Here is a 56686-nt window from a genome sequence, read left to right on the forward strand (position 1 = left end):
ACCTCGGCCATGGCGCGGACCCGGTCCGCCGTCCAGGTCTGGCTGCCGTAGTCCATATCGCCCGTCGGCATGTCGTTCATCGCGTTCTTCGCCGCGGCGAACGCCTCCGCCAGCTCGTCCGGAACGGTCCCGGTCCAGCCGACCAGTTCGTACCCGGGGTGCACCGCGTCCGCCTCCGCGGTGTCCGCGTGCGCCACGTCCAGCAGAAGATGGTCGAAGGCCAGCACGCGCCGGAAGCCGCGGGCGGCGCAGAAGGCGCCCGCAGGTCCCTCCCCCGGCGCGGCGGCGACCATGCTCCGCCGCCCCTCGTCCCGCGCCGCCCGCACGGCCGTCGTCAGCAGGTGCGAACCGACGCCCGCGCGCCGCCGGTCCGGAGTGACGTGCAACTCCAGGTCCGCCAGGTGCCGCTGCCCGGCCGAGGTGAACAGGCGCAGTCCGGCCACCCCCACCACGGTGCCGTCGGCCTCGGCGGCCAGCCACAGCAGACGCCGGTCGTCCCGGCCGGTGACGGCGAGCCGGGCATGGGTCTGCTCGAACGTGGGACAGGGCTCCTCCGGCAGATCGGCGGCGAGCGAGGCCGCCACGACCGCGTGCCACGCGGTGGCGTCCTCGGTCGAGACCTGGGTGAGGGGGACTGCGTCGATCAAGTGGGCTCCTCGTTGGTGCGGGTGTGTGCCGGACCGCTGCTGTGACGTGGGTTGTTGCTGGGAAGTGGGTTTGTTGCTGTGCAGTGGGTTTGTTGCTGTGCAGTGGGTTGTTGCTGTGCAGTTCGCTGTTCCTGTGGTGCGGGTTGTCGCTGCGATGCCGGTTGTCGCGGTGCGTTCCTGCTGTTGCGGACCCGCCGTTGCGGTCGTACTGCCGTGTCGCGGACCCGACTGTGCCATCGCTCGCCTTCCGGCCGCCGCCCTTTATCGCCGCCCCCGGCCGGCCCGTTGTCGATCTTGATAGGTTCGCGAGGCCCCCACGACCCGCGTACTGGTGACCCCGGAGCGACGGAATGCCACGCACGATCCCCGGCCCCGACGAGCCGACGAGCCCTCCCGCCTGGCGGGTGCTCGTCGTCGGGGGCGCCTCCGGGATGGGCAAGACCGGTGTCGCGCGGGCCCTCGCGCGCCGGTACGACGTCCCCGTCGTCGAGGTCGACGACATCGTGGAGGCCCTCCTCGCGGTCACGCGCCCCGAGCACCTCCCGGAGGTCCACTTCTGGCGTACGCACCCCGAGGCCGCCCGGTGGGCTCCCGAGGCGGTGGTCGAGCGGCAGATCGCGGTCGCCGAGGCTCTGGCGCCGGCGGTCGAGGCGGTGGTCGCCAACCACGTGGGCACCGACACCCCGGTGGTCCTGGAGGGCGACTACCTCCTGCCCCCGGCGGTGACACCGGGAGGGCCGGTCCGCGGGCTCCTCCTCCACGAGGACGACGAGGCGCAGGTGACGGCCAACTACCTGCACCGCGAGCCGGAGGCCGGACCGCAGCGCCATCGCGCCCGCGTCAGCGTGCTGTACGGCCGGTGGCTCGCCGCGCGGGCCCGCGCGGCCGGCGTCCCCGTCCTCGCCTCGCGCCCGTGGGCGGACCTGGCCGACCGCGCCGGCAGACAGCTCGGGGAGACGGTCTCGTAATCCGCGACGGGTGCGGTTCCCGCGCTCGACGCGTGTCGTCCCCGTCGAGCGCCTGCCGTCACCGTCCGACGCATGTCGCCCTCCGCCCTCCGCGCCCCCTCGGCCCGGCCCGCGTCGCTCGTCGCTCGCGGCCGCCCCCGCCCTCCCCGCTGCCCCGCCGCCCCCTCCCCAGGGCCGCTGTTAGCCTGCTGGACATGATCAAGGGGGGTCCGGGCGAGCGCGCGGCCCGCGTCGCCCGCGTCGTGGGGAACAACGGGCCCGAGCGCGTGCTCATCGCCGCCAGTTTCGTCAACCGGGTCGGCAACGGCCTCTTCAACGCCGCGTCCGCGCTCTACTTCACTCTCGTCGTCGGCCTGCCCGCAGCCCAGGTCGGATCCGCGCTCACCATCGCCGGGCTGGTCGGCCTGGCCGCGGGGATACCCGGCGGCCGTCTCGCCGACCGCCGCGGCGCCCGCACCGTCATGATGACGGCCCTCGCGGTCCAGGCGGTCTCGATGGCGGCCCTCGTCCTCGTCGAGAGCTGGACCGCGCTCACCCTCCTCGCCACCCTCGACCAGCTCGCCGCCGCGGCCGGCGGGGCCGCCTGGGGCGCCCTCGTGGCCCGGGTCGGCACCGAACGCCCGGCCCTGTTCCGGGCGAAGCTGCGCACCTTCGTCAACCTCGGGGTCATCTTCGGCACGGTCGGCGCCGGCCTCGCCGTGGCCGCGGACACCCGCGGCGCGTACGTCGCCCTGATCCTCGGCAACGCCGCCAGCTTCGCCCTCTGCGCGGTCCTCCTGCTCCTCCTGCCCTCGTACCCGCCCCTGCCCGCACCCCCGCGGGAGCGCCGTCTGCCCGCCCTGTCGGACCGCCCGTACCTGACGTTCACCGTCCTCTACGGCGCCATGGGCCTGCAGTACCCGGTGGTGTCCCTGCTCCTGCCGATCTGGATCTCCCAGCACACCGAGGCGCCCCGCTGGACGGTGGCGGTGCTGTTCGCCGTCAACGCGGCGTTCTGCGTACTGCTCCAGACCAGGCTCGGCTCCCGCATCGAGACCCCCCGGCAGGGCGGCCGGGCGTTCCGCGACGCGGGACTGCTCTTCCTCGTCAGCTGCCCGCTGATGGCCCTGGCGGGCCACACCCCGGTCTGGGTCGCGGCGGGACTGCTCCTGACCGCGATCTTCCTCCACAGCCTCGGGGAGATCGGGGAGTCCTCGGCGGGCTTCGCCCTGGGCTTCGGCCTCGCCCCCGACCACGCCCAGGGCCAGTACCAGGGCCTCCTCGGCCTCGGCTTCTCCGCCGGCCAGGCCCTGGCCCCCGCGATCCTCACCACCGTGGTGCTCGGCCTCGGCACGGCGGGCTGGCTGGTCCTCGCGGTGTTCTTCGCCGGGATCGGCGCGGCCGGCCCCGCGGTCGCCCGCTGGGGCCTGCGCACCCGCCCCCGCCCGCCGGCCGTCCCCGCGGACACACCGGCCTGAGCCGCAGACACACCGCCCCGGGCAGCGGGCACACCGGCCCGAGCGGCAGACACGCACCGGCCCGAGCGGCGGACACGCCGACCTGAGCAGGGAGCAGCGGGGCTCAGCGCTGACCGCCAGGCGCCCGGGGGGCTCCGGACCGCAGCCCGTACGCCCCGGGACGCGGGCCGTCGGCCGTACGCCCGCACGGGTGAGGGCCGCCGTGGGTGCCGTGGCGGCCGAGGTGCGTCATTCTGGGGACATGGCTGCCGTACGTGGCGTGTCCCCGTGGAAGGGGCGGAGCAGAGGCCGAGGGCCGCGCTCCGTTCTCGTCGCCGCCGTCGCCGCTGCCGTCGCGGGCCTCACCGCCGCGACCGGGTGCGCGAGCGACGCCGGAGCCGGTGCCCCGGCCGGCGCGCACGGACCGGTGACGCCGGCCGCCCGGTCCGCCGCGCCGCCCTCATCCCCCGACCCGGCGCTGCCCCCGTCCGCCGCGCCGACCTCGGCCTCCGACCCGGGGCGCCCCGCGGCGGGCGCTCCGGCCCCCTCCCCCGACCCGGCGCTGCCCCCCGGCCCCGCCGTGCCGGCCGCCGTCGGCGCCGCTCCCCCGTCGCCCTCCGGTACGCCCGCGACGCCGCCGGCCCCCTCGCCCCGCGGGCCCGTCGCCGCCGAGCTCTCCATCCCCTCGATCGGTGTCGAAGGCCTGGACGTCCTGCCGTACGAGGGGACCACCGACGACCGCGCCGGCACCGTCATCCAGGACCGCGGTGTGGCGGCGAGTCCGCACGGCGCGCGCGGCGGCGTGGGGCCGGGGCAGGTCGGCAACTACCTGGTGACCGCCCACCGGCTCTCCGCGGGCGGACCGCTGCGCGAGCTGCCCGCCGTCGAGAAGGGGGACCTCGTGCACGTCACGGCGGGCGGCACCGTCTACACGTACGAGATCGTCGAGACGCGCTCGACGTCCTTCCGCTCGGCCCGTTCGCTGGCCGAGCAGCGGGCCGCCGTGCCCGGCGAACCGGGCCGGGAGCCCACCCGGGCCATGATCACCCTCTCCACCTGCGCGACGCCCGAGGACAACGCGGCGGGCAACTACTGGCGGGACGCGCAGAACAACCCCGAGCACCGCATCGACAAGATCGGCGTCCTCACGTCGACGCGGCCCGCCTGAGCGACCGCGTGCCCCACCCGCACCCCCCGGAGGCGCCCTCGGTCGCGGGTCGGACCGGCAGCCGGTCAGCGCAGCCGGTGCGGCAGCCGGACGCGGACCAGGGTGGTCTCCACTCCGCTGTCGACCAGACGGCCGTTCGCGTCGAAGGCCCCGGGACCGTCCGTCATCCCGAAGTCGTTGTCGTTGAGGAGGACCAGGGTCGAGGAGCCCTCGACGGCGATCCCCTCGATCTTGCCGGGGACGCCCGCGACCGTGTTCAGGTCGACGACCAGGCGCTTCTGCAGGACCGGTGCATCGGCGGCCGCCTCGTCGTCCAGCTGCTCCAGCGTCGGGCTCGCCGTCCCGTCCCACCGGGAGCCGAGGATGTCGGCGCCGCGGCGGAGCCGTACCTCGTACAGGCGGGAGGCCTTGTCCGTGCGCTCCTGGACCAGCAGGCGGTCGCCGCCCAGGGCGACGACGGAGGAGATCTTCAGCTCCGAGGTCTTCGTCTGGCCGGGCTCCACGACGCCCACCGGGTCGAAGCGGTACGCGTACTCCGCCGTGACCCGGTTCTTGCGGGGCGAGAAGCGCAGCAGGCGCGTGGTGCGGGAGTCCTCGCCGGCCGCCTTGTCGGGGTTGAGCAGGGGGCTCTGCAGCGCCATCACCAGGTCGCCGTCGGGCAGCAGCGCCAGCCCCTCGAAGCCTCGGTTGATCTTGCGCTTGAGGAAGATCGGCGGGAGCGACTCGACCACCGGGTAGTCGGCGCCGGTCAGGGCGAGGCCCCGGGGGACGTGGCGGGCCAGGACCCGGCCCGCGGCGGAGACGTGCACCAGCGACGGACCGTACTCGTCGGCCAGCCAGAAGCTGCCGTCGCGGTCGCGGACCAGGCCCTCGGTGTCGAGGCCGTTCGGGTCGTACGCGAGCGGGGTCGTGGCGCTGTGGTCGTACGGGGCCTCGTCGCGGCCCGGCTGGTTGGGGAGACCCGTGACGGGCGCGCCGGAGGCCGTGGTGAGCGGGATGGACTTCAGCACCCGGATCCGGTCGCCGACCGCGCGGACCTTGACGATCGCCGGGTCGAAGCCTGGTACGGGGAACGTGCGCCGCTTGTCCTTGCCCACCTCTATCTGGCCGTTGGGACCCCGGTCGGTGACGGTCCAGTACTCGCCGCTCCGCCCGGCCGGGTACAGGTCGCTGCCGATGCCGCCCAGGTCGACGTCCCGGTCGTCGTCGACGGTGCCGGGCAGCAGGGCGTTGCTGAAGGCGCCCAGCGGGATGTCCGGCAGGGTCGAGGTGGAGACGACCCGGGCGGCGGTGCCGTGCCGCGCCGGCTCGGCCTCGGCCGTCCCCACGACCGCGGTCAGCGCGAGCGCGGCGGACAGCGGCAGAACGACGGCGGCGGGCCGGCGCAGGAGGCGCGGATTCATCTGAACTCCCTTTGAACACCTGGAAAGTCGCCCGTGGAGGCGCCTCATGGTCCAGTTCCGGCCACAACGGTGGGCGTCGGGTGGGCGACATGGGGGCGAGCCCTCGGTGAACACGGCTCCGTCCCCGGGTGTCGGTGCCGGGGAGGACAATCGCGCCATGGTGATCACCGCGCGCGCCCTCAACCGGTCCACTCTCGCCCGGCAGCTCCTCCTCGACCGGGCGCCGATCGGCGTCGGGGACGCCGTACGGCGGGTGGTGGCCGTGCAGGCGCAGCAACCGGGCTCGCCTTACGTGGCGTTGTGGAACCGCGTCGCCGGCTTCGCCCCGGAGTCGCTCGACAGGGCGCTCGCGGACTTCGCGTTGGTCAGGTCGACCCTGATGCGGCTCACGCTGCACCTGGTGCACGCCGGGGACTACCAGGCCTTCCGGGAGGGCATGGAGCCGGCGCTGCGGGGGTCGCGGCTGCACGACCCCCGGTTCAAGGCGGCGGGGTTCACGGCCGAGGACGCCGACGGGCTGCTGCCCGGCCTCCTCGCGTACGCAGGTGAGGCGCGGGCCGGGGCCCAGCTGCGGGCGCACCTGGAGGCGGCGCGGGGCGGGCCGGTGGAGGCCGTCGTGTGGCGGATGATCCGGCAGTACGCGCCGCTGTGGCACGCGCCGACGGGGCCGCCGTGGTCGTTCGGCACGGCCCAGTCGTTCGTGACGGCCGCGGCGCCCCTGCCGGTGCTGGGCGACCCGGAGGCCTCGGCGGCCGGTCTCGCGGTGCTGCTCCGGCGCTACCTGGAGGGCTTCGGTCCGGCGTCCCTCGCGGACATGGCGCAGTTCACGCAGGCCCCGCGGGGGCGGGTGCGCGAGGCGGTGCGGCTCCTGGAGGACGGCCTGGAGCAGGAGGAGGGGCCGGGCGGGACCGTGCTCCACGACGTGCCCGGCGCGCCCCGGCCGGACGAGGACGTCCCGGCGCCGCCCCGCCTGATGGCGATGTGGGACAGCGTCCTGCTGGCCTACGCGGACCGCGGCCGGGTCATCCCGCCCGAGTACCGCAGGCAGGTGATCCGGGTGAACGGCGACACGCTGCCGACGGTGCTCGTCGACGGGTACGTGGCCGGGGTCTGGCGTCCGGTCGGGGAAGGCGTCGAGGTCTCGGCCTTCCGTCCGCTGCCCGCCCGCGTCTGGGCGGAGCTGGCGGAGGAGGCCGCGGCCCTCGACGGCTTCCTCGCCGCCCGGGACCGCCGCGTCTACGGCCGTTACGACCACTGGTGGGTCAAGGGGCTTCCCGCGGCGGAGACCCGGGTGCTGCCGGGGGCCTGACGGCGTACTCGGGGGGGGGGAGGGCGGCCTGACGGCGTACCGGGGGGGGAGGGCGGCCTGCGGCCTACCCGGTGCTGCCTGGCCGTAGCCCGGAGCACGCCGTAGCTCGGAGCACGCCGGAACCCGGAGCACGCCGGAACCCCCGGCCGCCACGGTCGGCGTTCGGGGGGTCCGGCGGGTTCCGGCGGGTTCCGGCGGGTTCCGGCGGGGCAACGGTTTCCGGCGGCCCGGCCCGTCACCCCTTCTCCGCCACCAGCTGCCTGAGTGCGATGTTGAGCTGGAGGACGTTGACGCGGGGTTCGCCGACGAAGCCGAGGATGCGGTCGTCGGTGTGGTCGGCGACGAGCTTGTCTACCTGGGCGACGGTGAGGTCGTTCCTCTCGGCGATCCGGTGGACCTGGAGCCTGGCGTACTCCGGGGAGATGTGCGGGTCGAGGCCGGAGCCGGAGGAGGTGACGGCGTCGGCGGGGACGTCGGAGGGCTTCACCTTGAAGTCGGCCGTCGAATTGTCCTTGACGACGGCGGCCTTTGCGTCCTTGACCCAGGTGATCAGGTCCTCGTTGTCGCCGGAGCGGTTGGTGGCGCCGGAGAGGATGATCGAGTACTGGGTGTTGACGCTGTTGGTGCCCAGGCCGTTGGACGGGCGGGGCTGGAACCACTTCAGGTCCGGGGTCGGCGTCTCCTCGCCGTCCTTGAGGGGCAGGTTGTAGGTCTGGCCGATGAGTTCGGAGCCGACGACCCGGCCGCTCGCGTCGGTGACCTCGGAGCCGTTCGCCTTCCCGGGGAAGGCCACCTGCGCGATCCCGGTGACGGCGAGCGGGTAGAGGACGCCGCAGATCACGGTGAGGACGAGGAGGGCGCGCAGGCCCGCCCAGAGCACGCGGCCGGTGTTCGCTGCTGAGTTGTTCATCGTGGTCAGCCGATTCCGGGGATGAGGGAGAGGAGGAGGTCGATGATCTTGATGCCGATGAACGGGGCGATCAGGCCGCCGAGGCCGTAGATCCCGAGGTTGCGCCGGAGCATCGAGTCGGCGCTGGAGGGCCGGTAGCGCACGCCCTTGAGGGCGAGCGGGACGAGCGCGACGATGATCAGCGCGTTGAAGATCACGGCGGAGAGGATCGCGGACTCGGGCGAGGCCAGGCCCATGATGTTGAGCCTGTCCAGCGACGGGTAGGCGACGGCGAACATCGCGGGGATGATCGCGAAGTACTTCGCCACGTCGTTGGCGATCGAGAAGGTCGTCAACGCGCCCCGGGTGATGAGGAGTTGCTTGCCGATCTCGACGATCTCGATGAGCTTGGTCGGGTTGGAGTCGAGGTCGACCATGTTGCCGGCCTCCTTCGCGGCCGACGTGCCCGTGTTCATCGCGACACCGACGTCGGCCTGCGCGAGCGCGGGGGCGTCGTTGGTGCCGTCACCGGTCATCGCGACGAGCTTGCCGCCCGCCTGCTCCCGCTTGATGAGGGCCATCTTGTCCTCGGGGGTGGCCTCGGCGAGGAAGTCGTCGACCCCCGCCTCCTCGGCGATGGCCTTCGCGGTCAGCGGGTTGTCACCCGTGATCATGACCGTCTTGATGCCCATGCGGCGCAGCTCCTCGAACCGCTCCCGCATGCCCTCCTTGACGACGTCCTTGAGGTGGATGACGCCGAGGACACGCGCGCCCTTGTCGTCCTTGACCGCGACGAGCAGCGGCGTGCCGCCGGCCTCGGAGATCCGGTTGGCCAGGGTGTCGGCGTCGTCGGCGACCTCGCCGCCCTGCTCGCGGACCCAGTTGACGACCGATCCGGCCGCGCCCTTGCGGGTCTGCTTGCCGTCCACGTCCACACCCGACATGCGGGTCTGGGCGGTGAACTCGATCCAGGTGGCGTGCGCCAGCTCGCCCTGGTGGCGCTCGCGCAGGCCGTACCTCTCCTTCGCGAGGACCACGATCGAGCGGCCCTCGGGCGTCTCGTCCGCCAGCGAGGACAGCTGGGCGGCGTCCGCCAGCTCAGCCGCGGTGGTGCCCTTGACCGGCACGAACTCCGAGGCCTGACGGTTGCCCAGGGTGATCGTGCCGGTCTTGTCGAGCAGCAGCGTGGAGACGTCGCCGGCGGCCTCGACCGCGCGGCCCGACATCGCGAGGACGTTGCGCTGGACCAGCCGGTCCATGCCGGCGATGCCGATCGCGGAGAGCAGCGCGCCGATCGTGGTCGGAATCAGGCAGACGAGCAGGGCGGTGAGGACGATGAGTGAGGTCTGCTTGTCGGCGCCCGCGTAGATCGCGAACGGCTTCAGGGTCACGACCGCGAACAGGAAGACGATCGTCAGCGAGGCGAGCAGGATGTCGAGCGCGATCTCGTTCGGCGTCTTCTGCCGGGCCGCGCCCTCCACCAGGCTGATCATCCGGTCGATGAACGTCTCGCCGGGCTTCGTCGTGATCTTCACGACGATCCGGTCGGACAGCACCTTCGTGCCGCCGGTGACCGCGCACCGGTCGCCTCCGGACTCGCGGATCACGGGAGCCGACTCGCCGGTGATGGCGGACTCGTCCACCGAGGCGACGCCCTCGACGACGTCACCGTCGCCGGGGATGATGTCGCCGGCCTCGCAGACCACCAGATCACCGATCCTCAGCTCGGTGCCCGGGACCCGCTCCTCGTTCGTGCCGATGATCCGGCGGGCGACCGTGTCGGTCTTGGCCTTGCGCAGGGTGTCGGCCTGCGCCTTGCCGCGGCCCTCGGCGACCGCCTCCGCCAGGTTGGCGAAGATCGTGGTCAGCCACAGCCAGGCGGTGATCGCCCAGCCGAACCAGTCCCCCGGGTTCCTCACCGCGAGGACCGTGGTGACGACCGAGCCGATCAGCACCACGAACATCACGGGCGACTTGACCATCACCCGCGGATCGAGCTTCCTGATCGCGTCGGGGAAGGACGCGACCAGCTGCTTGGGGTCGAACAGGCCCCCGCCGACGCGTCCGGCCCCGGCCTGCGTGCCGCCGGGCGCCCCGGACTGCGGGGGCCGGGTGGGAGTGATGGTGCTCATGCTGCGAGCCCTTCGGCGAGCGGTCCCAGCGCGAGGGCGGGGAAGTAGGTGAGACCGGTGATGATCATGATGGTGCCGACCAGCAGGCCCGTGAACAGCGGCTTCTCGGTCCGCAGCGTGCCAGCCGTCTCCGGCACCGGCTTCTGCTCCGCCAGCGAACCCGCCAGCGCGAGCACGAACACCATCGGCAGGAACCGGCCCAGCAGCATCGCGATGCCGATCGTCGAGTTGAACCACTGCGTGTCCGCGTTCAGACCCGCGAACGCCGAACCGTTGTTGTTCGCACCCGAGGTGTAGGCGTAGAGGATCTCGGAGAACCCGTGCGCGCCGGAGTTGGTCATCGAGTGCGACGGCGTGTCCAGGACGAACGAGGCCGCCGTGAAGCACAGGACCAGGGCCGGGGTGATCAGGATGTAGCAGGCCGCGAACTTGATCTCGCGGGTGCCGATCTTCTTGCCCAGGTACTCGGGGGTGCGGCCGACCATCAGACCGGCGATGAACACCGCGATGATCGCCATGATCAGCATGCCGTAGAGGCCGGAGCCGACACCGCCGGGCGCGATCTCGCCCAGCTGCATGCCCAGCAGGTTGATGCCGCCGCCGAAACCGGTGTTGGAGGAGTGGAAGGAGTTCACCGCGCCGGTCGACGTCAGGGTCGTTGCGACCGAGAAGATCGCGGACGCGCTGATGCCGAACCGGGTCTCCTTGCCCTCCATCGCCCCGCCCGCCAGGTCGAACGCCGGGCCCCTGCCCGCGAACTCGGTCCACATCATCAGCGCGGTGAAACCGACCCAGATGGCGGCCATCGTGCCCAGGATCGCGTACCCCTGCTTGAGCGAGCCGACCATCCGGCCGAACGTCCGCGTCAGCGCGAACGGGATCACCAGGATCAGATAGACCTCGAAGAGGTTCGACAGTCCGTTGGGGTTCTCGAAGGGATGGGCCGAGTTGGCGTTGAAGTAACCGCCGCCGTTCGTGCCCAGCTCCTTGATGACCTCCTGCGAGGCCACCGCCCCGCCGTTCCACTGCTGCGACCCGCCCGTGAACTGGCCGACCTCGTGGATGCCGGCGAAGTTCTGGATCGCACCGCACGCCACCAGGACCAGCGCACCGACCACCGAGATCGGCAGCAGGATCCGGACGACACCCCGCACCAGGTCGGCCCAGAAGTTGCCCAGCTCACCCGTACGCGACCGGGCGAAGCCCCGCACCAGCGCCACCGCCACCGCCATGCCCACGGCCGCCGACACGAAGTTCTGCACCGCCAGACCACCGGTCTGCACGACATGGCCCATGGCCTGCTCGCCGTAGTACGACTGCCAGTTCGTGTTCGCCACGAACGACGCGGCCGTGTTGAACGCCTGGTCCGGGTCGATCGACACGAAACCGAGCGAACCCGGCAGCGAACCCTGCACCCGCTGGAGCAGGTACAGGAACAGCACGCTCACCGCGGAGAAGGCCAGCACCCCGCGCAGATACGCCGGCCAGCGCATCTCGACCGACGGGTTCGCGCCGATCGCCTGGTAGATCCACTTCTCCGGCTTCAGATGCTTCTCCGAGGAGTACACCTTCGCCATGTGGTCGCCCAGCGGCCGGTACGACAGACCGAGAGCGACGACCAACGCCAGGAGCTGGAGCACTCCGGCAAGAACGGGACTCATCTGTTCTCAGAACCTCTCGGGCTTGACGAGGGCGAGGACGAGATAGCCCAGCAGGGCGGCGGCCACCAGCAATCCGACGATGTTCTCGGCACTCACAGCTTGGCCACCCCCTTGGCGATGAAGGCCACCAGCGCGAAGACCGCGATCGTGGTGACGACGAAGGCCACGTCGGCCATCGTGAGCTCCCGGATGCAGGAAGAAGGAAGAACGGATTCTCGGACGAGACGAGGAAACCTCTCCCCGGCCGCTCCGCCGCCTTCGTTGACGTGCCCCTAACGCCGTCCATGCCCGTCTTGACGCGTCCCGTACGGCCGGGTGACGTGGCCCACCGCCCGCGGGCCCCCGCCGGGTTCGGCGCCCACCCATTGCCAGTGGCCGGAAGGGGACATATCTTCGAGCGACACCTACGGACCGGGATGCTCGTCAGTCCCGGGGCGGTCCGCCGTTCACGGGCCGGACGGCGGGGAGCGGAACCCTCGGGGACGACGGGGACGCTGGACGCCGGGCGTACGGGATATCCGTATCCACGTACCCGCAGGAGCTGAGCAGCACATGAGCAAGCACGTCCTGGCGCAGAACCAGTACGGCAAGGCCGAGAACCGCATCGTGGCCGTGACCCGCAAGGGCAACGACGGCGCGTGGCACGAGATCCGCGACCTGAACGTGTCGGTGGCGCTGCGCGGTGAGTACCGCGACGTCCACCTGACCGGGGACAACGGCAACTGCCTGCCGACGGACACCACCAAGAACACGGTGTACGCCTTCGCCAAGGAGCACGGCGTGGCCTCCCCCGAGGCCTTCGGCATCCTCCTGGCCAAGCACTTCGTGACCTCCCAGGCGGTGATCCACGAGGCGCAGATCCGGGTGGAGGAGTACGCCTGGGAGCGGATCTCCGTCCCCACCCGCAAGGAGCAGCACTCCTTCGCCCGCAAGGGCCAGGAGGTCCGCACCGCGCAGATCACCTACTCGGCGAACACCGGTCTCCAGGTCATCTCCGGCCTCAAGGACCTCACGGTCATGAACTCGACGAACTCCGAGTTCCACGGCTTCATCAAGGACGAGTACACGACCCTCAAGGAGGCCTACGACCGGATCCTCGCCACCAAGGTCACCGCGCGCTGGGCGAACTCGGCCCCGGCGGCCGCGGACGAGGAGCACGACTGGGACCGCTCGTACCAGAAGGTGCGCCGTCACATGCTGGAGGCGTTCGCGGAGACGTACAGCTACTCCCTCCAGCAGACGCTGCACGCGATGGCCGACCGGGTCCTGGACAACGTCTCCACGGTCAACGAGGTGCGGCTCAACCTGCCGAACAAGCACCACTTCCTGGTGGACCTGGAGCCCTTCGGCCTCAAGAACGACAACGAGGTCTACTTCGCCGCCGACCGGATGTACGGCCTGATCGAGGGCACCGTCCACCGCGACGGCGTGCAGCCGGTGATCGCGACCAGCGACTGGATCACCGCCTGACCCCCACCCGGCCGCCCCGGGTCACAGCGGCCCGGCCGCCCGGACTCCCAGCCACACGGCGCCGAGTCCGGCGGCCAGGCTCGCGGCGACGTTCAGCACCGCGCGCCCCCGCGCCCCGCCCTCGTACAGCTTCAACGTCTCGTAGGAGAACGTCGAGTACGTCGTGAGCGCCCCGCACAGGCCGGTGCCGAGCAGCAGGTGGACCTGGGTCGACGCCATCCCGGTGAGCAGGCCGAGGAGGAACGACCCGGCGGTGTTCACCGCGAGGGTGCCCCACGGGAAGGCGGAGCCGAGGCGCGCGCGGGCCGCGCGGTCCGCGAGGTAGCGCAGGGGCGCGCCGACGGCGGCTCCGGCGACGACGAGGAGCCAGTTCACGCCCGCCCCGTCCTCGCGCGTACGGCGGCCCTGGTGACGGCGACCCCGGCCCAGACGGCGGCGAGCGCGGTGACCAGGGTGCCGCCCAGGTAGAGCACACCGCGGGTCGGGTCGCCGCCGTCGAGCAGCCGCTCCGTCTGGAGGGCGTAGGTGGAGAAGGTGGTGAACCCGCCGCAGAACCCGGTGCCGAGGAACGGCCGGAGGAGCGGGTGCGGGGGCGCGGAGGACCATTCGGTGGGCCGCTCCGTGAGCAGGACCATGAGGACGCCGAGCACGGCGCAGCCCGCCACGTTGACCGTGAGCGTGGTCCAGGGGAAGGCGCCTTCGGGGGTGGGCGCGAGGAGTTCCGCGCCGTAGCGGGCGGATGCGCCGAGGGCGCCGCCGGCGGCCACCACCCCGACGACCGGCAGTTCCGCGCGCAGCCCCATGGCGGCAAGCCTACGGCGGCGGATCAAGGCGAGGCGCACAGGCACGGCCCCCGGCCTGGGGCATTAACCGGGGGCCGGCCCGTGCAGCCTCGCTCTGCGATGGTCCGGCCACGCCCTGCGACGGGTCAAAGCGGGGCCGGAGAGTCTGTCAGATCCCCCACGGGGTATCCCGGAGGGCCGGCCGAGGGTCCGGTGGAGGGCCGGCGGGAGCCCCCGGAGGGCCGGCCGGGGCGCCTCCGACCTGCGACGACACGGCGGGGGGTGGTCCGGCCACCATCCGGCGGCCGATTCGGGTGCCGGGTACACCTCGCCGCGGGGGCCGGTCCCGGGCGACGGTGGTGGAGCAGCGGGAGGGAGCTGCGCAACCTTCGGGCAGGAGTGTCGTGAGTACATCCGTCGCAACCAAGCGCAGGGCCGTCACCGGTGCTGTTCCGCCGGCCGGTTCCCTGGACGTCGTCAGGCCCGCCGGCACGGCCGGCTCGCGCGAGGACGTCTACGCCGAGCTGTGTGCCGCGCTGTTCTCCGGATTCCCGCGCCGGGACCAGCGGCTGAAGGCCGAGCAGTACCTGCACGGTCTGCTCACGGCGCAGGGCCGCAAGTCCATCCGGAACATCGCCGCGCAGATCGGCGGTCCCGCCGCCGAGCAGAGCCTGCACCACTTCGTGTCCAGCTCCACCTGGGACTGGCAGCCGATGCGGGCGGCCCTCGCCCGGCACCTGGAGCGCAACAGCTGCCCGCAGGCCTGGGTGGTGCGGCCGATGCCGATACCGAAGGCCGGGGAGCACTCGGTCGGGGTGGACCGGCGGTTCGACCCGGAGCGCGGGCAGGTCTTCCACGGCCAGCAGGCGTTCGGCGTGTGGTTCGCGAGCGACGAGCTGAGCGTGCCCGTCAACTGGCGTCTGTTCCTGCCGGATCCGTGGGTGAACGACCGGACGCGGCGGGACCGCGCGGAGGTTCCGCAGGAGGCGGGCGAGGAGACCCTGGAGGAGTGCGCCGTCGCGGCCGCGCTCGACACGGCCCGCTGGCCGGACGTGACCCGCAAGCCGGTGCTGCTCGACATCCGGGGCGGCGCGGGGCGGGCGGCCCTCACCCGGCTCGCCGGGGCGGGGGTGCCGGTGGTGGCGCGGATCGGTCCGGGTTCCCGGCTGGCGATCGCCGACCGGGCGCTGCCGGGCTTCGGTGCCGGTCCGCTGTCGGCCCTGCAGATCCTGGAGTCGCTCAAGGGGCTGCGCCGGCCGGTGAGCTGGGTGGACACGGTGGCCGGTGCGCGGACCTCGCGGACCTCGCTGGCCACGGCGGTCCGGGTGGCGCTGCCCGCGCCGGGCGGCGAGCGGATGCGTCCGCTGGTGCTGCTGGGCGAGTGGGACGACCCGCGGCGGCCTCCGGCCCGGGTGTGGATCAGCGATCTGACCGGTTCGCCGGTCGGCTCCCTGCTGCGGCTGACGAAGCTGGCCCGCCGGGTGGAGCGGGACTTCGTGGAGGTCGGCGAGGGGGCCGGACTGCGGGACTTCGTGGGCCGGTCGTTCCGGGGCTGGCACCGGCACATCACGCTGGCGTCGGCGGCCCACGCGGCGACGGTGATGGCGGCCACCGACTGGGAGGGGTCCTACCGCTCCGGCTACGGAGCGGGACGGACGGCGCGGACCGCGAGCTGAGCGGCCCGCGGCGGGGCGTCAGCCGGTGCGCTCCGGCGGGCCGGGCTGCCGGGTCGGGTCAGCCGGCCCGCGGCTCTTGGCCAGCACCTCCCGGGTGCGCTGGAGGCGCAGCGCCAGCTGGACCTCCAGGACCTGTCCGGGCTTCTGCCACTCGGGGCCGAGGAGTTCGCCGATCCGCTCCAGCCGGCGCGAGACCGTGTTGGGGTGGACGTGGAGCGCCTCGGCGGCGTTGGTCGGGCTGCCGCCGGAGGCGAAGTACGCCTCCAGGGTGTGGGTGAGGTCGGTGAAACGCTCGGCGTCGTAGTCGAGGACGGGTCCGATCGCCGCCTCGACGAAGCCGTCGACGTCGTTGTCGTCGGAGAGGAGCAGTCCGAGGAAGCCCAGGTCCTGCACGGACGCCGCCGATCCGGTGCCGCCGAGGGCGCTCATCGCGTCCAGGCAGCGGCCGGCCTCCTGGTGCATCCGGGCGACGCCGTCCGGGCTCTCGCCGGGTCCGGCGGCGGCGACGGAGACGGGGTGGCCGAGCAGCGGGGACAGTTCGTCGGCGACGGCCCGGGCGGCGGCGGAGGCGTCGATGCCCGGGAGCAGCAGCACGATGCAGCCGCCCTGCACGGTCTTCAGCCCGCTGAGCCGGTACGCGTACGAGGACGCCCACACCACGGCCCGGCCCTGTTCGCCGCCTTCCGGGCGGGCGAGCACGAGGACGTGCGGTCTGCGCAGGTCGACGCCGAGGCGGCGGGCCCGCTGGGCGATCTGCTGGGGGGCGTGCGGCGGGTCTGCGATGAGGTCGTCGAGGAGTTCGTCGCGGACGGGTCCCTCGGCGACGGCGGTGGAGCGGCGCATGAGGAGGAGGAAGGCGACGGACTGGGCGGCGAGTTCGAGGAGCCGCTCGTCCTCTCCGGTGAGGCCGCCGGCGGCGCGGATGACGAGGCCGCCGAGGTCCTCGGAGCCGGCGATGACGGGCGCGACCCAGGTGTCGTCGTCGGCGAGGACCGGGCGGCGGCGGGCGTGCGCGTCGAGAGAGGCCTTGGCGACGGCCTCCTCGACGAGTCCGGGCAGGTCGCCGGCGGTGGCGAGGCAGCGGCCGCCCTGGTCGCGGATCGTCACGGTGGCGTCGAGGGCGTCGGCGGCCGCCTTGGCGACGCTGCCCAGGTCGCCGCCGGCGAGGACGAGGTTCATGATCCGGCCGTGGGCCTCGCTGACGTGCCGCATCCGGGTGAGGCTGGTGCGGATCCGGGAGCTGTCCCGTTCGAGTTCGGAGACCTCGGCCCGGGTCCGGTCGAGGAGTCCGGCCTTCTCCACGGCGAGGGCGGCGAGGTCGGCGAGGGCGGTGAGGAGCCCGATCTCCTCGGCGGTGTGCTGGCGGACCCGCCGGTCGGCGCCGTGCAGGGCGCCGATCACGGTGTCGCCGCTGCGCAGCGGCGCGGCCATGATCGCGTGCAGGCCCTCGGCGCGCAGGGCCGCTTCGGCGGCCTCGTCGAAGGCGGGGGCGGGGATACCGGTGTCGAGGAAACCGGAGAGGGCGAACCGCTCGTCGGCGAGGTAGTCGGCGGTCCAGACGGCCTCGCCGCGGGACTGGACGGCGCCGTCGAGTCCGTGGCCCTCGGCGATCCGCAGTCCGGGGGCGATCCGCGGTCCGCCGGTCTGGCCGGTGCGGGAGCCCTCGGTCGTGTGGACGTAGCAGGATCCGTGCGGGCCGCGGAGGGTGACGTACGCGAGGTCGAGGCCGAGGAGCCGGCGGGCGCGGCGGGTGATCACGCGCAGCAGGCTGTCGAGGTCGTACGAGAGGGTGAGGTCGCGTGCGGTGTCGGTGAGGGTGGCGAGTTCGGCCTCGCGGCGGTCCTCCTGCTCGCGGCCGGTGTCGATCTCGGCGGCGAGGGCGACGGCCCGTTCGAGGCGGTCGAGGTCCGCTCCGGCGAGTCCGGTGAGCCGGGCCTCGTCGAGGAGGCCGGTGAAGCGGGCGGGCGGGGCCTTCTGGGCCAGCAGTTCGAGGACGGAGAGCAGCGCGTCGGCACCGCCCGTTCCGTCCGCGCGGTCCAACGTCATGGCCTCGTCCCCCGTAGTCCAGCGAAATCGGGCACCTGGGAGGAAACCCGCACTGCTCGCCGAAACGTAATTCGGCTCCGGGAAGCGGTCAACGACGGGTTGCCGCGGTTGGTTCCCGGTGAAGGCTCCGGGGAGGCGTCCGGGTGGTCGGGCCGGTCGTCCTCCGGGAGCTGTCGTGTCGGTGGCGCGGCCGCGTCGTGGGCCGCGCCGGGCGGTCAGCCCACGGATCCCGCCGGTACGAGCCGGGGCCGGGCGGGGCCGAACCGGGCCGGGACGCGGGGCGCGTAGAGGGGGCGGACCGCGGTGTCGCGGACGGCGAGGACGGAGCGCTGGAGCCGGCGCAGCCGGGCCGAGGGCTCCATGCCGCTCTCCCCCTTGAGGGCGGCGCGCAGTCGCTCGTACACGGTGAGGGCCTCGTCGTACTGGCCGCAGCGCAGCAGGGCCACCATGTAGTGGGCGTGGAGGGGCTCGTTGGTGCGGTAGCGGGCGACGAGCCCGGAGAGTTCGGAGACGAGTTCGGCGTGCCGGCCGAGTCCCAGCTGGGCCTCCACCCACTGGTCGAGGACGCTGAGGCGGGACGTCTCCAGGCGTTCGATCTCACGGCGGAGGCGGGGGCCGGCGGCGACGCCCGCGTAGGGTTCGCCGCGCCACAGGGCGAGTGCCTCGCCGAGGCGGAGGGCGGCGCGGGAGAGGTCGCCGGCCTCCATGGCGCGGTATCCGGCGCCGGCCGCGCGCTCGAACTGCCGGACGTCGTTGGTGCCGCCGCCGGTGTCGAGCCGGTAGCCGCCGGGCTGGGAGACGAGGATCGCGTCGGCGGTGCGCCGGTCGGACCAGCCGGGGCCGGGCTCCGCCGGGGCGGCGCCGCGCAGCGCGGCCGTGATGAGGGTGCGCAACTCGGCTATGTGGGACTGCAGTTCGCTCCGGGCACCGCGCGGGGCGCCGGACGGCCACAGTTCCTCGGTGAGCACCGTCACGGGGACGACCTGGTCGGCGCTGGCCGTGAGCAGGGCGAGGAGCTGCCGGGGCGCGGCGGCTGTCGGGGTGATCGACACCCCGTGCTCACGTACCGACAGTCCCCCCAGAATCCGGACGTCCACCTTGCCCCCTCCATGCCTGTGCGGTGTCAGCGCGCGGGATGACTCTCGATGATTAGAAAAGACCCCCGTAGGCATGTCAATAAGAAACCGGAGGGTATGGAAACCCAACCCGGGATATCGGGGTGATTCACCCCCTTTGGGATGGTATAAGGCCGTAAGATTTTCGTCACTGGCGCAGACCGACACACCCCCGAAGGCTGTTTCCGGACTCGGGGGTACGCTTTCGCGGGATCCTTGTGGATGTTGAAGAGGCCCACACGCACGAGTTCGCGCCAGAAACCGTCCACCGGGTACGGTTCCGCGGCCGCTCCGTCGCGGGGCGGGCCGCCGGACCCGGCCGCGAGGGCCGCCCGGCGGGCGCGGGGGGGCTCCTGACGGGCCCCTAGACGACGGCCGCGGCGGTCAGCAGGCCGAACGCGACGGTGATCAGGAGCGTGCGGACGCGGTGGAGGCCGTTCCAGCGCCGCTCGAAGGCGGCCCGCACGGCGGACGGCTCGTCGCCCGTCGCCTCCGAGGCGGCCAGCGCGTTGTTCAGCGGGACGTTGCCGCCGACGGTGACCGCGTGGTTGAGGGCCGCGCACACCAGCCCTCCGAGCACCAGCCACCTCTGGGCGTCCGTCCGCCCGTCGACCGGGACGAGGAGGGCGGCGACGGGGAAGGCGAGCACCCCGAGGAAGACGGTCATGAAGACGGCCCGCGGGACGGCTTCGTTGATCCGGCGCATCGCCGTCACGAACTCGGCGTCCGTCAGACGGGCGAGCGCGGGCATGATCCCGGTCTGGAAGATCAGCATGAAACCGGCGTAGAGGCCGGTGCATCCGACGGCGAGGGCGAGCAGCAGGGAGGCCATGCGGCCATTCTCACCCGCTGCCCGCCCCGGGTGTCAGCTGTACGGGTCACCCGCCTTCAACTCTCCCTCGCCGGAGGGCCCTTCGCCCGGTCCGCGCAGGCCGTTCGCCTGTCGTACGGCCGCGGCCAGCTCGCGCACCACCGCCGACCCCGACCGGCCGGCGATCGACTCGGCGCGCTCCGCGAGCGCCGCGAGACCCGGGGCGCCCGGCAGCTCCCCGCCGCGCAGCGCGTCCGCGAAGTAGGCGGTGATCGCCGTCAGTTGCAGGCTGTCGTGGCCGCCTCCCCAGATGTCGCCGGCGAGGGCGGCCGTACCGACCGAGCCGGAGCGCTCGTGGGGCGCGCGCGTGGCCGGGTCGAGCCACCGGACGGTGGCGGTGGCCACCGGGCCGGACGCCCCGGGCCGCGTCCGCACCGCGTACAGGGCGGTGACCGTGTGCCCGGCGCCGACCTCGCCGCCGTCGACCCGGTCGTCGCGGAAGTCCTCGTCCGCGACCGCCCGGTTCTCGTAGCCGATCAGGCGGAACCGCTCCACGGTCCGCCGGTCGAAGGCGACCTGCGCCTTGGCGTCCCGGGCACGCAGCTCCACATGGGCGGGCAGCTGGTCGACGAAGACCTTGCGGGCCTGTGCCGTGTCGGAGACGTACGTCGTCTGGCCGTCGCCGCGGTCGGCGAGCTGCTCCATGAACGCGTCGCCGTAGTCGCTGCCCACGCCGACGCCGAAGAGGGTGATCCCGTACCGCTTCCGCTCCGCCTCGATGCGCTCCAGGATCGTGCCGGCCTCGGTGGCCCCGGTGTTGGCGAGGGCGTCGGAGAGCAGCACGACCCGGTTGGTGGCCCCCTCGCGGTGACCCGCGACGGCCACGTCGTAGCCGGTGCGGACCCCCGCCTCGACATTGGTGGAGGAGCTCGTCGCGAGGGCGTCCACCGCGTCGCGGATGCGGCCGCGGGCGTCGCCCACCCGGGTCAGCGGCAGCCGGGTCTCGGCCTCGTCGCTGAAGGCGACGAGGCCGATCGAGTCGTCGTCGCGGAGCTCGTCGGCGAGCAGCCCCAGCGACTCCTTGACCAGGTCGAGCCGGCCCGGCTCGGCCATCGAGCCGGAGACGTCGACGACGAAGGTGAGGGCGGCGGGCGGGCGTTCGCCGCGCCGGTCCGCCGCGCGCGTGGCGAGGCCGACCCGGACGAGCGACCAGCCGTCCTGCCCGGCGCGCGCGCCGTCGAGGGTCACGCTGAAGCCGTTGTCCTCCGGACGGGGGTAGTCGGGGCGGAAGCTGTTGACGAACTCCTCGGGGCGCACGGTCGCCGGGTCGGGCAGCCGCCCCTCGGCGAGGGTGCGGCGGGCGTAGCCGTACGAGGCGGTGTCCACGTCCAGGGCGAACGTGGACAGGTAGTCGGGGGCGGGCGCGGCGGAGGGACGCCCGTCCCGCGCGGCCCCTTCGGCGCCCTCGGGATTCGCCGTGCCCGCTCCCCCGCCCGGGGCGGTGGGCGCGGCCGGTGCGGTCCGCGCCTTCCCGCCCGTCGCGTGGTCGGCGCTGCTCCGGTCGCCGCTCGCGCCGCAGCCGCCGGCCGCGAGTCCGGCGGCGAGCAGAGCGGCGACGGTGGCCGAGAACCGGGCCCCGCGACGGCCGGCCGGCGTCTTGCCCTGTCGTTCCATGTCATCTCCCCCTCTTGGTGGACCACTTGTGAATGTGACGAACGCCGGGCGCGCTGGGAGCCGTCGAAGGAGTTGCGGATGTATCTCGATGCGGCAACGGCGTACGCCGGGGCAACCTGTGGCATGGATTCGCCATCCTTCTCAACAGGGGTTGTCACCGTGTGCAGTCACATGCGTACATGGAGTGGACATCGATCGGGCGGGGGTGGTCAGCGGTGGCAGAGAGCAGCGCGGGCTCCGTGATGCTCGCCCGTTCGGCGATGAACCGGGCCGCGACCGAGGGACAGCGGCCCGCGGGGCGCCCGGTCCGGGGTGCGCGGCGCATCAGTGCGGCGCTCGCCGGGCTGGCCGCCTCCACCCGGTACGAGTTGCTCACCTTCGACGACCCGGTCGCCTCCGCCGGCTGCGCGATCCCCGAGCCGTTCCTGGAGCTGGCGGGCGCGTGCATGCGGGCGGCGGCGGAGCGGGCGGCCGAGGTGCGGCGGATCGTGCCGCGGCACGCGCGGCCGTGCATCGAGGGCGAGCTGAGGATCCCCGGGCGGGCCCGCCTCACGGAGACCATCCCGTTCAAGATGATCGTCGTCGACCGCACCGTGGCCGCGATCCCGCTCGACCTGGAGCTGCTCTACAACGGACTGCTGCTGATCCGCGATCCGGTGGTGGTGCAGGCGCTGGCGCGGGCGCACCACCACTGCTGGAACACGGCCGAGGAGCTGACGTACACGCCGCCGCCCCCACGGCGGCCGTGCGGCGACCTGCCCCCTCAGCTGCGGCCGGTCCTGGACGCCCTGCTGTCGGGGGTGACGGACGAGACGGCGGCGACCCGGCTCGGCATGTCCGCGCGGACCTACAGCCGGCGGGTGGGCGAGCTGATGGCGGCCCTGGGCACGACGAGCCGCTTCCGCGCGGGCGCGGAAGCGGCTCGAAGGGGGTGGCTGTGAGGAGACCCCCGGGCCCCGGCCGGGACGGCCGGCGGGGGCCTACGACACGATGTCCTTGCGGGCGAAGCCGCGGAAGGCCAGGGCGAAGAGGACGAGGGCGTACGTCAGGGAGATCGCCGTCCCCTTGATCATGCCGCCCCACTCCAGCTGCGGCTGGAGCGCGTCGATCCAGGCGAACTGCCAGTGCGCGGGCAGGTAGTCGCGCCAGTCGCCGAGGGCCGTGACGGCGTCCAGGACGTTGCCGACGATGGTCAGGCCGACGGCTCCGCCGACCGCGCCGAGCGGGGCGTCGGTGCGGGTGGAGAGCCAGAAGGCGAGTCCCGCGGTGACCAGTTGGGAAGCGAAGACGAAGGCGACCGCGATCCCGAGGCGGAGCACCGCGTCCCCGGCGGGCACCGCGCCGCCGGTGGGCAGCTGGAGCGGCCCCCAGCCGTAGGCGACGCTGCCCACGGCCAGGGCGACGAGCGGCAGGAGGACCATCGCGGCCGCGCTGTAGGCGAGGGCGACCGCGAGCTTGGAGGCCAGGAGCCGGGACCGGGGCACCGGCGCGGCCAGCAGGTAGCGCAGGGAGGACCAGCTCGCCTCGGAGGCGACGGTGTCCCCGCAGAACAGCGCCACGGGGATGACGAGGAGGAATCCGGCCGAGACGAAGAGGCTGGTCGCCGCGAAGTTGGCGCCGGAGGCGGTCGCCGTGTCCATCAGGGTGATGCGGCCGCTGCCGCCGCGGTCCTGGTCGCCGCCGATCGCGAAGGCGATCAGCAGGACGAAGGGCAGGGCGACCAGGATGCCGCCCATGATCATGGTGCGGCGGCGCTTCCACTGACGCAGGGCCTCGACGCGCAGCGGCAGGGTGCGTCCGGCGCGGTAGCCGGGGGCGGCGGCGTCCACCGGCGCGGCGGGGGCGGCGGGAGCCGTGGTGGTGTCGGGCAGCGGGCTCATGCGGCTCCTCCTCCGATCAGGGTCAGGAACGCGTCCTCGAGGCGCCGGTGCGGTCCGACACCGGTCAGCGGCACGTCCAGGGCGACCAGTTCGCCGATGAGGGCGGTCGGGTCGAGGGTGTCGAGGCGGACCAGGATCCCGCCCTCGGTCCGGGTCGCGGCGGCGACGCCCGCCAGGGCGCCGACCTTCTCGACGAGGGCGTCGGGGACGGGCTCCCCGAGGGTCACGAGCAGGGTGTCCCCGGAGCCGGTGATCTCGGCGACCGGACCGGCCTGGACGAGCTGTCCCCGGTCCATGACGACGAGGTGGGTGCAGGACTGCTCGACCTCGGCGAGGAGGTGGCTGGAGACGATGACGGTGCGGCCGCCGGCCGCGTACCGGATCATCACCTCGCGCATCTCGCGGATCTGCGGCGGGTCGAGTCCGTTGGTGGGCTCGTCCAGGATCAGCAGGTCCGGCAGGCCGAGCATGGCCTGGGCGAGGGCGAGGCGCTGCCGCATGCCCTGTGAGTAGGTGCGGACCGCGCGGTCGAGGGCGTTGCCCAGGTTGGCGATCCGCAGGGCCTCGTCGATATGGGCGTCCTCGGCGGGACGGCCGGTGGCCTTCCAGTACAGGTCCAGGTTCTCCCGGCCGTCGAGGTGCGGCAGGAAGCCGGCGCCCTCGACGAACGAGCCGACGCGGGAGAGGACCGGGGCCCCGGGCCGGATGGCCTGGCCGAAGACCCGGATCTCGCCCTCGTCGGGGGTGATCAGGCCCATCAGCATGCGCAGCGTGGTGGTCTTCCCCGCTCCGTTCGGCCCGAGGAGGCCGAGGACCTGCCCCTGCTCGACGCGGAACGTGAGGTCCTTGACGCTGTACCGGTCGCCGCCCCGGTACTTCTTGGACAGCCCGGTGATCTGGAGCGGCACGGCGGCGAGCCCGGGGTCGGGCGCGGGGGCGGCGGTACGGCGGCGGGCCGTCAGGAGCAGGGCCGCGGCGGCGGCGAGGCCGAGCAGCGGCAGCCCCCAGACCCACCAGGGCAGGGCGGCCGCCTGGGTGTCGAGGCCGGTCGCGGTGGGCACGGTGAGCGGGCCCTCGACGGCGACCGTGTAGGCGGCGGGGGCGGCCGGCGAGGCGTAGCCGAGGTCGGTGGCGGCGACGACGAGCCGGAGCCGGTGCCCCGCCTCCACCTCGTGGTCGATCGCGGGCAGGGTGAGCGTCACGCTCTTGCCGGCCCGGGCGCCGTCGACGCGGACGGGGGCGACGAGCTGGGCGGGCAGCACCTGCTGCCGGCCGTCGGGCCCGACGTCGTACACCTTGGCGAAGAGGACCGCGGAGCCGTCGGCGGCGGTGGACGCGACCTTGACCCGGACGGTCGGGGTGCCGGTGATGCGGAGGGACTCGGCCTGCGGCTTCGCGTCGAACCGGGCGTGCTGGCCGGGGAAGTCGAGGGAGAGGCCGACCCCGAGGGAGGAGAGTCCGGCGACCCCGCCGCCGAGGCCGGGGACGGCGGAGACGGCGGGCGGTGCGGCGCCGGGCGGGTTCGCGAAGGTCTGCGCCGCTCCGGCGAGCGGGACGCCGGCGGTGCCGGCGGTGAGGCCCGGGTAGCGGTCGGCGGTCGCGGCGCGCAGGGTCGCCTGGCCGTCGGTGGAGTCGACGCCGCCGGTCCGGCTGACGCGGAAGGCGGGGCCCGTGTCGGCCGAGGTGTCCTTCTTCAGCCAGCGGTCGAACCAGGTGCTGATGCGCCGCTCGACGCGGTCGGTCTCCCGGTCGCCGCCGTCGTGGCCGCCGGAGATCCAGTCGACGGCGACGGGTGCGCCGTTGGCGGCGAGGGTCCGGGCCATGGCGTCGGACTGGGCCAGGGTGAAGAGCGAGTCGGACTGCCCCTGGACCAGGAGGGCCGGCACCTTGATCCTCGCGCCGACGGCGGAGGGGCTGCGGGCTTCGAGGAGGGCGCGCGCCGCGGCGTCGGGCTTCCCGGCGACGGCGACCCGCTCGTAGAGGGAGCAGAGCTCGGCGGTGAACCGGCCGCAGGCCCCGGGCGTCCCGGGCGCGGCCTTTCCGGGCGCGGCCTCCCCGGGGGCGGACTTCCCGGATCCGGACCGCCCGGTGGCCGGCCTCTCGGCGGGGGGTTCACCGGTGGTGGCGGTCCCGGCCCCGTCCAGGACTCCGGGCCGGTCGCCCGCGGAGAAGAAGATCCCGGCCCAGAGCTTCTTGAAGACGCCGTTCGGGAAGAGGGCGTCGGCCAGGTTCCAGTAGGTGATCTGGGGGGCGATGGCGTCGACGCGTCCGTCGTACCCGGCGGCCAGCAGGGAGATCGCCCCGCCGTAGGAGGCGCCGGTGACGCCGACGCGCGGGTCGCCCGGTCCGTCGAGGAGGACCTCGGGCCGGGTGGCGAGCCAGTCGACCAGCTTCCGGGCGTCCTTGACCTCGTGGTCGGGGTCGTTGAGCCCGATCTCCCCGGCGGAGGCGCCGAAGCCGCGCGCGGACCAGGTCAGCACGGCGTAGCCGTCGCGGGCGAGCTGTTCGGCCTGGGCGCGCACGTCGTCCTTGGACCCGCCGAAGCCGTGGCCGAGGAGGACGGCCGGGCGGCGCCCGTCGGCGTCGCCGGTGAAGTACGAGGTGTCGATGCGGGTGCCGTCGAGGTCGAGCATCCGGTCCGCCCGGTGCACGGGCGGCGGATCGTCCGAGGCGACGGCGGTCCAGGTGCCGGCACCCGCGAGGACGGCGAGGACGGCGGTGACCGCGGCCCACCGGGGAAGTCGGAGTCGCATGGTGTCGAGCCTAAGCGGACCGCCTGTGCGCCACGGCTGTCCGGAGGCGGAAACGGCGCACCTCCTCCGGTCGTACGCAGTACGGTCCGCGTACAGCAGGCGCGGTACGCGGCCGCGCGGGCACACGAGCACACGGAGAGCGGCATGGAGATCCGGCGGGCGGCCACGGTGGCGGAGCTGCTGGCGGCGGGGCACCTGTACGACGACCCGCCCCGGGAGGACTGGGCGGCGCGCTTCCTGGCGGCACCGGGGCACCTGATGCTGATCGCCTACGCCGACGACGGCGACGGCGCGGACGGCTTCCCGGTCGGCTTCGTCTCCGGGATCGAGATGCTGCACCCGGACAAGGGCGCCGAGATGTGCCTGTACGAGCTCTCCGTGGACGAGGGCCACCGGAGGCGGGGGGTGGGGCGGGCCCTGACGGAGGCGCTGCTGGCGGAGGCGGGAGAGCGGGGCTGCCGGGGGGCGTGGGTGGGCGTGGACACGGACAACGACCCCGCGCTCGCGACCTACCGGTCCGCGGGCGCGGTGGACGAGGGGGTGTTCACGATGCGCGGCTGGACCTTCCCGGACGCCCGCTGAGCCGCGGGCGCGGGAGGGGCGGCGGCCGCGTGGGACCCCGACGGCCCCGGGGTGTGCTGTCGGCACCCCGGGGGCCGTCGGCGCGGACCGACCGCGTCAGTGGTTGCGCGGGAAGCCCAGGTCCACGCCCGCCGGGGCGTCGGACGGGTCCGGCCAGCGGGTGGTGACGACCTTGCCGCGGGTGTAGAAGTGCACGCCGTCGTTGCCGTAGATGTGGTGGTCGCCGAAGAGCGAGTCCTTCCAGCCGCCGAAGGAGTGGTAGCCCACCGGCACCGGGATCGGCACGTTCACGCCGACCATGCCGGCCTCGACCTCCAGCTGGAAGCGGCGGGCCGCGCCGCCGTCGCGGGTGAAGATCGCGGTGCCGTTGCCGAACGGCGAGGCGTTGATGAGGGCAAGGCCCTCCTCGTACGTGTCGGCGCGCAGCACGCAGAGCACCGGGCCGAAGATCTCGTCCTGGTAGGCCTTGGCCGTGGTGGGCACGCGGTCCAGGAGGGAGAGCCCGATCCAGTGCCCGTCCTCGTGGCCCTCGACGGTGTAGCCGGTGCCGTCGAGGACGACCTCGCAGCCCTCGTCCGCCGCGCCGTGGACGTACGAGGCGACCTTGTCGCGGTGGACGGCCGTGATGAGGGGGCCCATCTCGGAGGTGGGGTCGGTGCCGGGGCCGATCTTGATCTTCTCGGCGCGCTCGCGGATCTTCTGGACCAGCTCGTCGCCGATGGAGCCGACGGCCACGACGGCCGAGATGGCCATGCAGCGCTCGCCGGCGGAGCCGTAGGCCGCCGAGACGGCCGCGTCGGCGGCGGCGTCGAGGTCGGCGTCGGGGAGGACCAGCATGTGGTTCTTGGCGCCGCCGAGGGCCTGGACGCGCTTGCCGTTGGCGGAGGCGGTGGTGTGGATGTGCCGGGCGATCGGGGTCGAGCCGACGAAGGAGATCGCGGCGACGTCCGGGTGCTCCAGGAGGCGGTCCACGGCGACCTTGTCGCCGTGCAGGACGTTGAAGACGCCGTCCGGGAGGCCCGCCTCGGCGAGCAGCTCGGCGATCTTCAGGGACGGCGACGGGTCCTTCTCGCTCGGCTTGAGGATGAAGGTGTTGCCGGTCGCGATGGCGATCGGGAACATCCACATCGGCACCATGGCCGGGAAGTTGAAGGGCGTGATGCCGGCGACGACGCCGACGGGCTGGCGGATGGACGCCACGTCCACCCGGTTCGACACCTGAGTGGAGAGCTCGCCCTTGAGCTGGGTGGTGATGCCGCAGGCCAGGTCGACGATCTCCAGGCCGCGGGCGACCTCGCCGAGCGCGTCGGAGTGGACCTTGCCGTGCTCGGCGACGATCAGCTCGGCGATGGCGTCGCGGTTGGCGTCGAGGAGCGCGCGGAACTTGAAGAGGATGGTGGTGCGCTGGGCGAGCGAGGAGGTGCCCCAGGTCGCCCAGGCGTCCTTGGCGGCGGCGACGGCGGCGTCGACCTCCTCGACGGAGGCCAGCGCGACCTTGGTGGTCACGGCGCCGGTGGCCGGGTCGGTGACCGGGCCCCAGTTGCCCGACGTGCCCTCGACGGTCTTGCCACCGATCCAGTGGTTGACGGTCTTGACGGTGTTCGTCATGACGAAATGCTCCTTCAGAGATGGCGGCGTCGGGCGGTGACGTGCCGGTCGTACTCCTCCCGGGCCTTGACCGCCGACGGGCGGGTCGAGGTCTCGGCCACGGGCACATCCCACCATGCCTGGGCCGGGGGCGGGCCCGACACAGTGTCGGGCGTTTCGGTCTCGGCGTAGACACATGTGGGAACGGCCGAGGTCCGGGCGTCCGCGAGGGCTTCCCGCAGGTCACGGACGGTGCGGGGGCGGAGGACGCGCATGCCGAGGGAGGCGGCGTTGGCACCGAGGTCGACGGGGAGCGGCGCGCCGGTGAAGCCGCCGAAGCGGTCCCGGTGGCGGTAGTCGGTGCCGAACCGCTCGGCGCCGACGGTCTCCGACAGGCCGCCGATGGAGGCGTAGCCGTGGTTCTGGAGGACGACCAGCTTGAGGGGCAGTCCCTCCTGCACGGCGGTGACGATCTCGGTGGGATTCATCAGGTACGTCCCGTCGCCGACGAGGGCCCAGACCGGCCGGCCGGGGGCGGCGAGGGCGACGCCGACGGCGGCGGGGATCTCGTAGCCCATGCACGAGTAGCCGTACTCGACGTGGTACTGGTCGACGGACCGGGTCCGCCACAGCTTGTGCAGGTCTCCGGGGAGCGATCCGGCGGCGTTGATCAGGATGTCGGTGCCGTCGACCAGGGTGTCGAGTGCGCCGAGGACCTGGGCCTGGGTGGGGCGGGCGTCCGGGTCGGGTGCGGCGTAGGCAGTGTCGGTCCGCTCCTGCCAGTCGCGTTTGGCGGCGGCCCATCGCTCCGGGTCGTGTCCGCGGCCCCGCGGGTGGCTCGCCAGCGCCTCCGTGAGGGCCTCGAGGCCGGCCCGGGCGTCGGCGACGAGCGGGATCCCGGCCTGCTTGTGGGCGTCGAATCCGGTGATGTTGAGGTTGACGAGCCGCGTGTCGGGGCGGAAGAGGGTGCCGGAGGCGGTGGTGAAGTCGGTGTAGCGGGTGCCGACGCCGAGGATCAGGTCGCTGGTGCGGGCGAGGTCGTTGGCGGTCCGGGTGCCGGTGTGGCCGATCCCGCCGACGTCGCGGGGGTCGTCCCAGGGCAGGACGCCCTTGCCGGCCTGGGTGGTGGCGACCGGGAGGCCGGCCTCCCGGGCGAGGGCGCGCAGGGCGTCCTGGGCGGCGCTGTACCGGACCCCGCCGCCCGCGATGATCATGGGGCGGGCGGCCTCCCGCACCGCCCGGACGGCCGCGTCGAGTTCGGCCGGGTCGGGGCGCGGGCGGCGTACGGTCCAGGTCCGTTCGGCGAGGAACTCCTCGGGCCAGTCGTGGGCCTCGGCCTGGACGTCCTGCGGGAGGGCGAGGGTGACGGCGCCGGTCTCGGCGGGGTCGGTGAGGACCCGTACGGCGGCGAGGGCGGCCGGGATCAGCGCCTCGGGCCGGGTGATCCGGTCGAAGTAGCGCGACACGGGGCGCAGGCAGTCGTTGACGGACACCTCGCCCGCGTAGGGGACTTCGAGCTGCTGGAGGACGGGGTCGGCGGGCCGGGTGGCGAAGGTGTCGCCCGGCAGCAGGAGGACGGGCAGCCGGTTGACGGTGGCGAGGGCGGCGCCGGTGACGAGGTTGGTGGCGCCGGGCCCGATGGAGGTGGTGACGGCGTGGACGCGCAGCCGGTTGGACTGGCGGGCGTAGCCGACGGCCGCGTGGACCATGGCCTGTTCGCTGCGTCCCTGGTGGAAGGGCATGAGGTCGGGGTGTTCGACGAGCGCCTGGCCGAGGCCGGCGACGTTGCCGTGGCCGAAGATGCCCCAGGTCGCGGTGACGAGGCGCTGCCGCACGCCGTCGCGTTCGGTGTGCTGGGCGGCGAGGAAGCGCACGAGGGCCTGGGCGACGGTGAGGCGGACGCTCATGCGTATCCCTCCGTGTGGTCGGGGTGGAAGCGGATGCGCCATTCCCGCTCGGGGCCGGGGCCCGCCATGACGTTCAGGTAGTAGAGCGGGTGGTCCGGCTGGGCGATCGACGGGCCGTGCCAGCCGTCGGGGACGAGGACGGCGTCGCCGTTGCGGACTTCGGCGAGGAGGTCGGCGCCGCCGGGCCGGGAGGGGGAGATCCGCTGGTAGCCGTGGGCGCCGGGGGCCTCGATCGCGTAGTAGTAGATCTCCTCCAGGACGGACTCGGCGCCGGGGAGGTGCTCGTCGTGCTTGTGCGGCGGGTACGAGGACCAGTTGCCGCCGGGGGTGACGACCTCGACGGCGATGAGCCGGTCGCAGGGGAAGGCGTCGGCGGCGGCGAAGTTCCGCACCTGGCGGGCGCGGTTGCCGCTGCCCCGGGTCTCGACGGGAACCTCCGGCGCGGGGCCGTAGCGGGCGGGGAGTCGTCGCTCGCACTTCGCTCCTGCCAAAGCGAAGCGGCCTCCCGCGCCGGAGGCGATCTGGGCGTGGCTGTCGCGCGGTACGTAGGCGAAGTCGGTCACTCCGTCGAACACGCTCGCGCGGCCCAGGAGTTCGAGGATCTCGCCGTCGACGCGCACGCTACAGGCACCGGAGAGGGGAAGCACGACCCATTCGGATTCCCCGCTCTCGAAGGAGTGGATCGCGCCGGGTCCGAGGGTGAGGACGCGGAGGGAGCAGTACGTCCAGCCGGCCCGCTCCGGGTCGATGTCGAGCGTGTAGGGGCCGCGGGCGGCGGTTCCGGCGGGGAGGTGGAGGGACGGGGGGCGGTGGGTGCTCATGCCTGACCCCTACCCCTTTTCCGCCGGGGTGCCGGAACTTTCCGCCGGGGTGCCGGAACCGGTCGCGAGCGCCTCGGCGATCTCGGCCGCGGTCGGCATGGCGGAGGAGCAGGCGAGGCGGCCGGCGACGATCGCGCCGGCGGCGTTGGCGTGGCGCAGGGCGGTGGTCAGGTCCCGGCCGGCGAGCAGTGCGTGGACGAGTGCTCCGCCGAACGCGTCGCCCGCGCCCAGGCCGTTGACCACCCGGACCGGCAGCGGCGGCACCTCGGCGCCGGTCCCGTCGGCGGCGAGCGCGAGGACGCCGCGGGGTCCCTGTTTGACGACGGCGAGCCGGGGTCCGGCGGCGAGCAGCGCCCGGGCGGCGGCGTGGGGCTCGCGCTCCCCCGTGGCCACCTCGCACTCGTCGAGGTTGCCGACGGCGACGGTGGCGTGCCGCAGGGCCGCGGCGTAGGAGGGGCGGGCGGCCGCCGGGTCGGTCCAGAACATCGGCCGCCAGTCCAGGTCGAGGACGGTGGTCTCCCGTCGGGACCGGGCGCGGAGCGCCTCCAGGGTGGCGGTGCGGCTCGGTTCGGCGCACAGGCCGGTGCCGGTGGTCCAGAGGACGCGGGCGGCGCGGACGGCGTCGAGGTCGAGTTCGTGGGGGTGGATCTCCAGGTCGGGGGCCTTGGGGCGGCGGTAGAAGGTGAGGGGGAAGTCGTCGGGCGGGAAGAGGGCGCAGAAGGTGACCGGGGTGGGGTAGGCGTCGACCTCGGTCACCCAGCGGTCGTCGACCCCGAAGTCCTTGAGCTGCCGGCGGAGGTAGGTGCCGAAGGGGTCGGCGCCGGTGCGGGAGACGAGTGCGGTGCGCAGGCCGAGGCGGGCGGCGGCGACGGCGACGTTCGCCGGGGAGCCGCCGAGGAACTTGGCGAAGGTGTCGACCCGGTCGAGGCCGACGCCGGTCTGGAGCGGGTAGAGGTCCACGCCGAGGCGCCCCATGGTGATCAGGTCGTACGGCTCCGACTCCACCCGCGCCACCTCTCGCGTCCGGCTTCCGCACCCAGGTCTAGCCGTCCGCCCGGAGGCGTGTCAACGATATGTCCGGACATTCTGACGACCGGACGCGTCCGTCCGGGCCGGTGCGGCCTCCTTGACGCTGCTCGCGGGCCCCGGTCAAGGTGGCTGGCATGACGACGCCGTCACCGCAGCCGCCCCCGTCCCCGTCTCCGGCCCCGTCGCGCATCCGGATCGGCTCCGCGCCGGACTCCTGGGGGGTGTGGTTCCCCGACGATCCGCGGCAGGTGCCGTGGCAGCGCTTCCTGGACGAGGTGTCCGGTGCGGGGTACGGGTGGATCGAGCTGGGGCCGTACGGCTATCTGCCCACCGATCCGGCCGTGCTGGCGGAGGAGACCGGGCGGCGCGGGCTGCGGGTCTCGGCGGGGACGGTCTTCACCGGCCTGCACCACGGCCCGGACGTCTGGGACCGGACCTGGGGGCACGTCGCCGAGAACGCGGCCCTGGCGCAGGCGATGGGGGCGGGTCACCTGGTCGTCATCCCGTCGTTCTGGCGGGACGACCGCACGGGCGAGGTCCTGGAGGACCGGACGCTGACCGCGGCTCAGTGGCGGGACCTGACGGGGCTGACCGAGCGGCTCGGCAGGGAGGTGCGCGAGCGGTACGGGCTGCGGATCGTCGTCCATCCGCACGCGGACACCCATCTGGACGACGAGGCGAGCGTGACGCGGTTCCTGGACGCGACCGACCCCGACGCGGTCTCGCTCTGCCTGGACACCGGGCACTACGCGTACGCCGGCGGGGACAGCGTCAAACTGATCGAGACGTACGGGGAGCGGATCGGCTATCTCCATCTGAAGCAGGTGGACCCGGAGGTCCTGGCGGGGGTGGTGGCCGAGGGGGTGCCGTTCGGTCCGGCGGTGGCGCGCGGCGTGATGTGCGAGCCGCCGTCCGGGGTGCCCGCCCTGGAGCCGGTGCTGGCGGCGGCCTCGGCGCTGGACGTGGACCTGTTCGCGATCGTCGAGCAGGACATGTATCCGTGCGCGCCGGACGCCCCGTACCCGATCGCGCTGCGCACCCGGCACTACCTGCGGTCCTGCGGCGTGTGACCGGCGGGCGGCCGGTCGCCCTACCGTGCCGGACGGGGTGACGCACGGGGACACACCGATGTCCCGATGCCTCACTTTCGTCACACACGTCCCGTGATCGTCACGCGCATCTCCGTTACGCGGGCTTTCCGTCACAGGCACTCGACAGGCGCTCCCCTCCCGACTGGAGGGGTCGTTGCAGGGGGCAATGGCTCAGTGATCGCCAACGCCCGCCCGCAGCGCCCCCGAACGGCACCCCCGCCGCCGCTGCGCGGCGCGCAGGGAGGTACCAGGCATGACGGACAGAACGCTCTGGTCGTACAAGGACATCGCCGCACACATCCGGGTGCAGCCCGACACGGTCCGCTCCTACCGCAAGCACGGGCTGCTGCCGGCCCCCGACCACGTGGAGTCGGGCAAGCCCTACTGGTACGCGGACACGATCCGCGCCTGGGTCGCCAGCCGCCCCGGCAACCGGGGCCGCCGCGACTGACCCGAGGGGACCGCCCCCTCCGCCGTCCCCGCGGGGCCGGACCCGGGCTTGGCCGGGGTCCGGCCCCGCGGTGTGTCACCGCCGGAGCGGAGCCGTCTCCCGGCGTCCCTCCGGCGCCGCGGCGTCCTCCCCCTCGTCGGCGGGCGCGGCCTCCCGCTCGGCGGCGGGGGCGTCCGACTCACTGATGCCGAAGCGGTCGTGGAAGCGCCGCAGCGGGCCGGGAGCCCACCAGGTGAGGCGGCCGGTGAGCTTCATGACGGAGGGGACGAGGAGGCTGCGGACCACCATGGCGTCCATGAGGACGGCGAGGGCGACGCCGAGGCCGAGCATCTTGGTGTTGGTGACGCGGGAGGTGCCGATGGCGACCATGACGACGGCGAGGATCACGGCGGCGGCGGTGATCAGGCCGCCGGTCCGGCTCAGCCCGAAGCGGACGGAGTGCTCGTGGTCGCCGGTGGCGTCGTACTCCTCCTTGATCCGGGAGAGCAGGAACACCCCGTAGTCCATGGAGAGCCCGAAGGCCACGCAGAACATGAGCACAGGCAGGGTGGTCTCGATGTCCCCGGTGGGGGTGAAGCCGAGCAGGTCCGCGAGGTGCCCGTCCTGGAAGACCCAGACCACCGCGCCGAACATCGCGGTGAGGCTGAGGGCGTTGAGGACGACGGCCTGGACGGGGATGAGCACGCTGCCGGTGAGCAGGAAGACCAGGAGCAGGGTGACGACCACGATGATCGCCGCGGCCCAGGGCAGCCGCTCGGCGAGGGCGTCCTTGGAGTCGACGAGGACGGCGGCCTGCCCGGTGACGGAGGTGTCGAACGGTGCGGGTGCGGCGCGCAGTTCGGCCACGGCCCGCTGGGCGCCGACGCCGACGGTCTCGCCCTCGGGGACGACGGTGAAGTAGGCGTGGCCGCCGGCGGCGGTCACCGGTCCGTCGACGCGGACCACGTCGTCGAGCGCGCCGATCCGCTCGCGGAAGGCCGCGTACTGCGCGGGGGTGGCCTCGCCCTCGGCGAGGACGGTGAGGCCGCCGCCGGGGTCGCCGGGGAACGCGTGGCGCAGCTCGTCCTGGACGACGCGGGAGGAGGCGGTGACGGGGAGCTGGCGGTCGTCGGCGGTGCCGAACTTCACGCCGAGGAAGGGCAGTCCGAGGAGGACGAGTCCGGCGGTCGTGAGGACGGCGAAGACCGGCGCGCGGCGCATCACGAGCGCCGCGGCGCGCGCCCAGCCGGCGCCCCCGCCGCCCTCGGGGCGGGCCCCGGCGGTCGTGCGGCGCCGGAGGAGGCGCCGCAGGTCGAGTGCGTTGACCCGGTCGCCGAGCAGCACGAGGGCCGCGGGGAGGAGGGTGAGGGCGGCGGTCGCGGCGAGCAGGACCACCGCGATCCCGGCGTACGCGAAGGAGCGCAGGAAGTACTGCGGGAAGACCAGCATCGCGGAGAGGGACACGGCGACGGTCAGGGCGGAGAAGAGCACGGTCCGCCCGGCGGTGCGCAGGGTGGTGCGGACGGCGGTGTACGTGTCGGCGCCGGCCGCGAGTTCCTCCCGGTAGCGGCGGACGACGAACAGGGCGTAGTCGATGGCGAGGCCGAGTCCGAGGGCCGTGGTCAGGTTCTGCGCGAAGACGGAGACGTCGGTGAACTCGGTGATGCCGCGCAGGACGGCGTTGGTGCCGAGGATGGCGACGATGCCGACGCCGAGCGGCAGCAGGGCGGCGACGGCGCTGCCGAAGACCATGACGAGGAGGATCAGGGTGAGGGGCAGGGCGATGAGCTCGGCCCGCAGCAGGTCCTCCTGGATGACCGTCTGCATCTCGTGGCGCACGGCGAGCCCGCCTCCGAGGGAGACCTCGACGGGGCCGTGGGTGCCCCGGTACTCGGGGGCGATCCGGTCGAGGACGGCGGCCGCCTCCTTCTCCTCGCCGGCGATGCGGGCGGCGATGACCGCCTTGCGGCCGTCCTCGGAGCGGAGGGCGGGCGACCCGGTGGACCAGTACGAGCCGACGCCGTCGACGCCCGGCTCCGCGTCGAGCCGCTCGGCGAGCCGGCGGGCCTCGGCGGCGACCGCGGGCGCGTCGGCGCCGGCCTCTCCGGCGTCCACGAGCAGCAGCAGGTTGGGCTGGGAGCCGGGGAACCGGCTCCCCAGCGCCTCGGTCGCGTACGTGGACTCGGCGGCCGGATCCTCCCAGCCGCCGCTGCCCATCCGGTCGGCGACCCCGCCGCCGGCCAGCACGGCGAGGGCGGTGAGGACCAGGGCGACGAGCAGGGTGAGGCGGGGGCGTGCGGTCACGAACCGCGTCCAGCCCCCCGCCCCCTCCCGCTGGGGGGATCCGGTCCCCCCGGGTGCTGTCTTCTTGACTTCGGCCATGACGAGGTGTCCCCTTCACCTGACCCGTGTGCGCGCTTCCCGGCAGGTCACACGGGTCACCCATTGCCATAGACTGGCAAACACGAGTGATCACTCGCGTTTCTCAAGAATGCGAGCGACCTCTCGTGTTTGTCAAACGTACTGAGGAGATCCGGGGACAGCCATGTCCGAAGAAGAGAAGCCGCGCCGCCGCCAGGCGCGGGGCGAGCGCCGCATCGCGCAGTTGCTCCAGGCCGCCGCGAACGTCTTCTGCGCGAACGGCTACACGGCGTCCAGCACCAACGCGATCGCCCGCGAGGCGCACGTCTCCCCCGGCACGCTCTACCAGTACTTCCCGAACAAGGAGGCCATCGCGATCGAGCTGGGCGAGCGCCTGCTGCACGAGATGCGGGAGGCCCACGGCCAGGCCTTCACCCCGGAGAACCTCGCCCTGCCGCTGCCCGAGCTGCTCGACGCGGTCGTCGACCCGCTGATCGAGTTCAACTGCGCCAACCCGGCCTTCCTCGCCCTGATGCACGGCTCCGAGGTCCCCGGCCGGATCGCGGAGGAGCACGACGAGCTGCACTCCACCCTGCTCACCCGGGTGGAGGGGGTCATCGCCCACTACGCGCCCGAGCTGCCCGCCGCGGACCGGGCCCGGACCGCGGGCATGGCCTTCGCCACCTTCAAGGGAGGCCTGGACCTGGTCCTCGCCGCACCCGAGGGCGCCGAGCGGGACGCCACCGTCGCCGAGCTGAAGACGCTCCTGCTGCGCTACCTCTCGCCGCTGGTCGAGGGCGCCGCGGTCACCACGACTCCGAGCCGCTGATCTGCTCGGAGGGCAGCCCCTTCGCGCCCGACCGCGACTTCAGCGCGACCAGCGGGAAGACGAGCACGGAGACCATGGCCGCGCCGACGAGCGCCGCCGCCTCGCCGGCCGTCATCGCCTTGTCGTCCACACCGATGGTCGTGATGGCGACGACGAGCGGCAGCGCCGTGGAGCCGTAGAGCACGAGCCCGCGCCGGTCCCGGCGGTCGAGGTCCCGGGGGGCGAGGAACCAGATCGGCCCGCCGCGCACCACCAGGAAGAGCAGCAGGAAGACCGGCAGCAGGAGCAGGGAGCGGCCGCCGTCGAGGAGCGAGGCCAGGTCGAACTCGATGCCGGTCACGACGAAGAACACCGGCACGAGGAAGCCGAAGCCGACGCCCTCGATCTTCTCCAGGATCTGCGGCCCCGACTCGGGCGCGGCCCCGGTCAGGACGAGCCGGGTGATCAGCCCGGCCGCGAAGGCCCCGAGCAGGATGTCGAGGCCGAGGGCCTGCGCGGCGCCCAGCATCAGCGCGATCAGCAGGAAGACGAACCGGACCGCGAACTGCCCGCTGGTGTGCAGGGTCTTGGCGATGATCCGGGAGAACCACGGCGGACGCGGCCGCAGCGCCCAGAACAGCGCCCCGGCGGTGAGCGCCGCGAAGAGCGCGAGCAGGACGGTCGACTCGGCCGCGCCGCGCCCGCTGAGCAGCAGCGCCATCGCGATGATCGGGCCGAACTCGCCGACCGCCCCGAAGGCCATGACGACCGTGCCGAACCGGCCCTGGAGGTCGCCCGAGTCCCGGAGCACCGGCAGGACGGTGCCCAGCGCGGTGCTGGTGAGCGCGACGCCGATGAAGACGCCCTTGGTGTACCCGCCGCCGAGCAGGACGCCGACGGCGAGCCCGAGGACGAGCGCGAGCAGCCAGGCCCGCACGGAGCGCCGGAGGGTGTCTCCGCGGACCTTGCCGAACTCGATCTCGTACCCCGCGAGGAAGATCAGCATCGTGAGCCCGAGCTGGGAGAGTCCGTCGATCAGCGCGTCGGTCCGGGCCCAGTCCAGCACGTCGGGGCCGACGAGGATGCCGAGCAGGATCTCGAAGATGACGAGCGGGACGGGGAGCCGGCGGCCGACTCCGTAGGCGAGCAGCGGCGCCAGGACGGCGATCGCCATGATCAGGATGAGCGTGGTCCCCGCTTGCGACATATCGGGTATTTACCATGGGTTCCAGCCGGATCGCCCGCTTCGGCGGGGGAGGTACGTGCGCGCGTCCCCGCCGGAGGGTTCGACTCCGGGCCGTGGTGACCCTCCGGGGCCCGGGTCCGCCGGAATCCCGGCGCGGCGGCCGCGACCCGACTGGCATTTATACCCCCTAGGGGTATAGGGTGACCGGGTACGGTCCTGAACCCACGAGGAGAGCGCCATGACCGCAGAGACGAAGACCGACCTCACCACCGTCTACCAGGTCAAGGGCATGACCTGCGGCCACTGCGAGGGCGCGGTGTCGAGCGAGATCTCCGAGCTGCCCGGCGTCTCGTCCGTGACGGCCGTCGCCGCGACCGGCCGGGTGACCGTCGTCTCCGCCGCCCCGCTCGACGAGGAGGCCGTCCGCGCCGCCGTCGACGAGGCCGGCTACGAGCTGGTCTGACCGCCCCGCCGCCGACACCCCGCAGGGCCGTACCGTTACCGGTACGGCCCTGCTCCCGTTTGGAACCGCACATGACCTCCGGCACCACCGCATCCCCCGTCGACACCGCGGTCACCGAACTGACCATCGGCGGCATGACCTGCGCCTCCTGCGCGGCCCGCGTCGAGAAGAAGCTGAACCGCATGGACGGGGTGACGGCGACCGTCAACTACGCGACGGAGAAGGCGCGGATCGAGCACCTCCCGGAGGTCGGGGTCGACGCGCTCATCGCCACCGTCGTCAGGACCGGCTACACCGCGGAGCGGCCCCCGCCGCCCGAGCCGGCCCCCGAGCCGGACCAGGGCACGGAGGAGCGGGAGCCGGTGCGGGACCCGGAGCTCGCCGCCCTCCGGCAGCGGCTCCTCGTCTCCGCCCTGCTCGCCGCCCCCGTCGTCCTGCTCGCCATGGTCCCGAGCCTCCAGTTCGACAACTGGCAGTGGCTCTCCCTCACCCTCGCCGCCCCCGTCGTCGTCTGGGGCGGACTGCCCTTCCACCGGGCCGCCTGGACCAACCTCCGGCACGGCGCCGCGACCATGGACACCCTCGTCTCGGTCGGCACCCTGGCCGCCTTCGGCTGGTCGCTGTGGGCGCTCTTCCTCGGCGACGCGGGCATGCCGGGCATGCGGCACGGCTTCGACCTGACCGTCGACCGCTCCGAGGCCTCCTCCGCGATCTACCTGGAGGTCGCGGCGGGAGTCGTCGCCTTCCTCCTCCTCGGCCGCTACCTGGAGGCCCGCGCCAAGCGCACGGCCGGCACGGCCCTCCGCGCCCTGATGGAACTCGGCGCCAAGGACGTGGCCGTCCTGCGCGGCGGAACGGAGCAGCGCGTCCCGGTCTCCGCGCTGCGGACCGGCGACCTCTTCGTCGTCCGCCCCGGCGAGAAGATCGCCACTGACGGCACGGTCGCCGAGGGCGCCTCCGCCGTCGACACCGCCCTGCTCACCGGCGAGTCCCTGCCCCTGGACGTCACCGCGGGCAGCGACGTCACCGGGGGCTGCGTCAACGTCTCGGGCCGGCTCGTCGTCCGGGCCACCCGGGTCGGCGCCGACACCCGGCTCGCCCGCATGGCCAGGCTCGTCGAGGACGCGCAGAACGGCAAGGCCGAGGTCCAGCGGCTCGCCGACCGCGTCTCCGCCGTCTTCGTCCCCGTCGTCCTGCTGATCGCGCTCGGCACGCTCGTCACCTGGCTGCTGCTGACCGACGACCCGACGGCCTCCTTCACGGCCGCGGTCGCCGTCCTGATCATCGCCTGCCCCTGCGCCCTCGGCCTCGCCACGCCGACCGCCCTCATGGTCGGCACCGGCCGCGGCGCCCAGCTCGGCATCCTCATCAAGGGCCCCGAGGTCCTGGAGTCCACCCGCCGCGTCGACACGGTCGTCCTCGACAAGACCGGCACGGTCACCACCGGCCGGATGCGCCTGGTGGACGTCCACGTGCACGGCGGCACGTACGGCACCGACTCCACCGACGAGACCGAGCTCCTGCGGCTCGCGGGCGCCCTGGAGCACGCCTCCGAGCACCCGGTCGCCCGCGCGATCGCGGCCGGCGCCGCCGAGCGCTGCGGCGAACTCCCCGTGCCCAAGACCTTCGAGAGCGTTCCCGGGCTCGGCGTGCGCGGGTCCGTGGAGGGCCGGCTCGTCCTCGTCGGGCGGGCCGCCCTGCTCGCCGCCGAGGGCGTCGAGGCCCCCGCGACGACCGCGCCCGGCGCCGTCCACGTCGCCTGGGACGGGGTCGCCCGCGGCACCCTGACCGTCGCCGACACGGTCAAGGACACCAGCGCGGAGGCCGTCGCCCGGCTCCGCGGTCTCGGCCTGCGCCCGGTGCTGCTCACCGGCGACCACCGGGCCGTCGCGGAGGCGGTCGCCGCCGAGGTCGGCATCGACGAGGTGATCGCGGAGGTGCTGCCCGAGGAGAAGGCGGAGGTCGTCCGGCGGCTCCGCTCGGAGGGCCGGACCGTCGCCATGGTCGGCGACGGGGTCAACGACGCCGCCGCGCTCGCCACCGCCGACCTCGGCCTGGCGATGGGGACGGGCACGGACGCGGCCATCGAGGCGAGCGACCTGACCCTGGTCCGCGGCGACCTGCGCGTCGCGGCCGACGCCATCCGGCTGGCCCGCCGGACCCTCGCGACGATCAAGGGCAACCTCGGCTGGGCCTTCGGCTACAACCTCGCCGCGCTCCCCCTCGCCGCGGCCGGCCTCCTGAACCCGATGATCGCGGGTCTGGCGATGGCCTTTTCGTCCGTCTTCGTCGTATCCAACAGCCTTCGTCTGCGCCGCTTCACGTGAATTCACCCACGTGTGACGCACAAGACCTTCACAAAGAGACCTAGATCACAGATATTGGGGGGTAACCATCTGGGCTGTTCGCGAGTCTAAGTGGGCGATGCCGAGAACGTCTTGGGGGACGTTCATGGAATGTCTTGGGGGACGTTCCAGGCAAGCGTTGGCCGGGGCACGTGCACCGGGGAGCTTTGAGCGGCCCTCCCGTACGTACCCCGGCAGACCGCGTCGCGCCGACCCGCGTTGGCTTCTGCCGACACCCGCAGACGCCCGGCCCGGATCCCGTGGGGGGAATCCGCTCCGGGACATGGGAAGCGCCCCGCTCGTCGACCCGTGGGGGGATCGACGGCGGGGCGCTTCCTCTTCTTCAAGGCTCGGTTCGCCTCCGGGGCGCTGGAGCCGGTGTCGGCACCGACGCGCCCCTCAGGCTCACTCGCCACCAGGGCTCAGCCCTTGGTCAGCGCGCCTCGACCGGGACGAAGTCGCGGAGGACCTCGCCGGTGTAGATCTGGCGCGGACGGCCGATGCGGGAGCCGGGCTCCTTGATCATCTCGTGCCACTGGGCGATCCAGCCGGGCAGCCGGCCGAGCGCGAAGAGCACGGTGAACATCTCGGTCGGGAAGCCCATCGCGCGGTAGATGAGGCCCGTGTAGAAGTCCACGTTCGGGTAGAGGTTGCGCGAGACGAAGTACTCGTCGGAGAGCGCGTGCTCCTCCAGCTTGAGCGCGATGTCCAGCAGCTCGTCGGACTTGCCGAGGGCCGAGAGGACGTCGTGCGCCGCCGCCTTGATGATCTTGGCGCGCGGGTCGAAGGACTTGTACACCCGGTGGCCGAAGCCCATCAGGCGGACGCCGTCCTCCTTGTTCTTCACCTTGCGGATGAAGGAGTCGACATCGCCGCCGTTGGCCTTGATGCCTTCCAGCATCTCCAGGACCGACTGGTTGGCGCCGCCGTGCAGCGGGCCCCACAGGGCCGAGATGCCGGCGGAGATCGACGCGAACATGTTCGCCTGCGAGGAGCCGACCAGACGCACGGTGGAGGTCGAGCAGTTCTGCTCGTGGTCCGCGTGCAGGATCAGCAGCTTGTCGAGGGCGTTGACGACGACCGGGTCCAGGTCGTACTCCTGCGCCGGGACCGAGAAGGTCATGCGCAGGAAGTTCTCGACGTACCCGAGGTCGTTGCGCGGGTAGACGAAGGGGTGGCCGATCGACTTCTTGTACGCGTACGCCGCGATCGTCGGGAGCTTCGCGAGCAGCCGGATCGTGGAGAGGTGGCGCTGCTCCTCGTCGAACGGGTTGTGGCTGTCCTGGTAGAAGGTGGACAGCGCGGAGACCACCGAGGACAGCATCGCCATCGGGTGGGCGTCCCGCGGGAAACCGCGGAAGAAGTTCTTGACGTCCTCGTGGACGAGCGTGTGCTGCGTGATCTCGTTCTTGAAGGTCGACAGCTCGTCGACCTTGGGCAGCTCGCCGTTGATCAGCAGGTACGCCACCTCAAGGAAGGTGGAGCGCTCGGCCAGCTGCTCGATGGGGTAACCGCGGTACCGCAGAATCCCCTGCTCACCGTCCAGGTAGGTGATCGCGGATTTATAGGCGGCGGTGTTGCCGTATCCGCTGTCCAGGGTGACCAGACCGGTCTGGGCTCGGAGTTTCCCGATGTCGAAGCCCTTGTCGCCGACGGTGCTCTCGACCACCGGGTAGGTGTATTCACCGTCCGCGTACCGCAGTACTACAGAGTTGTCGCTCACGTCATCCCTCACCGACGTAGTGCCTCTTCTTCGAGGTGCCCTGACTGTCTCTACCATCCCCCATTTGGCTCAGGAGAGTGCACTCGGGGTCGACCATTGGGCCAATCGGCGGCACTCAGTGCCGCCAACCTTCATATCCTGCCCCCTTCGCCCCGGTTCCGGTAGCCCTCCGTGATCTTTCACACGGGGGCGCTCCCTGTGAGCCGAAACGCGAGTGCGGTAAAGCGGCGGCCCGCCGAGACCGTGCGGACCGCCTGGGCGATGGCCCGCCGGGAGCCGACGAGGACCACGAGCTTCCTGGCCCGCGTGACGGCCGTGTAGAGGAGGTTGCGCTGGAGCATCATCCAGGCACTCATGGTGACCGGGATCACCACGGCCGGGTACTCGCTGCCCTGCGAGCGGTGGATGGTCACCGCGTACGCGTGGGCCAGCTCGTCCAGCTCGTCGAAGTCGTACGGCACCTCCTCGTCCTCGTCCGTCCGCACGGTCAGCTTCTGCTCGACCGCATCCAACTGCGTCACGACGCCGACCGTGCCGTTGAAGACCCCGTTGGCACCCTTGTCGTAGTTGTTCCTGATCTGGGTGACCTTGTCGCCGACCCGGAAGACCCGGCCGCCGAACCGCTTCTCCGGCACGTCGGGCCGCCCCGGGGTGATGACCTGCTGCAGCAGCCCGTTCAGCGAGCCCGCGCCCGCGGGGCCCCGGTGCATGGGGGCGAGGACCTGCACGTCACGGCGGGGGTCGAGGCCGAACTTGGCCGGAATCCGCCGGGCCGCGACGTCCACGGCGACCCGGGCCGCGTCCTCGGTCTCCTCCTCGACGAAGAGGAAGAAGTCCGGCAGCCCGTCGGTCTTCGGCGGGACGCCGGCGTTGATCCGGTGCGCGTTGGTGACGACGCCCGACTCCTGCGCCTGCCGGAAGATCCGGGTCAGCCGGACCGCCGGCACGGGACTCCCGGGGGCGAGCAGATCGCCGAGGACCTCGCCCGCGCCGACCGACGGCAGCTGGTCCACGTCGCCTACCAGGAGCAGATGGGCCCCCGGCGCCACCGCCTTCACCAGCTTGTTCGCGAGCAGCAGGTCCAGCATGGACGCCTCGTCGACCACGACCAGGTCGGCGTCCAGGGGCCGGTCCCGGTCGTAGGCCGCGTCACCGCCGGGCTTGAGTTCGAGGAGGCGGTGGACCGTGGAGGCCTCGGCGCCGGTCAGCTCGGCGAGCCGCTTCGCCGCCCGCCCGGTCGGGGCGGCGAGGACCACCTTGGCCTTCTTCGCCCGGGCCAGCTCCACCACGGAGCGGACCGTGAACGACTTGCCGCAGCCGGGGCCGCCGGTGAGCACGGCGACCTTCCGGGTCAGTGCGAGCCGCACGGCCTCCTCTTGCTCGGGCGCGAGCGAGGTCCCCGTCCGGTCCGCGAGCCAGGCGAGGGCCTTGTCCCAGGCCACGTCCCGGAAGGCCGGCATCCGGTCCTCCTCGGCCCGCAGCAGGCGCCGCAGCTGTCCGGCGAGCGACAGCTCCGCCCGGTGGAAGGGGATCAGGTACACGGCGGTCACGGGGGTCCCCTCCGGGCCTGGCACGGTCTCCCGCACCACTCCCTCGGGATCCTCCGCCAGCTCGGCGAGGCACTCGATGACGAGACCCGTGTCGACCTGGAGGAGCTTCACCGCGTCGGCGATGAGCCGCTCCTCGGGGAGGAAGCAGTGCCCCTGGTCGCTGGACTGCGACAGGGCGTACTGCAGGCCGGCCTTCACCCGGTCGGGGCTGTCGTGGGGTATGCCCACGGCCTGGGCGATCTTGTCGGCGGTGAGGAAGCCGATGCCCCAGACGTCCGCGGCCAGCCGGTAGGGCTGGTTCCGCACGACCGAGATCGAGGCGTCGCCGTACTTCTTGTAGATCCGCACCGCGATGGAGGTGGAGACGCCGACCCCCTGGAGGAAGACCATCACCTCCTTGATCGCCTTCTGCTCCTCCCAGGCGGCCGTGATCTTCGCGGTCCGCTTGGGGCCGAGCCCGGGGACCTCGATCAGGCGCGCGGGGGCCTCTTCGAGGATGTCGAGCGTGTCGAGCCCGAAGTGCTGCGTGATGCGGTCGGCGAAGACGGGCCCGATGCCCTTCACGAGCCCCGAGCCCAGGTACCGGCGGATGCCCTGGATCGTGGCGGGCAGCAGCGTCGTGTAGTTCTCGACGGTGAACTGCTTGCCGTACTGCGGGTGGGAGCCCCAACGGCCCTCCATCCGCAGCGACTCCCCCGGCTGCGCGCCGAGCAGGGCGCCGACCACGGTGAGCAGGTCACCGGCCCCGCGGCCGGTGTCGACGCGGGCGACCGTGTACCCGCTCTCCTCGTTGGCGTAGGTGATCCGCTCCAGGACCCCTTCGAGCACGGCCGAGCCCGGCCCGCGACCTTCGTTGGACATGACCCGACGGTAGCGGGCCGGTAGGACAGCGCGGGCGGTCCCTGGACGACCGGGCGGGCGGCCCGCCGCCGCGGGGACGCGGGGAGCGCGCGGCGGGCCGCCCCCCGGCCGCTCCCGGCGTGCCGACGGAGGGGGCGGGTCGTAGCGTTTCCGGCATGAGCGAATCCTTCGAGGACGACGTCCTGGACGAGCTGGGCGACGACAGGCTCCGGGAGATCGCCGACGTGCTCGGCACCGACCGCACGGGGGCGCAGGAGGTCGTGGGGAGTTCGGTGGCCGAGCTGGCCGACGAGCTGCGCCGGGCGGCGGACGAGCCGGACAGCGCGGACGAGGTCCGGGCCGCGTTCGGCGAGGTGGCGTCGGCCGAGCCCCCGCTCCAGGGCGTCGCCGGCATCGGCGGCCTCGCGGCGGGCGGCCTCATGGCCGGGGTCCTGGGACGGCTGGCCCGCCCGGCGGCCAACGCGATCGCGAAGCGCACCGGCATCCCGGCGGCGACGGTGACCCGGACGCTCGACCTCGTGCTCCCGGTGGTCCTGGCGGTCCTGACGAAGCGCGCGGCGGCGAAGAAGGGCACGGGCGATCCCCTCGGCGGCGGCCACCGCTGACGCGGCCGCCCGGGGCCCGTCCGTCGCAGCCACCGGGCTGCGCGCGCGGCTATGATGTGGGTCATGTGGGCGAATCTTCCACATGACCCACAAGGAGTGATCATGGGTGTGACCAACGTGGACGTGGACGACGACGTGCTCGCCGAGGCCGCGAAGCTGCTCGGTACGACCACGAAGAAGGACACGATCAACACAGCCCTGGAAGAGGTCATACGGCGTCACCACCGCCGCGCCGCGTTCCAGCGCCTCGCGGATCGCGGCGCGCGGGGGGACCTGGAGCGCACCCGCCGGGACTGGGAGGCCCGCAAGTCCGCCCAGCGCGGCGAGGGCGCGATGTGATCACCTACCTCGTGGACACCAGCGCGTACGTCCACCTCGGCACGGATCCGGCCGCGCAACGACGCTGGGACGCCGAGATCGAGACCGGCGCCCTCGGCATGTGCGAAGCCACCCGCACGGAGCTCCTCTTCAGCGCCGTGAACGCGGACGATCGCGATGCGATCGATGAGGACCTCGCGGCCATGTTCGCGCCGGTACGCGTCCCCAAGGACGCCTGGCGCTGGGTGGAGAGCGCCCAGTACAAGCTGACGCGGACGGGGCAGCACCGCGCGGCCGGCGTCATCGACCTCCTCGTCTGCGCCACGGCCGTGCACCACGGGTTGACCGTGCTGCACCGGGACAACGACTTCGCCTCGGTCGCCCGGGTGCTCAAGGAGGTCGAGCAGATGGACGTGCGGCACGCCGGCAGGTGAGGAGCCGTGTGCCGCGGGGGTCCGGGTTCAGAGGCTCAGGAAGGACTCCAGGGTCTCCTCCAGGACCTCCGTGCCGTCCCGTGACCAGAGGTCGTCGTTGAAGATCTCCACCTCCACCGGGCCCGTCCAGCCGGCCCGTTCCGTCAGGTCCGCCCAGGCGCGGAGGTCGATCGAGCCGGTGCCCAGGGGGCCCCGGCCGGTCAGGACGCCGGCCGGGAGCGGGGTGGTCCAGTCGGCCAGCTGGAAGGAGTGGATGCGGCCCGCCGCGCCCGCGCGTTCCACCGCCGCCGGGGCCCGGTCGTCCCACCACAGGTGGTACGTGTCGACCACCACGCCCACCTGCTCGGGCGGGAAGTGCTCCGCCACGGCCAGCGCCTGGTCGAGGGTGGAGACCGCGCAGCGGTCGGCGGCGTACATCGGGTGGAGGGGCTCGACGGCGAGGCGGACTCCCCGCTCGCCCGCGTACGGGGCCAGCTCCCCGATCGCCTCGGTGATCCGGGCCCGGGCCGCGGGCAGGTCCGGGAAGGCCGGGGTGAGGCCACCGGAGACCAGGACGAGGGTGTCCGTGCCGAGCGCCACCGCCTCGTCGATCGCCGCCCGGTTCTCCGCCTCCCAGCCGTCCGTCGTGAAGAACCCGCCGCGGCAGAGGGTGCTGACCCTCAGGCCCGCGTCCCGCACGAGCGCGGCCGCCGCCTCCACCCCGTACTCCCGCACCGGTTCGCGCCACAGTCCCACGCCCGTGATCCCGAGCCGGCGGCAGTGGCCGACCAGGTCGGGCAGGGACAGCTGCCTGACCGTCATCTGGTTGATGCTGAAGCGGTCGAGGTTCACCGCAGGCCCCCCTGGACCGCCAGGAGGGAGCGCATCCGCGCCTCGGCGAGCTCCGGGTCCGGGAACAGCCCCAGGCCGTCCGCCAGTTCGTACGCCCGCGCGAGATGCGGCAGCGAGCGCGCGGACTGCAGGCCGCCGACCATCGTGAAGTGCTCCTGGTGGCCGGCCAGCCAGGCCAGCAGGACGACCCCCGTCTTGTAGAAGCGGGTCGGCGCCCCGAAGAGGTGCCGGGAGAGAGCGACCGTCGGGTCGAGGATCGCGCGGAAGCCGGCCGTGTCGCCCGTGTCCAGGGCCCGTACCGCCTCCGCCGCGAGCGGCGCCAGCGGATCGAAGACGCCCAGCAGGGCGTGGCTGAAGCCCTGTTCGTCGCCCGCGATCAGCTCCGGGTAGTGGAAGTCGTCGCCCGTGTAGCAGCGCACCCCCTGAGGCAGGCGGCGCCGCAGCGCGACCTCGCGCCCGGCGTCCAGGAGCGAGACCTTGATGCCGTCGACCTTGTCCGGGTGCGCGGCGATCAGCTCCAGGAAGGTCTCGGTCGCCGCGTCCAGGTCGGCCGAGCCCCAGTACCCGTCGAGCGCCGGGTCGAACATCGGGCCCAGCCAGTGCAGGATCACCGGCTCACCCGCCTGGCGGAGCAGACCGCCGTACAGGTCGAGGTAGTCCTCGGGCCCCGAAGCCGCCGCCGCGAGCGCGCGGGAGGCCATGAGGACGGCCTGCGATCCCGTCTCCTCGACGAGCGCGAGCTGCTCCTCGTACGCCGCGCGCACCTCCGCGAGGCCCGCGGGGCCGGTGAGCTGGTCCGTGCCGGCCCCGCAGGCGATCCGCCCGCCGACGGCCCGGGCCTCCGCCGCGCTGCGGCGGATCAGCTCGGCCGCGCCCGCCCAGCCGAGCCCCATGCCGCGCTGCGCGGTGTCCATGGCCTCGGCGACCCCGAGGCCGTGGGACCAGAGGTGGCGGCGGAAAGCGAGGGTGGCGTCCCAGTCGACGGCGGCGGGCGCGTCGGGGCCGGTGTCGGCGTACGGGTCGGCGACCACGTGGGCGGCGGAGAAGACGGTCCGGGAGACCGACGGGCCGCCGCCGCCCGGGGCGGCGGGCTCGGCGCGGGGCACGTACTCCCGTACGCCGCCGCCGGGCAGGGGCAGGCGGATCACAGGGCGACCTCCGGGACGTCGAGGCGGCGGCCCTCGGCGGCGGACCGCAGGCCGAGCTCGGCGAGCTGGACTCCGCGGGCCCCGGCGAGCAGGTCCCAGTGGTACGGCTCGTCGAGGACGACGTGCCGCAGGAACAGCTCCCACTGGGCCTTGAAGCCGTTGTCGAACACGGCGTTGTCGGGGACCTCCTGCCACTGGTCGCGGAAGCGCTCGGTCGCCGGGACGTCCGGGTCCCAGACGGGCTTGGGGGTGGCCGAGCGGTGCTGGACGCGGCAGTCGCGCAGTCCGGCGACGGCCGAGCCGTGGGTGCCGTCGACCTGGAACTCGACGAGTTCGTCGCGGTGGACACGGACCGCCCAGGAGGAGTTGATCTGGGCGACGGCGCCGCCCTCCAGCTCGAAGATGCCGTAGGCGGCGTCGTCGGCGGTGGCCTCGTACGGCTTGCCCCGCTCGTCCCAGCGGCGCGGGACGTGGGTGGCGACGTGCGCGGTCACCGAGGTGACCCGGCCGAACAGCTCGTGGAGGACGTACTCCCAGTGCGGGAACATGTCGACGACGATGCCGCCGCCGTCCTGCGCGCGGTAGTTCCAGCTGGGGCGCTGGGCGTCCTGCCAGTCGCCCTCGAAGACCCAGTAGCCGAACTCGCCCCGCACGGACAGGATCTCGCCGAAGAAGCCGCCGTCGATCAGGCGCTTGAGCTTGCGCAGGCCCGGCAGGAAGAGCTTGTCCTGGACGACGCCGTGCTTGACGCCCTTCGCGGTGGCCAGCCGGGCGAGCTCCAGGGCGCCGGCGAGGTCGGCGGCGGTGGGCTTCTCGGTGTAGACGTGCTTGCCGGCGTGGACGGCCCTGGTGATCGCCTCGGCGCGGGCGGAGGTGACCTGGGCGTCGAAGTAGACGTCGATCGTGTCGTCCGCGAGGACGGCGTCGAGGTCCGTGGACCACTCGGTGAGTCCGTGCCGCTCGGCGAGGGCGCGCAGGGCGGGCTCGCGGCGGCCGACGAGGACCGGCTCGGGCCAGAGGGTCTCGCCGTCGCCCAGGTCGAGGCCGCCCTGGTCGCGCAGGGCGAGGATCGAGCGGACGAGGTGCTGGCGGTGGCCCATCCGTCCGGTGACGCCGTTCATGGCGATGCGGACTGTCCTGCGTGTCACGAAAGGTTCCTCTCCCCGGCGTTCCGCGCCCCGATAGAAAGCGCTTTCCATCGACGGTGACGCTAGCCTGCCGACATCGCCGTCGACAAGGCCCCGGAGGTACGCACACAGTGACCGTCACCCTGGCGGACGTGGCCGCCCGCGCCCGGGTCTCCCCCGCCACCGTCTCCCGCGTCCTCAACGGCAACTACCCGGTCGCCGAGTCGACGCGCGAGCGGGTGCTGCGGGCCGTCGACGAGCTGGACTACGTCCTCAACGGGCCCGCGAGCTCCCTGGCCGCCGCCACGTCCGACCTGGTCGGCGTCCTCGTCCACGACATCGCCGACCCCTTCTTCGGGATCATGGCGAGCGCGGCGCAGAGCGCGATCGGGGAGGGCGGATCGGGGCGCGGCGGCGGCGAGAAGCTCGCCGTCGTCTGCAACACCGGCGGCTCCCCCGAGCGGGAGCTGACCTACCTCACCCTGCTCCAGCGCCAGCGGGCCGCGGCCGTGATCCTCATGGGCGGCTCCCCGGAGGACCCCGGGCACCTGGCGGCGACCACCGGGAAGCTGGCGAAGCTGGCGGAGGCGGGGACCCGGGTGGTGCTGTGCGGGCGGCCGCCGGTCGCCGGCGACGCGAACGCGGCGGCGCTGGTCTTCGACAACCGGGGCGGCGCGCGGCGTCTCACCGAGCACCTGCTCGGACTCGGGCACCGGCGCATCGGGTACGCGGCCGGCCCGGCCGACCGGACCACGACCCGGCACCGCCTGGAGGGCCACCGGGCCGCGCTCGCGGCGGCGGGGGTCGCGGAGGGGCCGACGGCGCACGGCGCCTACGACCGCCGGGCCGGATACGAGGCCACGGCCGAGCTCCTCGCCCGCGATCCGGACCTCACCGCGGTCGTCGCCGCCAACGACACGGTCGCCCTCGGCGTCTGCGCGGCGCTGCGGGAACGCGGCCTGTCGGTCCCCGGCGACGTGTCGGTGGCGGGCTTCGACGACCTGCCGTTCTCGGTGGACGCGGTACCGGCGCTCACGACGGTCCACCTGCCGCTGCACGCGGCGGGCACGCGCGCGGGCCGCCTCGCGATGGGCACGGAGGACGCCCCCCGGGGAGGCCTGGCCCGCGTGGCGGCGGAGCTGGTGGTCCGGGGGTCGACGGGGCAGCCCCGGGAGTAGGGGCGCGGGGGCGAGGGCTCGCCGGGCGGGCGGCGGGGCGCTGCGAGGCCTTGCGACGCGAAGTGACCCCGCCGGCGGGCGCGTTCGTGACGCCGTAGGACGCGTTCGTGACGCCGTAGGGCACGTTCGCGACGCCGTCGGGCGAAGTCGTCGCGCTGAACGTGGAGTTCAGGCCCTCGCGTGTCCAGATCGCTCAGTTCGAATGCCGGTTGATCTCTCCCGGATCTTCGCGCACGCGCGAGAAGCCGTCGGGCGCATCGGCGGCCATGCCCGCTGACCGCGGCGGTCGCGCGGGTCGCCGCCGAACGGGAGCGGGCTGAACGCCCCCTCGCATCAGGGCAGTCGACGCCGGATGTCGCGTCCGCCCCAGGACGGAGCGGCGCGGGGGCGTGCGTTCGCCCAGCCTCCGGCCACACCCCCGGGGCCGCCCCCCGCCACCCGGGGGCCACCGCACGCCGCCGCCACCCGTCCCGCAGTGCGTTCACCTCCACCCCATTGCAACACCCCACCCCTTACCGTTGCGTTACCCTCGAAACCGTTGCAACGATTTACCTCAACTGACCTGCAATGAAGGCAGTTCGACGCAACAAGCACGTTGCCAGCACCGTGAACGCAACGTAGCTTTTCCTTCATCGGAAACAGCGCGCCGCAAGCAGGCGGCGCACCGGATCGAAGGAGAGGCACCATGCAGACGTTCGCCACCACCGCCGCCGTCACCGCCGTCCTCGACATCCCCGCCGGCCGCATCCGGCTCGTCGCCGCCGACCGCGCCGACGCCACCGTCGACGTCCGCCCCGCGAACCCCGCCAAGGGCAACGACGTGAAGGCGGCCGAGGAGGTCTCGGTCGAGTTCGCCCACGGCGTCCTGAGGATCGCCGCCGCCCCGGCCAAGAACCGGATCCTGGGCGACTCCGGCTCCGTCGAGGTCACCGTCCAGCTCCCGGCCGGCTCCGCCGTCGAGGCCCGGACGGCCGCCGCCGAGCTCCGCGGCGTCGGACCGCTCGGCGACGTCCGGTTCGAGGGCGCTCAGGGCACGGTCGAGCTCGACGAGGCCGCGAGCGCCCGGCTCGCCCTGCTCGCGGGCGACATCACGGTCGGCCGCCTCGGCGGCTCGGCCGAGATCAGCACCCAGAAGGGCGACCTGCGCGTCTCCGAGGCCACCCGGGGCTCGGTCGTGCTGCGCACCGAGTCCGGCGCCATCGCGATCGGCGCCGCCCGCGGCGTCTCCACCACCCTGAACGCCGGCACCGCCTACGGCCGCGTCCACAACGCCCTGGTCAACGCCGAGGGCGCCGCCGCCGGACTGACCGTCCACGCCACCACCTCGTACGGCGACATCACCGCCCGCAGCCTCTGAACCGCCGCGCCGGAGCGCCGCCGGGGCACCACCGGCGGCCACCCGGCCACCGGCCACCGGCTCCGCCCACCGCCCCCGACCAGCACGCGAGACCCGACCGATCCCACCCACCGATCCCACCGACCCCGCCCCCCGACCCGCTCGCCATCGACCGACCCCGAGGACGGACACCCCGCATGACCACCACCGAGAACTACCAGGCCGCCGAGCGGCTCCTCCGCCGCCCCGCCCGCCCCGGCGAGCTCGTCGTCGGCGACAAGGTCAGGCCGCAGTGGATCGACGGCGGCGCCCGCTTCTGGTACGCGGTCGCCGACGGAGCCGGCAAGCGGTTCACGCTGGTCGACCCCGCGGCGGGCAGCCGGCGCCCCGCCTTCGACCACGCCCGGCTGGCCGCCTCGCTGGCCGCCGCCGCCGGGCAGCCGGTCGACCCCGAGGCCCTGCCGTTCCCCGGCATCGAACTCTCCGACGGCGAGGTCCGGTTCGCGGCGTTCGGCGCCTACTGGCGCTGCGACCTCGACGAGTACACCTGCGGGCCGGCCGAGTTCACCGCCCCGGGCAGCCCCCTCGACGTGACCTCGCCCGACGGCGGGTCGGCGGTGTCCCAGCGCGGGCACGACCTGTGGGCCCGGTCGCTGTCCGACGGCCGCGAGTGGCCCCTGACCACCGACGGCGCCCCCGACCACGCCTACGGCCGGGGTCCCGCCGCGACCGGGAACGCCACCCTGCTCCGCAAGCTCGGCCTCCCCCACCTGCCGCCCGCGGTCGCCTGGTCGCCGGACTCGACCAGGGTCCTCGCGCACCGGACCGACGAGCGCGAGGTCCGCCGGACCCATCTGGTGGAGGCCCGGCCCGCCGACGGCGGCGCCCCGCGCCTGCACACCCAGCCGTACGCGTACGCCGGGGACGAGCACCTGCCGCTGGCCGAACTGGTCGTGCTCGACGTCGCCGAGGGCACGGTCGTCCGGGCCCGCACCGAGCCCCTGATCATGACCCACGTGTCGCCCGTCACCGCGAAGTGGGCCTGGTGGTCCGCGGACGGCTCGGTCGTCCACTTCCTCGCCCGGCCCCGGGACCACCGCTCCCTCACCCTGAACCGCCTCGACCCGGTCACCGGCGAGGTCGCCACCCTGATCAGCGAGTCCGGCGAGACCCGGGTCGAGCCCAACCAGTGGATGACCGAGCCGCCCCTCGTGCGGGTGCTCGCCGACGAGGTGCTGTGGTTCTCGCAGCGCGACGGCTGGGGCCACCTCTACCGCTACGACCTGCACACCGGCGAACTGCTCGGCCGGGTCACCTCCGGACCGTGGCTGGTCCGGGAGATCCTGCGCGTCGACGAGGCGGAGCGGGTCGTGTACTTCACCGCCTCCGGGCTGGTCGAGGAGGACCCGTACCGCCGCACCGTGTGCCGGGTCGGCCTGGACGGCTCCGGCTTCACCCGGCTCACCGACGACGCGCTCGACCACGTCATCGTCCTGCCGGAGGGCCCGTACGCCCGGGAGTACTTCGTCGACTCGGCGTCCACCGTCGACACCGCCCCCGTGACCACCGTCCGCGACTGGACCGGCCGGGTCCTGGTGGAGCTGGAGCGCGCCGACATCACCAGGCTGGCCGCCACCGGGTGGACCGCGCCGGAGCGCTTCCGCGTCAAGGCGGCCGACGGCGAGACCGACGTCTACGGGGTGCTGTACCGTCCGCGGGGCTTCGACCCCGCCCTGCGCTACCCGGTGGTGGACACCCTCTACCCCGGGCCGCAGGTCAACCGGGTCGCCCCGTGCTTCGACCCCGGCGGGATGGGCCTGGACGCCGAACCCCTGGCGGCCCTCGGCTTCGTGGTGATCGCGCTGGACGGCCGGGGCACCCCGGGACGGAGCAAGGCCTTCCACGACGCCTCCTCCGGCCGGCTGGCCGACGCGGGCTCGCTCGCCGACCACGTCGCGGCCCTGGGGCAGCTGGCCGGGACCCGGCCGTGGATGGACCTGGACCGGGTCGGCGTCTTCGGCCACTCCGGGGGCGGGTTCGCCGCGGCGCGCGCCCTGCTCGACTTCCCCGAGGTGTACCGGGCCGGGGTGGCGCTCTCCGGCTCGCACGACGCCCCCACCTTCAACGCCGGCTTCGTCGAGGCGTACGACGGCGCCGACGCCCCCGCGGCCTGGGCCAGAACCTCCAACCTGGACCTGGCCGACCGCCTGGCCGGGAGGCTGCTGCTCGTCCACGGCGAGATGGACGACCAGGTCCACCCGCAGCAGACCCTGCGGTTCGCCGAGCGGCTCCTCGCCGCGGGCAAGGACTTCGAACTGCACGTGGTGCCCGGGGCCGAGCACACCTTCATCGACTGCCTGGCCCATGTCCGCACCCGCTGCTGGGACTTCCTGGTCCGCGAGCTGGCGGGCGCGCAGCCGCCCGGCGCCCCTCGTGATCGGCCCCGAACTGCTCGCCGAGATGTTCGCCTGACCGCGCCGCTCCCCGAGCGGGAGCGGCCCGCCGGACCGCGCCCAAGGGCGGGGTCCGGCGGGCTACGCCGCCGGGGTCAGGCCGGTCGCGGCGAGGACCGCGTCGACCGTCTCCGCCACCGTGAGGTCCGCGTTGTCGATCCAGACGCCCTCGCCCGACAGTTCCTCGCGCATCGCCTCGTCCAGGAAGGTCCAGTCGGTCGTCAGGCGCTTGTCCCGGGCGTTGTTGCGCTCCCAGGCCTTGGCGGGGCCGGGGGCCAGGACCACCAGGTGGAGCGCGGCCACCGTGGTGTGGGCGCGGTAGTGGTCCAGGTGCGAGCGGCGTACGACCACGTCGTCGAGGACCGGGAGGAAGCCCGCGGCCGCGAAGCTGCCGGCCAGCAGGCAGGCGTTGCGGGCGCGGAGCAGGATCTGGCGGTCCGCCTCCGGGTCGCCGTCCGGGGTGGGCCAGTGGCCGCCGCTCACGATGAGGGACTGGAGTCCGTCGACCTCGATGTGCGCGGCGCGCGCGAAGCGGGTCGCGAGGGCCGCCGCGACGGTGGACTTCCCGCTGCCGGGGATGCCGGCGAGCAGCACCGCTCCGGGGGCCGGATCGGGGGCGTCGACGGTGATGTCCTCGAAGGTCATACGGGACTCTCCTCGCTGGTCGCGGGCCGTTCCTGGCTGGTCGCGGGCCGTTCCTCGCGGGTCTCGGGCCGTTCCTCGCCGAGGGGACGGCCGGTCGACGATACGGCCGCGGGCGCGGGCGCCGCCACGGGATTCCCGGCGGCCCGGCGGCCGGGCGCGAACGAGGTCAGGGCCACTCCCCCGACGAGCAGCGCCGCCGCGCACCAGCGGGCCGGGCTGACCCCCTCGCCCAGGAGGAGCGCCGCGGAGGACATGCCGAAGACGGGGACGAGGAGGGAGAAGGGGGCGACGGACGAGGCGGGGTGACGGCGCAGCAGCCACCCCCAGGCGCCGAAGCCGAAGACGGTCGTGACCCACGCGACGTAGACGACGACTCCGGCGCCGGTCCAGTCGAGGCCGCGGAGGGCGGCGAGGTCGCGCTGGGGGCCCTCCAGGAGGAGGGAGAGCGCGAGCAGGGGGAGGACGGGCACGGTGCTGACCCAGACCATGAAGTTGAGGGCGTCGGGCGGGGAGGCCCTGCGGGTGAGGACGTTGGACACGCCCCAGCAGGCGGCCGCGGCGACGACCAGGGCGAAGCCGGTGAGCGTGCCGGTGCCGCCCTCGTCGGCGGCCGCCACGCCGATGCCCGCCAGGGCGACCCCCATGCCGGCGAGCTTGAGGCGGCCGGGGCGCTCGCCGAGGGCGGCGAAGGCGAAGAGGGCGGTGAACACGGCCTGGACCTGGAGGACCAGGGAGGAGAGTCCGGCGGGGGCGCCGAGGTCCATGCCGGTGAAGAGGAGGCCGAACTTCGCCACGCCGAGGACGAGTCCGACCGCCGCGATCCACTTCCAGGCCACGCAGGGCCGGCCCACGAGGAACACGGCGGGCAGCGCGGCGACGAGGAAGCGGAGGGCGGAGAAGAGCAGCGGCGGGAAGTGGTCGAGACCGATCTCGATCACGACGAAGTTGATCCCCCAGACGGCGGCGACCAGGGCGGCGAGGGCGAGGTGGGCGGGGCGCATGCAGGCGAGCATGGCCGCCGCCGACCGTGTAGCACCAGCACGGATTCCTTCATGGTGGGATGTAGCGGTGCTTCACCGTCGTGTGCGGCGGGGAGGAGGCACCGCTCGACCCGTCCGTTCCCGCGCATCGAGGAGGAGGAGCGCCCGTGCTGGACCTCGGCCGTCTGCGCGCCCTGCACGCCGTCGCCGTCCACGGGAGTGTCGGCGCCGCCGCCACCGCCCTCGGCTACACCCCGTCCGCGGTCTCCCAGCAGATCGCGAAACTGGAGCGGGAGACCCGTACGACCCTGCTCGAACGCAGCGGCCGGGGCGTCCGGCTCACCGACGACGCCCACCACCTCGCCGCGACCGCCCGGCAGCTGCTCGCCCTCGTGGAGGAGGCGGAGGTGCGCCTGGAGGAGCGCCGCGGCCGGCCCGCCGGGCGGCTCGCGATCGGCTGCTTCGCGAGTGCGGCGCGCGGGCTGATGCCCCGGGTGCTCGCGGAGCTGGGCCGGGCGCACCCCGAGGTCGACGCCCGGCTCTCGGAGGTGGATCCGCACGTGTCGGTGGATCTGGTGGCCCGCGGGGTGATCGACCTGGCGGTGGCCCACGACTGGGACATCGCCCCGCTGCCGGTGCCGCCGGGGGTCGAGCAGGCGGTGATCGGCGACGACCTGTGCGACATCCTGGTCCACCGGGGGCATCCGCTCGCCGGGCGGGACGCGGTGCGCCGGGAGGAGCTGGCGGCGGAGCGGTGGATCTCGCAGCCGCCGGGGACGGTCTGCCACGACTGGCTGACGCGGACGCTGCGGGAGACCGGCTTCGAGCCGCTGATCGTCCATCAGGCGGAGGAGAACCACACGCAGGTCGCGCTGGTGGCCGCCGGTCTGGGCATCGCGCTGGTGCCGCGCCTGGGCCGCGGGGTGCTGCCGCCGGAGGTGGTGCCGGTCCGGCTGGACCCGGTGCCGACGCGTCGGCTGCACGCCATGTGGCGGACCGGGGCGGCGCGGCGCCCGGCGATCCGGGAGACGGTCCGTACGCTCCAGGAGCTCTGGCCCGGGATCGCC

46 protein-coding genes and 1 pseudogene (2 of these 47 cut by a window edge) are annotated in these 56686 nt (G+C 73.6%); 20 read left to right on the forward strand and 27 right to left on the reverse strand.

The genetic code is table 11. The features are described 5' to 3' along the window. Positions 1 to 647: the 5' portion of a GNAT family N-acetyltransferase gene (locus ACF09E_RS07115; RefSeq protein ID WP_392204236.1), read on the reverse strand. It extends 331 nt beyond the left edge of the window; only the first 647 of its 978 coding nucleotides appear in the window; the start codon lies at positions 645 to 647; its stop codon lies off the left edge, out of view. A gap of 350 nt (positions 648 to 997) precedes the next feature. Here ACF09E_RS07115 and ACF09E_RS07120 point away from each other — a divergent pair, with 350 nt between their 5' ends. The 3 genes from ACF09E_RS07120 to ACF09E_RS07130 all read left to right on the forward strand — a co-directional run bounded on the left by ACF09E_RS07120 (position 998) and on the right by ACF09E_RS07130 (position 4219). Beyond that, complete coding sequence (locus ACF09E_RS07120; RefSeq protein ID WP_392204237.1) at positions 998 to 1615, forward strand: hypothetical protein; 618 nt, start codon at positions 998 to 1000, stop codon at positions 1613 to 1615. A 194-nt stretch (positions 1616 to 1809) separates the two neighbouring features. After that, entirely contained in the window at positions 1810 to 3072 is a 1263-nt protein-coding gene (locus tag ACF09E_RS07125) for an MFS transporter (RefSeq protein WP_392204238.1), read from the forward strand. Positions 3073 to 3313: 241 nt separating this feature from the next. Then, a complete protein-coding gene (locus tag ACF09E_RS07130; protein WP_392204239.1) occupies positions 3314 to 4219 on the forward strand; it encodes a class E sortase in 906 nt (301 codons plus the stop codon). A 65-nt stretch (positions 4220 to 4284) separates the two neighbouring features. On the opposite strand, the gene ACF09E_RS07135 is transcribed toward ACF09E_RS07130, so the two are convergent. Then, the gene (locus ACF09E_RS07135; RefSeq protein WP_392204240.1) at positions 4285 to 5622 is read right to left on the reverse strand and encodes an esterase-like activity of phytase family protein; all 1338 of its coding nucleotides are present in this window, start codon (positions 5620 to 5622) and stop codon (positions 4285 to 4287) included. Positions 5623 to 5779: 157 nt separating this feature from the next. Here ACF09E_RS07135 and ACF09E_RS07140 point away from each other — a divergent pair, with 157 nt between their 5' ends. Further along, positions 5780 to 6931, forward strand: coding sequence for a winged helix DNA-binding domain-containing protein (locus ACF09E_RS07140; RefSeq protein ID WP_392204241.1), 1152 nt, complete (start codon positions 5780 to 5782; stop codon positions 6929 to 6931). 235 nt (positions 6932 to 7166) lie between these two features. Here ACF09E_RS07140 and ACF09E_RS07145 read toward each other — a convergent pair whose 3' ends face one another. Genes ACF09E_RS07145 through kdpF form a run of 4 tightly spaced genes read right to left on the reverse strand, consistent with a single transcriptional unit; the run spans position 7167 to position 11709 of the window. Then, on the reverse strand, positions 7167 to 7841 hold the full coding sequence (locus ACF09E_RS07145; RefSeq protein WP_392204242.1) for a potassium-transporting ATPase subunit C: 675 nt from the start codon (positions 7839 to 7841) through the stop codon (positions 7167 to 7169). A gap of 5 nt (positions 7842 to 7846) precedes the next feature. Beyond that, positions 7847 to 9952 carry a potassium-transporting ATPase subunit KdpB gene (gene kdpB / locus ACF09E_RS07150; protein ID WP_392204243.1) on the reverse strand — a complete coding sequence of 702 codons (2106 nt, stop codon included), beginning with the start codon at positions 9950 to 9952 and terminating at the stop codon, positions 7847 to 7849. Next, entirely contained in the window at positions 9949 to 11613 is a 1665-nt protein-coding gene (gene kdpA, locus ACF09E_RS07155) for a potassium-transporting ATPase subunit KdpA (RefSeq protein ID WP_392204244.1), read from the reverse strand. Before kdpA ends, kdpB begins: the two co-directional genes overlap by 4 nt. Before the next feature lie 6 nt (positions 11614 to 11619). Further along, positions 11620 to 11709: a K(+)-transporting ATPase subunit F gene (gene kdpF, locus ACF09E_RS07160; RefSeq protein WP_033204243.1), complete on the reverse strand. Its 90-nt coding sequence runs from the start codon at positions 11707 to 11709 to the stop codon at positions 11620 to 11622. Between the two features lie 456 nt (positions 11710 to 12165). On the opposite strand from kdpF, the gene pucL reads away from it, so the two are divergent. Continuing rightward, positions 12166 to 13083: a factor-independent urate hydroxylase gene (pucL, locus tag ACF09E_RS07165; RefSeq protein WP_392204245.1), complete on the forward strand. Its 918-nt coding sequence runs from the start codon at positions 12166 to 12168 to the stop codon at positions 13081 to 13083. 21 nt (positions 13084 to 13104) lie between these two features. Here the strand turns inward: pucL and crcB (ACF09E_RS07170) are convergent, their stop codons facing one another. Together crcB (ACF09E_RS07170) and crcB (ACF09E_RS07175) are read right to left on the reverse strand one after the other, a co-directional pair. Next, entirely contained in the window at positions 13105 to 13458 is a 354-nt protein-coding gene (crcB, locus tag ACF09E_RS07170; protein ID WP_392204246.1) for a fluoride efflux transporter CrcB, read from the reverse strand. Further along, positions 13455 to 13886 (reverse strand): fluoride efflux transporter CrcB, encoded by a 432-nt coding sequence (crcB, locus tag ACF09E_RS07175; protein ID WP_392204247.1) that lies wholly within the window; start codon positions 13884 to 13886, stop codon positions 13455 to 13457. Before crcB (ACF09E_RS07175) ends, crcB (ACF09E_RS07170) begins: the two co-directional genes overlap by 4 nt. 383 nt (positions 13887 to 14269) lie before the next feature. Between crcB (ACF09E_RS07175) and ACF09E_RS07180 the strand changes: the two genes are divergently transcribed. Next, positions 14270 to 15541 carry an IS701 family transposase gene (locus ACF09E_RS07180; RefSeq protein WP_392204248.1) on the forward strand — a complete coding sequence of 424 codons (1272 nt, stop codon included), beginning with the start codon at positions 14270 to 14272 and terminating at the stop codon, positions 15539 to 15541. Between the two features lie 18 nt (positions 15542 to 15559). Here the strand turns inward: ACF09E_RS07180 and ACF09E_RS07185 are convergent, their stop codons facing one another. The 4 genes from ACF09E_RS07185 to ACF09E_RS07200 all read right to left on the reverse strand — a co-directional run bounded on the left by ACF09E_RS07185 (position 15560) and on the right by ACF09E_RS07200 (position 21187). After that, positions 15560 to 17587 (reverse strand): helix-turn-helix domain-containing protein, encoded by a 2028-nt coding sequence (locus ACF09E_RS07185; RefSeq protein ID WP_392204249.1) that lies wholly within the window; start codon positions 17585 to 17587, stop codon positions 15560 to 15562. A 215-nt stretch (positions 17588 to 17802) separates the two neighbouring features. Continuing rightward, on the reverse strand, positions 17803 to 18684 hold the full coding sequence (locus ACF09E_RS07190; protein WP_392204250.1) for a BTAD domain-containing putative transcriptional regulator: 882 nt from the start codon (positions 18682 to 18684) through the stop codon (positions 17803 to 17805). Between the two features lie 382 nt (positions 18685 to 19066). After that, positions 19067 to 19534, reverse strand: coding sequence for a DUF1772 domain-containing protein (locus ACF09E_RS07195; protein ID WP_392204251.1), 468 nt, complete (start codon positions 19532 to 19534; stop codon positions 19067 to 19069). A 33-nt stretch (positions 19535 to 19567) separates the two neighbouring features. Further along, positions 19568 to 21187 carry a von Willebrand factor type A domain-containing protein gene (locus tag ACF09E_RS07200; RefSeq protein ID WP_392204252.1) on the reverse strand — a complete coding sequence of 540 codons (1620 nt, stop codon included), beginning with the start codon at positions 21185 to 21187 and terminating at the stop codon, positions 19568 to 19570. Between the two features lie 215 nt (positions 21188 to 21402). On the opposite strand from ACF09E_RS07200, the gene ACF09E_RS07205 reads away from it, so the two are divergent. Continuing rightward, positions 21403 to 22128 (forward strand): DNA-binding response regulator, encoded by a 726-nt coding sequence (locus ACF09E_RS07205; RefSeq protein ID WP_392204253.1) that lies wholly within the window; start codon positions 21403 to 21405, stop codon positions 22126 to 22128. Positions 22129 to 22167: 39 nt separating this feature from the next. On the opposite strand, the gene ACF09E_RS07210 is transcribed toward ACF09E_RS07205, so the two are convergent. Continuing rightward, the gene (locus tag ACF09E_RS07210) at positions 22168 to 23067 is read right to left on the reverse strand and encodes an ABC transporter permease (RefSeq protein ID WP_392204254.1); all 900 of its coding nucleotides are present in this window, start codon (positions 23065 to 23067) and stop codon (positions 22168 to 22170) included. Further along, complete coding sequence (locus ACF09E_RS07215) at positions 23064 to 25820, reverse strand: alpha/beta fold hydrolase (protein ID WP_392204255.1); 2757 nt, start codon at positions 25818 to 25820, stop codon at positions 23064 to 23066. Before ACF09E_RS07215 ends, ACF09E_RS07210 begins: the two co-directional genes overlap by 4 nt. 144 nt (positions 25821 to 25964) lie before the next feature. On the opposite strand from ACF09E_RS07215, the gene ACF09E_RS07220 reads away from it, so the two are divergent. Continuing rightward, positions 25965 to 26402, forward strand: a complete 438-nt coding sequence (locus tag ACF09E_RS07220) for a GNAT family N-acetyltransferase (protein ID WP_392204256.1) — start codon at positions 25965 to 25967, stop codon at positions 26400 to 26402. Between the two features lie 96 nt (positions 26403 to 26498). Here the strand turns inward: ACF09E_RS07220 and mmsA are convergent, their stop codons facing one another. The 4 genes from mmsA to iolC are packed head-to-tail and all read right to left on the reverse strand — an operon-like array spanning position 26499 to position 31692. Beyond that, on the reverse strand, positions 26499 to 28010 hold the full coding sequence (gene mmsA / locus ACF09E_RS07225) for a CoA-acylating methylmalonate-semialdehyde dehydrogenase (RefSeq protein ID WP_392204257.1): 1512 nt from the start codon (positions 28008 to 28010) through the stop codon (positions 26499 to 26501). A gap of 14 nt (positions 28011 to 28024) precedes the next feature. Continuing rightward, positions 28025 to 29896 (reverse strand): 3D-(3,5/4)-trihydroxycyclohexane-1,2-dione acylhydrolase (decyclizing), encoded by a 1872-nt coding sequence (iolD, locus tag ACF09E_RS07230; RefSeq protein ID WP_392204258.1) that lies wholly within the window; start codon positions 29894 to 29896, stop codon positions 28025 to 28027. Continuing rightward, positions 29893 to 30717: a 5-deoxy-glucuronate isomerase gene (gene iolB, locus ACF09E_RS07235; protein ID WP_392204259.1), complete on the reverse strand. Its 825-nt coding sequence runs from the start codon at positions 30715 to 30717 to the stop codon at positions 29893 to 29895. The genes iolD and iolB overlap by 4 nt, the downstream gene beginning before the upstream one ends. Positions 30718 to 30726: 9 nt before the next feature. After that, positions 30727 to 31692: a 5-dehydro-2-deoxygluconokinase gene (gene iolC, locus ACF09E_RS07240; protein WP_392204437.1), complete on the reverse strand. Its 966-nt coding sequence runs from the start codon at positions 31690 to 31692 to the stop codon at positions 30727 to 30729. A gap of 188 nt (positions 31693 to 31880) precedes the next feature. Here iolC and ACF09E_RS07245 point away from each other — a divergent pair, with 188 nt between their 5' ends. Both ACF09E_RS07245 and ACF09E_RS07250 read left to right on the forward strand, forming a co-directional pair. After that, positions 31881 to 32816 (forward strand): sugar phosphate isomerase/epimerase family protein, encoded by a 936-nt coding sequence (locus ACF09E_RS07245; protein ID WP_392204260.1) that lies wholly within the window; start codon positions 31881 to 31883, stop codon positions 32814 to 32816. Positions 32817 to 33090: 274 nt separating this feature from the next. Beyond that, positions 33091 to 33288 carry a MarR family transcriptional regulator gene (locus ACF09E_RS07250; protein WP_341624349.1) on the forward strand — a complete coding sequence of 66 codons (198 nt, stop codon included), beginning with the start codon at positions 33091 to 33093 and terminating at the stop codon, positions 33286 to 33288. Between the two features lie 75 nt (positions 33289 to 33363). Here the strand turns inward: ACF09E_RS07250 and ACF09E_RS07255 are convergent, their stop codons facing one another. Further along, positions 33364 to 35649: an MMPL family transporter gene (locus ACF09E_RS07255; protein ID WP_392204261.1), complete on the reverse strand. Its 2286-nt coding sequence runs from the start codon at positions 35647 to 35649 to the stop codon at positions 33364 to 33366. 163 nt (positions 35650 to 35812) lie between these two features. Here ACF09E_RS07255 and ACF09E_RS07260 point away from each other — a divergent pair, with 163 nt between their 5' ends. Next, positions 35813 to 36457 carry a TetR/AcrR family transcriptional regulator gene (locus ACF09E_RS07260; protein WP_361853367.1) on the forward strand — a complete coding sequence of 215 codons (645 nt, stop codon included), beginning with the start codon at positions 35813 to 35815 and terminating at the stop codon, positions 36455 to 36457. Here ACF09E_RS07260 and ACF09E_RS07265 read toward each other — a convergent pair. After that, positions 36435 to 37643 carry a cation:proton antiporter gene (locus tag ACF09E_RS07265; protein ID WP_361853370.1) on the reverse strand — a complete coding sequence of 403 codons (1209 nt, stop codon included), beginning with the start codon at positions 37641 to 37643 and terminating at the stop codon, positions 36435 to 36437. The genes ACF09E_RS07260 and ACF09E_RS07265 overlap by 23 nt on opposite strands. 217 nt (positions 37644 to 37860) lie before the next feature. On the opposite strand from ACF09E_RS07265, the gene ACF09E_RS07270 reads away from it, so the two are divergent. Further along, positions 37861 to 38085 carry a heavy-metal-associated domain-containing protein gene (locus ACF09E_RS07270; RefSeq protein WP_148004069.1) on the forward strand — a complete coding sequence of 75 codons (225 nt, stop codon included), beginning with the start codon at positions 37861 to 37863 and terminating at the stop codon, positions 38083 to 38085. Between the two features lie 71 nt (positions 38086 to 38156). After that, complete coding sequence (locus ACF09E_RS07275) at positions 38157 to 40412, forward strand: heavy metal translocating P-type ATPase (RefSeq protein WP_392204262.1); 2256 nt, start codon at positions 38157 to 38159, stop codon at positions 40410 to 40412. 451 nt (positions 40413 to 40863) lie between these two features. On the opposite strand, the gene ACF09E_RS07280 is transcribed toward ACF09E_RS07275, so the two are convergent. Both ACF09E_RS07280 and ACF09E_RS07285 read right to left on the reverse strand, forming a co-directional pair. Then, positions 40864 to 42153: a citrate synthase gene (locus ACF09E_RS07280; protein ID WP_367827943.1), complete on the reverse strand. Its 1290-nt coding sequence runs from the start codon at positions 42151 to 42153 to the stop codon at positions 40864 to 40866. A gap of 179 nt (positions 42154 to 42332) precedes the next feature. Continuing rightward, on the reverse strand, positions 42333 to 44564 hold the full coding sequence (locus tag ACF09E_RS07285) for an ATP-dependent RecD-like DNA helicase (RefSeq protein ID WP_392204263.1): 2232 nt from the start codon (positions 44562 to 44564) through the stop codon (positions 42333 to 42335). Positions 44565 to 44719: 155 nt separating this feature from the next. Here ACF09E_RS07285 and ACF09E_RS07290 point away from each other — a divergent pair, with 155 nt between their 5' ends. From ACF09E_RS07290 to ACF09E_RS07300, 3 genes are all read left to right on the forward strand, one after another. Continuing rightward, positions 44720 to 45169, forward strand: coding sequence for a DUF937 domain-containing protein (locus tag ACF09E_RS07290; protein ID WP_392204264.1), 450 nt, complete (start codon positions 44720 to 44722; stop codon positions 45167 to 45169). A gap of 102 nt (positions 45170 to 45271) precedes the next feature. After that, positions 45272 to 45508, forward strand: a complete 237-nt coding sequence (locus tag ACF09E_RS07295; protein WP_392204265.1) for a type II toxin-antitoxin system VapB family antitoxin — start codon at positions 45272 to 45274, stop codon at positions 45506 to 45508. After that, positions 45505 to 45921 carry a PIN domain-containing protein gene (locus ACF09E_RS07300; protein WP_392204266.1) on the forward strand — a complete coding sequence of 139 codons (417 nt, stop codon included), beginning with the start codon at positions 45505 to 45507 and terminating at the stop codon, positions 45919 to 45921. The genes ACF09E_RS07295 and ACF09E_RS07300 overlap by 4 nt, the downstream gene beginning before the upstream one ends. Positions 45922 to 45948: 27 nt before the next feature. Here the strand turns inward: ACF09E_RS07300 and ACF09E_RS07305 are convergent, their stop codons facing one another. From ACF09E_RS07305 to ACF09E_RS07315, 3 genes are read right to left on the reverse strand one after another with little or no spacing between them, the layout of a single operon-like run. Then, complete coding sequence (locus ACF09E_RS07305; RefSeq protein ID WP_392204267.1) at positions 45949 to 46752, reverse strand: sugar phosphate isomerase/epimerase family protein; 804 nt, start codon at positions 46750 to 46752, stop codon at positions 45949 to 45951. Continuing rightward, positions 46749 to 47900 carry a dihydrodipicolinate synthase family protein gene (locus tag ACF09E_RS07310; protein ID WP_392204268.1) on the reverse strand — a complete coding sequence of 384 codons (1152 nt, stop codon included), beginning with the start codon at positions 47898 to 47900 and terminating at the stop codon, positions 46749 to 46751. The genes ACF09E_RS07305 and ACF09E_RS07310 overlap by 4 nt, the downstream gene beginning before the upstream one ends. Further along, positions 47897 to 49048: a Gfo/Idh/MocA family protein gene (locus ACF09E_RS07315; RefSeq protein ID WP_392204269.1), complete on the reverse strand. Its 1152-nt coding sequence runs from the start codon at positions 49046 to 49048 to the stop codon at positions 47897 to 47899. The genes ACF09E_RS07310 and ACF09E_RS07315 overlap by 4 nt, the downstream gene beginning before the upstream one ends. Before the next feature lie 110 nt (positions 49049 to 49158). Between ACF09E_RS07315 and ACF09E_RS07320 the strand changes: the two genes are divergently transcribed. The 3 genes and pseudogenes from ACF09E_RS07320 to ACF09E_RS07330 all read left to right on the forward strand — a co-directional run. Further along, positions 49159 to 50205, forward strand: a complete 1047-nt coding sequence (locus ACF09E_RS07320) for a LacI family DNA-binding transcriptional regulator (protein WP_392204270.1) — start codon at positions 49159 to 49161, stop codon at positions 50203 to 50205. A gap of 685 nt (positions 50206 to 50890) precedes the next feature. Then, on the forward strand, positions 50891 to 51562 hold the full coding sequence (locus ACF09E_RS07325; RefSeq protein WP_392204271.1) for a DUF4097 family beta strand repeat-containing protein: 672 nt from the start codon (positions 50891 to 50893) through the stop codon (positions 51560 to 51562). 176 nt (positions 51563 to 51738) lie between these two features. Next, positions 51739 to 53886: pseudogene (locus ACF09E_RS07330) on the forward strand (DPP IV N-terminal domain-containing protein); the annotation flags it as partial. A gap of 189 nt (positions 53887 to 54075) precedes the next feature. Here the strand turns inward: ACF09E_RS07330 and ACF09E_RS07335 are convergent. Together ACF09E_RS07335 and ACF09E_RS07340 are read right to left on the reverse strand one after the other, a co-directional pair. Continuing rightward, a complete protein-coding gene (locus tag ACF09E_RS07335; protein WP_392204438.1) occupies positions 54076 to 54639 on the reverse strand; it encodes an AAA family ATPase in 564 nt (187 codons plus the stop codon). Beyond that, on the reverse strand, positions 54636 to 55640 hold the full coding sequence (locus ACF09E_RS07340; RefSeq protein WP_392204272.1) for an EamA family transporter: 1005 nt from the start codon (positions 55638 to 55640) through the stop codon (positions 54636 to 54638). The genes ACF09E_RS07335 and ACF09E_RS07340 overlap by 4 nt, the downstream gene beginning before the upstream one ends. Before the next feature lie 146 nt (positions 55641 to 55786). Between ACF09E_RS07340 and ACF09E_RS07345 the strand changes: the two genes are divergently transcribed. After that, positions 55787 to 56686: the 5' portion of a LysR family transcriptional regulator gene (locus tag ACF09E_RS07345; RefSeq protein ID WP_392204273.1), read on the forward strand. It continues 30 nt past the right edge of the window; the window shows 900 of its 930 coding nt (coding positions 1–900); it begins with the start codon at positions 55787 to 55789; the stop codon falls past the right edge of the window.

Origin of the sequence: Streptomyces sp. NPDC014891 (assembly GCF_043081085.1) — a bacterium.
Classification (GTDB): domain Bacteria; phylum Actinomycetota; class Actinomycetes; order Streptomycetales; family Streptomycetaceae; genus Streptomyces.

Coding starts and splice junctions, on each gene's coding strand:
- ACF09E_RS07120 (WP_392204237.1), top strand. CDS start 998: ATGCCACGCACGATCCCCGGCCCCGACGAGCCGACGAGCCCTCCCGCC.
- ACF09E_RS07125 (WP_392204238.1), top strand. CDS start 1,810: ATGATCAAGGGGGGTCCGGGCGAGCGCGCGGCCCGCGTCGCCCGCGTC.
- ACF09E_RS07130 (WP_392204239.1), top strand. CDS start 3,314: ATGGCTGCCGTACGTGGCGTGTCCCCGTGGAAGGGGCGGAGCAGAGGC.
- ACF09E_RS07135 (WP_392204240.1), bottom strand. CDS start 5,622: ATGAATCCGCGCCTCCTGCGCCGGCCCGCCGCCGTCGTTCTGCCGCTG.
- ACF09E_RS07140 (WP_392204241.1), top strand. CDS start 5,780: ATGGTGATCACCGCGCGCGCCCTCAACCGGTCCACTCTCGCCCGGCAG.
- ACF09E_RS07145 (WP_392204242.1), bottom strand. CDS start 7,841: ATGAACAACTCAGCAGCGAACACCGGCCGCGTGCTCTGGGCGGGCCTG.
- kdpB (WP_392204243.1), bottom strand. CDS start 9,952: ATGAGCACCATCACTCCCACCCGGCCCCCGCAGTCCGGGGCGCCCGGC.
- kdpA (WP_392204244.1), bottom strand. CDS start 11,613: ATGAGTCCCGTTCTTGCCGGAGTGCTCCAGCTCCTGGCGTTGGTCGTC.
- pucL (WP_392204245.1), top strand. CDS start 12,166: ATGAGCAAGCACGTCCTGGCGCAGAACCAGTACGGCAAGGCCGAGAAC.
- crcB (WP_392204247.1), bottom strand. CDS start 13,886: ATGGGGCTGCGCGCGGAACTGCCGGTCGTCGGGGTGGTGGCCGCCGGC.
- ACF09E_RS07185 (WP_392204249.1), bottom strand. CDS start 17,587: ATGACGTTGGACCGCGCGGACGGAACGGGCGGTGCCGACGCGCTGCTC.
- ACF09E_RS07195 (WP_392204251.1), bottom strand. CDS start 19,534: ATGGCCTCCCTGCTGCTCGCCCTCGCCGTCGGATGCACCGGCCTCTAC.
- ACF09E_RS07200 (WP_392204252.1), bottom strand. CDS start 21,187: ATGGAACGACAGGGCAAGACGCCGGCCGGCCGTCGCGGGGCCCGGTTC.
- ACF09E_RS07210 (WP_392204254.1), bottom strand. CDS start 23,067: ATGAGCCCGCTGCCCGACACCACCACGGCTCCCGCCGCCCCCGCCGCG.
- ACF09E_RS07215 (WP_392204255.1), bottom strand. CDS start 25,820: ATGCGACTCCGACTTCCCCGGTGGGCCGCGGTCACCGCCGTCCTCGCC.
- ACF09E_RS07220 (WP_392204256.1), top strand. CDS start 25,965: ATGGAGATCCGGCGGGCGGCCACGGTGGCGGAGCTGCTGGCGGCGGGG.
- mmsA (WP_392204257.1), bottom strand. CDS start 28,010: ATGACGAACACCGTCAAGACCGTCAACCACTGGATCGGTGGCAAGACC.
- iolD (WP_392204258.1), bottom strand. CDS start 29,896: ATGAGCGTCCGCCTCACCGTCGCCCAGGCCCTCGTGCGCTTCCTCGCC.
- iolB (WP_392204259.1), bottom strand. CDS start 30,717: ATGAGCACCCACCGCCCCCCGTCCCTCCACCTCCCCGCCGGAACCGCC.
- iolC (WP_392204437.1), bottom strand. CDS start 31,692: ATGGGGCGCCTCGGCGTGGACCTCTACCCGCTCCAGACCGGCGTCGGC.
- ACF09E_RS07245 (WP_392204260.1), top strand. CDS start 31,881: ATGACGACGCCGTCACCGCAGCCGCCCCCGTCCCCGTCTCCGGCCCCG.
- ACF09E_RS07250 (WP_341624349.1), top strand. CDS start 33,091: ATGACGGACAGAACGCTCTGGTCGTACAAGGACATCGCCGCACACATC.
- ACF09E_RS07255 (WP_392204261.1), bottom strand. CDS start 35,649: ATGGCCGAAGTCAAGAAGACAGCACCCGGGGGGACCGGATCCCCCCAG.
- ACF09E_RS07260 (WP_361853367.1), top strand. CDS start 35,813: ATGTCCGAAGAAGAGAAGCCGCGCCGCCGCCAGGCGCGGGGCGAGCGC.
- ACF09E_RS07265 (WP_361853370.1), bottom strand. CDS start 37,643: ATGTCGCAAGCGGGGACCACGCTCATCCTGATCATGGCGATCGCCGTC.
- ACF09E_RS07270 (WP_148004069.1), top strand. CDS start 37,861: ATGACCGCAGAGACGAAGACCGACCTCACCACCGTCTACCAGGTCAAG.
- ACF09E_RS07275 (WP_392204262.1), top strand. CDS start 38,157: ATGACCTCCGGCACCACCGCATCCCCCGTCGACACCGCGGTCACCGAA.
- ACF09E_RS07285 (WP_392204263.1), bottom strand. CDS start 44,564: ATGTCCAACGAAGGTCGCGGGCCGGGCTCGGCCGTGCTCGAAGGGGTC.
- ACF09E_RS07290 (WP_392204264.1), top strand. CDS start 44,720: ATGAGCGAATCCTTCGAGGACGACGTCCTGGACGAGCTGGGCGACGAC.
- ACF09E_RS07295 (WP_392204265.1), top strand. CDS start 45,272: ATGGGTGTGACCAACGTGGACGTGGACGACGACGTGCTCGCCGAGGCC.
- ACF09E_RS07325 (WP_392204271.1), top strand. CDS start 50,891: ATGCAGACGTTCGCCACCACCGCCGCCGTCACCGCCGTCCTCGACATC.
- ACF09E_RS07335 (WP_392204438.1), bottom strand. CDS start 54,639: ATGACCTTCGAGGACATCACCGTCGACGCCCCCGATCCGGCCCCCGGA.
- ACF09E_RS07340 (WP_392204272.1), bottom strand. CDS start 55,640: ATGCGCCCCGCCCACCTCGCCCTCGCCGCCCTGGTCGCCGCCGTCTGG.